50 protein-coding genes (2 of these 50 running past the window's edge) are annotated in these 57,671 nt (G+C 57.8%); 44 read left to right on the top strand and 6 right to left on the bottom strand.

What is annotated here, in order from left to right:
* The 8 genes from htpG to H7850_RS06640 all read left to right on the top strand — a co-directional run.
* Positions 1-759, top strand: partial view of a molecular chaperone HtpG gene (gene htpG / locus H7850_RS06675; RefSeq protein ID WP_227368748.1) — the end only. It extends 1,140 nt beyond the left edge of the window; 759 of the gene's 1,899 nt are visible here — the last part of the coding sequence; its start codon lies beyond the left edge, outside the window; the stop codon is at positions 757-759.
* A gap of 130 nt (positions 760-889) precedes the next feature.
* Positions 890-2,377 (top strand): protein adenylyltransferase SelO, encoded by a 1,488-nt coding sequence (locus H7850_RS06670; RefSeq protein ID WP_227368747.1) that lies wholly within the window; start codon positions 890-892, stop codon positions 2,375-2,377.
* An 89-nt stretch (positions 2,378-2,466) separates the two neighbouring features.
* A complete protein-coding gene (locus tag H7850_RS06665) occupies positions 2,467-3,060 on the top strand; it encodes a cysteine hydrolase family protein (protein WP_227368746.1) in 594 nt (197 codons plus the stop codon).
* A gap of 163 nt (positions 3,061-3,223) precedes the next feature.
* Positions 3,224-4,795: a Re/Si-specific NAD(P)(+) transhydrogenase subunit alpha gene (locus H7850_RS06660; RefSeq protein WP_227368745.1), complete on the top strand. Its 1,572-nt coding sequence runs from the start codon at positions 3,224-3,226 to the stop codon at positions 4,793-4,795.
* Between the two features lie 17 nt (positions 4,796-4,812).
* Complete coding sequence (locus tag H7850_RS06655) at positions 4,813-6,255, top strand: NAD(P)(+) transhydrogenase (Re/Si-specific) subunit beta (protein WP_227368744.1); 1,443 nt, start codon at positions 4,813-4,815, stop codon at positions 6,253-6,255.
* An 81-nt stretch (positions 6,256-6,336) separates the two neighbouring features.
* Positions 6,337-7,455, top strand: coding sequence for an NAD(P)H-dependent glycerol-3-phosphate dehydrogenase (locus H7850_RS06650; RefSeq protein ID WP_227368743.1), 1,119 nt, complete (start codon positions 6,337-6,339; stop codon positions 7,453-7,455).
* Complete coding sequence (gene sixA / locus H7850_RS06645; protein ID WP_227368742.1) at positions 7,452-7,928, top strand: phosphohistidine phosphatase SixA; 477 nt, start codon at positions 7,452-7,454, stop codon at positions 7,926-7,928. The genes H7850_RS06650 and sixA overlap by 4 nt, the downstream gene beginning before the upstream one ends.
* A gap of 18 nt (positions 7,929-7,946) precedes the next feature.
* A complete protein-coding gene (locus tag H7850_RS06640) occupies positions 7,947-8,255 on the top strand; it encodes an antibiotic biosynthesis monooxygenase family protein (RefSeq protein WP_227368741.1) in 309 nt (102 codons plus the stop codon).
* A 4-nt stretch (positions 8,256-8,259) separates the two neighbouring features.
* On the opposite strand, the gene H7850_RS06635 is transcribed toward H7850_RS06640, so the two are convergent.
* Positions 8,260-9,207, bottom strand: a complete 948-nt coding sequence (locus H7850_RS06635; protein WP_227368740.1) for an AEC family transporter — start codon at positions 9,205-9,207, stop codon at positions 8,260-8,262.
* Positions 9,208-9,475: 268 nt separating this feature from the next.
* Between H7850_RS06635 and H7850_RS06630 the strand changes: the two genes are divergently transcribed.
* The 3 genes from H7850_RS06630 to H7850_RS06620 are packed head-to-tail and all read left to right on the top strand — an operon-like array spanning position 9,476 to position 12,184.
* On the top strand, positions 9,476-10,276 hold the full coding sequence (locus H7850_RS06630) for an alpha/beta fold hydrolase (RefSeq protein ID WP_227368739.1): 801 nt from the start codon (positions 9,476-9,478) through the stop codon (positions 10,274-10,276).
* Positions 10,273-11,142: an alpha/beta fold hydrolase gene (locus H7850_RS06625; protein ID WP_227368738.1), complete on the top strand. Its 870-nt coding sequence runs from the start codon at positions 10,273-10,275 to the stop codon at positions 11,140-11,142. Before H7850_RS06630 ends, H7850_RS06625 begins: the two co-directional genes overlap by 4 nt.
* A 13-nt stretch (positions 11,143-11,155) precedes the next feature.
* On the top strand, positions 11,156-12,184 hold the full coding sequence (locus tag H7850_RS06620; protein WP_227368737.1) for a patatin-like phospholipase family protein: 1,029 nt from the start codon (positions 11,156-11,158) through the stop codon (positions 12,182-12,184).
* A gap of 83 nt (positions 12,185-12,267) precedes the next feature.
* Here the strand turns inward: H7850_RS06620 and H7850_RS06615 are convergent, their stop codons facing one another.
* Together H7850_RS06615 and H7850_RS06610 are read right to left on the bottom strand one after the other, a co-directional pair.
* Positions 12,268-12,633 (bottom strand): hypothetical protein, encoded by a 366-nt coding sequence (locus tag H7850_RS06615; RefSeq protein ID WP_227368736.1) that lies wholly within the window; start codon positions 12,631-12,633, stop codon positions 12,268-12,270.
* Between the two features lie 263 nt (positions 12,634-12,896).
* Positions 12,897-13,484, bottom strand: a complete 588-nt coding sequence (locus tag H7850_RS06610) for a Smr/MutS family protein (protein WP_227368735.1) — start codon at positions 13,482-13,484, stop codon at positions 12,897-12,899.
* Positions 13,485-13,612: 128 nt separating this feature from the next.
* On the opposite strand from H7850_RS06610, the gene prmB reads away from it, so the two are divergent.
* From prmB to phaC, 5 genes are all read left to right on the top strand, one after another.
* Positions 13,613-14,563: a 50S ribosomal protein L3 N(5)-glutamine methyltransferase gene (gene prmB / locus H7850_RS06605; protein ID WP_227368734.1), complete on the top strand. Its 951-nt coding sequence runs from the start codon at positions 13,613-13,615 to the stop codon at positions 14,561-14,563.
* A 178-nt stretch (positions 14,564-14,741) separates the two neighbouring features.
* A complete protein-coding gene (gene aroC, locus H7850_RS06600) occupies positions 14,742-15,827 on the top strand; it encodes a chorismate synthase (protein ID WP_227368733.1) in 1,086 nt (361 codons plus the stop codon).
* Positions 15,828-15,911: 84 nt separating this feature from the next.
* Positions 15,912-16,337 (top strand): hypothetical protein, encoded by a 426-nt coding sequence (locus H7850_RS06595; RefSeq protein WP_227368732.1) that lies wholly within the window; start codon positions 15,912-15,914, stop codon positions 16,335-16,337.
* Between the two features lie 156 nt (positions 16,338-16,493).
* Positions 16,494-16,967 (top strand): phasin family protein, encoded by a 474-nt coding sequence (locus H7850_RS06590; RefSeq protein WP_227368731.1) that lies wholly within the window; start codon positions 16,494-16,496, stop codon positions 16,965-16,967.
* Between the two features lie 136 nt (positions 16,968-17,103).
* On the top strand, positions 17,104-18,981 hold the full coding sequence (phaC, locus tag H7850_RS06585; protein ID WP_227368730.1) for a class I poly(R)-hydroxyalkanoic acid synthase: 1,878 nt from the start codon (positions 17,104-17,106) through the stop codon (positions 18,979-18,981).
* Between the two features lie 58 nt (positions 18,982-19,039).
* Here phaC and H7850_RS06580 read toward each other — a convergent pair whose 3' ends face one another.
* Positions 19,040-19,930, bottom strand: coding sequence for a LysR family transcriptional regulator (locus H7850_RS06580; RefSeq protein ID WP_227368729.1), 891 nt, complete (start codon positions 19,928-19,930; stop codon positions 19,040-19,042).
* Positions 19,931-20,130: 200 nt separating this feature from the next.
* Here H7850_RS06580 and leuC point away from each other — a divergent pair, with 200 nt between their 5' ends.
* The 23 genes from leuC to H7850_RS06465 all read left to right on the top strand — a co-directional run bounded on the left by leuC (position 20,131) and on the right by H7850_RS06465 (position 45,108).
* Positions 20,131-21,570, top strand: a complete 1,440-nt coding sequence (gene leuC / locus H7850_RS06575) for a 3-isopropylmalate dehydratase large subunit (protein ID WP_227368728.1) — start codon at positions 20,131-20,133, stop codon at positions 21,568-21,570.
* Positions 21,571-21,573: 3 nt separating this feature from the next.
* Positions 21,574-22,215: a 3-isopropylmalate dehydratase small subunit gene (leuD, locus tag H7850_RS06570; protein WP_227368727.1), complete on the top strand. Its 642-nt coding sequence runs from the start codon at positions 21,574-21,576 to the stop codon at positions 22,213-22,215.
* 53 nt (positions 22,216-22,268) lie between these two features.
* The gene (leuB, locus tag H7850_RS06565) at positions 22,269-23,348 is read left to right on the top strand and encodes a 3-isopropylmalate dehydrogenase (protein ID WP_227368726.1); all 1,080 of its coding nucleotides are present in this window, start codon (positions 22,269-22,271) and stop codon (positions 23,346-23,348) included.
* Positions 23,349-23,366: 18 nt separating this feature from the next.
* On the top strand, positions 23,367-24,479 hold the full coding sequence (asd, locus tag H7850_RS06560; RefSeq protein ID WP_227368725.1) for an aspartate-semialdehyde dehydrogenase: 1,113 nt from the start codon (positions 23,367-23,369) through the stop codon (positions 24,477-24,479).
* A 160-nt stretch (positions 24,480-24,639) separates the two neighbouring features.
* Positions 24,640-26,559 (top strand): FimV family protein, encoded by a 1,920-nt coding sequence (locus H7850_RS06555; RefSeq protein ID WP_227368724.1) that lies wholly within the window; start codon positions 24,640-24,642, stop codon positions 26,557-26,559.
* Between the two features lie 152 nt (positions 26,560-26,711).
* Positions 26,712-27,950, top strand: a complete 1,239-nt coding sequence (locus H7850_RS06550) for a glycosyltransferase family 61 protein (RefSeq protein ID WP_227368723.1) — start codon at positions 26,712-26,714, stop codon at positions 27,948-27,950.
* A 6-nt stretch (positions 27,951-27,956) separates the two neighbouring features.
* Entirely contained in the window at positions 27,957-28,877 is a 921-nt protein-coding gene (gene truA / locus H7850_RS06545) for a tRNA pseudouridine(38-40) synthase TruA (protein ID WP_227368722.1), read from the top strand.
* Between the two features lie 2 nt (positions 28,878-28,879).
* Positions 28,880-29,518 (top strand): phosphoribosylanthranilate isomerase, encoded by a 639-nt coding sequence (locus tag H7850_RS06540; protein ID WP_227368721.1) that lies wholly within the window; start codon positions 28,880-28,882, stop codon positions 29,516-29,518.
* 54 nt (positions 29,519-29,572) lie between these two features.
* Positions 29,573-30,787, top strand: a complete 1,215-nt coding sequence (gene trpB, locus H7850_RS06535; protein ID WP_227368720.1) for a tryptophan synthase subunit beta — start codon at positions 29,573-29,575, stop codon at positions 30,785-30,787.
* A 9-nt stretch (positions 30,788-30,796) separates the two neighbouring features.
* A complete protein-coding gene (trpA, locus tag H7850_RS06530) occupies positions 30,797-31,600 on the top strand; it encodes a tryptophan synthase subunit alpha (RefSeq protein ID WP_227368719.1) in 804 nt (267 codons plus the stop codon).
* A 136-nt stretch (positions 31,601-31,736) separates the two neighbouring features.
* Positions 31,737-32,687: an acetyl-CoA carboxylase, carboxyltransferase subunit beta gene (gene accD, locus H7850_RS06525; RefSeq protein WP_227368718.1), complete on the top strand. Its 951-nt coding sequence runs from the start codon at positions 31,737-31,739 to the stop codon at positions 32,685-32,687.
* Complete coding sequence (locus H7850_RS06520) at positions 32,688-34,013, top strand: bifunctional folylpolyglutamate synthase/dihydrofolate synthase (RefSeq protein WP_227368717.1); 1,326 nt, start codon at positions 32,688-32,690, stop codon at positions 34,011-34,013.
* Positions 34,010-34,705, top strand: coding sequence for an SPOR domain-containing protein (locus H7850_RS06515; RefSeq protein WP_227368716.1), 696 nt, complete (start codon positions 34,010-34,012; stop codon positions 34,703-34,705). Before H7850_RS06520 ends, H7850_RS06515 begins: the two co-directional genes overlap by 4 nt.
* A complete protein-coding gene (locus tag H7850_RS06510) occupies positions 34,702-35,265 on the top strand; it encodes a CvpA family protein (RefSeq protein ID WP_227368715.1) in 564 nt (187 codons plus the stop codon). The genes H7850_RS06515 and H7850_RS06510 overlap by 4 nt, the downstream gene beginning before the upstream one ends.
* Positions 35,266-35,356: 91 nt before the next feature.
* Positions 35,357-36,874, top strand: coding sequence for an amidophosphoribosyltransferase (purF, locus tag H7850_RS06505; RefSeq protein WP_227368714.1), 1,518 nt, complete (start codon positions 35,357-35,359; stop codon positions 36,872-36,874).
* A gap of 73 nt (positions 36,875-36,947) precedes the next feature.
* Positions 36,948-38,150 carry an O-succinylhomoserine sulfhydrylase gene (locus tag H7850_RS06500; protein WP_227368713.1) on the top strand — a complete coding sequence of 401 codons (1,203 nt, stop codon included), beginning with the start codon at positions 36,948-36,950 and terminating at the stop codon, positions 38,148-38,150.
* A 92-nt stretch (positions 38,151-38,242) separates the two neighbouring features.
* A complete protein-coding gene (locus H7850_RS06495; protein ID WP_227368712.1) occupies positions 38,243-38,929 on the top strand; it encodes a type 1 glutamine amidotransferase domain-containing protein in 687 nt (228 codons plus the stop codon).
* Positions 38,930-39,093: 164 nt separating this feature from the next.
* Entirely contained in the window at positions 39,094-39,651 is a 558-nt protein-coding gene (locus H7850_RS06490; RefSeq protein WP_227368711.1) for a cytochrome b, read from the top strand.
* Between the two features lie 58 nt (positions 39,652-39,709).
* Positions 39,710-40,291 (top strand): YceI family protein, encoded by a 582-nt coding sequence (locus tag H7850_RS06485; RefSeq protein WP_227368710.1) that lies wholly within the window; start codon positions 39,710-39,712, stop codon positions 40,289-40,291.
* Positions 40,292-40,557: 266 nt separating this feature from the next.
* Positions 40,558-41,691: an ABC transporter ATP-binding protein gene (locus tag H7850_RS06480; protein ID WP_227368709.1), complete on the top strand. Its 1,134-nt coding sequence runs from the start codon at positions 40,558-40,560 to the stop codon at positions 41,689-41,691.
* Positions 41,692-41,799: 108 nt separating this feature from the next.
* The gene (locus H7850_RS06475) at positions 41,800-42,900 is read left to right on the top strand and encodes an extracellular solute-binding protein (RefSeq protein WP_227368708.1); all 1,101 of its coding nucleotides are present in this window, start codon (positions 41,800-41,802) and stop codon (positions 42,898-42,900) included.
* Positions 42,901-42,998: 98 nt separating this feature from the next.
* Positions 42,999-44,252, top strand: coding sequence for an ABC transporter permease (locus H7850_RS06470; protein ID WP_227368707.1), 1,254 nt, complete (start codon positions 42,999-43,001; stop codon positions 44,250-44,252).
* Between the two features lie 4 nt (positions 44,253-44,256).
* Complete coding sequence (locus H7850_RS06465) at positions 44,257-45,108, top strand: ABC transporter permease (protein WP_227368706.1); 852 nt, start codon at positions 44,257-44,259, stop codon at positions 45,106-45,108.
* An 11-nt stretch (positions 45,109-45,119) separates the two neighbouring features.
* Here the strand turns inward: H7850_RS06465 and H7850_RS06460 are convergent, their stop codons facing one another.
* Positions 45,120-46,241, bottom strand: coding sequence for an NAD(P)/FAD-dependent oxidoreductase (locus H7850_RS06460; RefSeq protein ID WP_227368705.1), 1,122 nt, complete (start codon positions 46,239-46,241; stop codon positions 45,120-45,122).
* 150 nt (positions 46,242-46,391) lie between these two features.
* Here H7850_RS06460 and dkgB point away from each other — a divergent pair, with 150 nt between their 5' ends.
* Entirely contained in the window at positions 46,392-47,207 is an 816-nt protein-coding gene (gene dkgB, locus H7850_RS06455) for a 2,5-didehydrogluconate reductase DkgB (protein ID WP_227368704.1), read from the top strand.
* Between the two features lie 254 nt (positions 47,208-47,461).
* On the opposite strand, the gene H7850_RS06450 is transcribed toward dkgB, so the two are convergent.
* Entirely contained in the window at positions 47,462-48,247 is a 786-nt protein-coding gene (locus tag H7850_RS06450; RefSeq protein WP_227368703.1) for a 2OG-Fe dioxygenase family protein, read from the bottom strand.
* A 486-nt stretch (positions 48,248-48,733) separates the two neighbouring features.
* Here H7850_RS06450 and H7850_RS06445 point away from each other — a divergent pair, with 486 nt between their 5' ends.
* The 4 genes from H7850_RS06445 to H7850_RS06430 all read left to right on the top strand — a co-directional run.
* On the top strand, positions 48,734-50,548 hold the full coding sequence (locus H7850_RS06445) for a putative bifunctional diguanylate cyclase/phosphodiesterase (RefSeq protein WP_227368702.1): 1,815 nt from the start codon (positions 48,734-48,736) through the stop codon (positions 50,546-50,548).
* 232 nt (positions 50,549-50,780) lie between these two features.
* Positions 50,781-52,055 carry an MATE family efflux transporter gene (locus tag H7850_RS06440; protein WP_227369162.1) on the top strand — a complete coding sequence of 425 codons (1,275 nt, stop codon included), beginning with the start codon at positions 50,781-50,783 and terminating at the stop codon, positions 52,053-52,055.
* 183 nt (positions 52,056-52,238) lie between these two features.
* Positions 52,239-53,498: a D-amino acid dehydrogenase gene (locus H7850_RS06435; RefSeq protein ID WP_227368701.1), complete on the top strand. Its 1,260-nt coding sequence runs from the start codon at positions 52,239-52,241 to the stop codon at positions 53,496-53,498.
* 344 nt (positions 53,499-53,842) lie between these two features.
* A protein-coding gene (locus H7850_RS06430; RefSeq protein WP_227368700.1) for a malectin domain-containing carbohydrate-binding protein crosses the window boundary here: on the top strand, positions 53,843-57,671 show its 5' portion. Its footprint extends 2,561 nt past the window's final position; the window shows 3,829 of its 6,390 coding nt (coding positions 1-3,829); the start codon lies at positions 53,843-53,845; the stop codon falls past the right edge of the window.

The raw sequence follows: 57,671 nt of genomic DNA, 5'->3' as shown, positions 1-57,671 counted from the left end.
ACCTTCTGGAACAGCTTCGGCAGCGTTCTGAAGGAAGGCCCGGCGGAAGATCACGCCAACCGCGACAAGATCAGCGAACTGCTGCGCTTCTCCAGCACCCACACCGACAGTACCACCCAGGATCAGTCCCTGGCGGACTATGTGGGCCGCATGAAGGAAGGCCAGCAGAAGATCTATTACATCATCGCGGACGGCTTCAATGCCGCCAAGCACAGCCCGCATCTGGAGATCTTCCGTAAGAAGGGCATCGAGGTGCTGTTGCTGTCCGAGCGTATCGACGAATGGTTGATGAGTCATCTTACCGAGTACGACGGCAAGACCTTCGCCGACGTCGCTAAAGGCGATCTGGATCTGGGTGAGATCGAAGGCGAGGAAGAGAAGCAAGCTCAGGAAGAGACTGCCAAGGCCAAGGAGGATCTGGTCAAGCGTGTCAAGGAAGCCCTGGGTGACGACGTTCAGGAAGTGCGGGTGACCCACCGCCTGACGGATTCTCCGGCCTGCGTAGTGCTCTCCGAACACGAGATGGGCTTTCAGATGCGTCGCATCATGGAAGCAGCCGGGCAACCGGTGCCGGAGGTCAAGCCAATTCTCGAGCTTAACCCGAAGCATGGACTCGTCGGGCGGCTGGAAAGCTCCGAGGATGCCAACTTCGCGGATCTGGCGCGCATCCTGCTCGACCAGGCAATCATCGCCGAAGGCGGTCATCTCGACGACCCGGCGGCCTACGTCAAGCGTCTCAATACCTTGCTGACGGCCTGAGATTGTCGATAGCATCGACCGAACGACCGGCCTTTCTGGCCGGTCGTTTGTTTTTGCAGTCATGCCACTAACATGGCTTACACTCGAGACAGCGCACTCAAGACAGCGATCTTCGCGAGGTGTGTATCGCATGAATTTGAATTCCCTGCAGTTCGATAACGCCTGGATGCGCTTGCCCGAGGCGTTCTATTCCCGCGTCACCCCCACGGCCTGGCGCAATACGCGGGTGCTGGATGTCAGCCCCCTGGGGGCCGCTCAGCTCGGTCTCGACCTGGAATCCGATTCGATCGATCCCGAGCGTCTCGAGGCATTGATGGCCGGCCGCGAGCTACTGCCCGGCATGACTCCCATTGCCCAGAAATACACTGGCCATCAATTCGGCAGCTACAACCCGGCTCTTGGCGATGGGCGTGGCCTGCTGCTGGGCGAAGCAGTGACCGCCCAGGGGCCAATGGATCTACATTTGAAAGGCGCAGGACAAACGCCGTATTCGCGCTTTGGCGATGGGCGAGCGGTGCTGCGCTCCTCGATTCGCGAATATCTGGCCGGGGAGGCCATGAGCGGACTGGGCATTCCTACCACGACTGCGCTGGCGGTAGCGGTCAACGATGAGCGGGTGATGCGCGAACGGGTCGAGCCTGGTGCGACCCTGCTACGCCTGTCGCCGAGCCATGCGCGGTTCGGGCATTTCGAGTGGCTCTATCAACGCCGCAAGGTCGAGGACATGCAGACATTGCTCTGGCATCTGATCCACCGCCATCGGCCTGAATTCGCCGAGGCGGATGCGCCTTTCGAGGCCTTCTTTGCCGACGTGGTGGAGCGTACCGCCAATCTGATCGCCGCCTGGCAGGCCTATGGCTTCGTGCATGCGGTGATGAATACCGATAACATGTCGCTGCTGGGCCTGACCCTGGACTATGGGCCTTATGCGTTCATGGAGCGCTACAAGCCGGACTGGACGCCCAACCACACCGACGCCGGTGGGCGCTATGCGTTTGAGCAGCAGCCCGGGGTCGGCCTGTGGAACCTGAGCGTGCTGGCGCAATCGTTGACGCCGCTGATCGACGTCGAGCGCCTGCGAGAAATGCTCGATGAGTACGAACCTACCTTGCAGCGTGCATACGCGCAGCTCATGCGGGCGCGGCTGGGATTGACGGCCAGAACGGACGATGCTTCGCCGGGCGACTCATCCCTGGTCGCGGACTGGCTCAAGCTGCTGGAGCAGCATCAAGTGGACTTTCACAACGCCTTTCGGGCATTGGGGCGCTATCGCGGCGATGACGATTCGCGGCGAGCGCTGGCCGAGGCGCTGGAGATTGCCCAGGACGACACGTCGTTGATGGCCTGGCTGGAAAGCTATGATCAACGCCTCGGGGAGGAGTCTCGCAGTCATGAGGCGCGCAGATGCGCAATGGAGGCGGTCAATCCCTGCTATGTGTTGCGCACCCATCTTGTCCAGGATGCCATCGAAGCCGCCGCGGCCGGTGACAGCGCTCCGCTTCAGCGCATGCGCGAGCGTCTGGCCTCACCCTTCAGCCGTCATGACAGCGATAGCGGCGCCTGGTTCTTGCCTCCGGCTGTAAGTGCGCCACCGGTTTGCCTTTCCTGCTCATCCTGACAGGATGACGATCGAGTTCGGCGAGCAGGGCTATCACCGCCTATGCTATAACCTTTCTTACTCGCTTCCAGCTGCAGGAGTTCCGTTCAATGGCAACCGGCTCAGCTCGTTTAAGGCTATGCGATGCCCGGGATGAAAGTGCCGCGCTCGTCATTGTCGATGTACAGCAGGCAATCGACGATCGCGACTACTGGGGCCGTCGCAATAATCCGGACCTCGAGGCACGGCTGTCGGAGCTGTTGAACTGCTGGCGCGGGGGAAATGGACATGTCGTGCATATCCGGCATCACTCCCGGGAGCTTCGTTCGCCATATCGCCCCGGTCAGTTGGGGGCGGAGTTCAAGGCGTGCGTGGCCCCTAGGGAGGGAGAGCGCATCGTGACCAAGCACGTCAACAATGCCTTTCTAGGCACCGATCTGGAACGCTGGCTGCATCGGCACGGCGTCACGCATCTTGTCATGGCGGGCGTCGCCACGGCGCATTCACTGGGTAACAGCGTGCGTCATGCCGCCTGTCTGGATTTTGGTATCTCGGTGCCTGGTGACGCCTGTGCCGGCTTTCCGGTAATGGATCGCGATGGAAGAATCTGGGATGCCGAGGCGGTGCATGACCTGAGCCTGGCCCAGCTCGATGGGGAGTATGCCCAGGTCACCGATACGCACTCGATCATTCAGCATTTTTGATTCGACAAGAGACTGTCGATGGTAGTCTGTGTGATCGATGCCATAGGCAATACGCATCACCTAAGGTTATAAAGTTGCAGTAAGCTAGATGGCCAAGACGTAGTTACCACACCTTCGCCCTGGATTGGGCAGACAACGATAACCTGGAAACAGGAGAGTGGATGTGAAGATTGGTGCACCCAAAGAGCTTGCCAAAGGAGAAGCGCGCGTTGCGCTGACCCCCGAGAGTGCAAAACATATCATCAAGCTCGGACATGAGTGCTTGGTGGAAACCGGGGCTGGTGAGGCGGCGGGATTTCATGATGAGGCGTATCGCGAAGCGGATGTCACCGTGGTCGATAGCGCCGAAGCGCTGTGGAAGGAAGCTAACGTCGTGATCAAGGTACGCGAGCCTTCCGAGCAGGAGGCCGGGTACCTCAAGAAAGATCAGACCCTGATATCGTTTTTCTGGCCGGCTCAGAACGAGGCGTTGCTAGAAAAGTGTAAGGCCCAGGGTGCCACGGTCATGGCCATGGACATGGTGCCGCGCATCTCCCGCGCCCAGAAGATGGATGCACTGTCCTCCACTGCCAATATCGCCGGCTATCGGGCGGTAATCGAGGCGGGCAATCAGTTTGGCCGTTTTTTTGCGGGGCAGGTGACTGCCGCCGGCAAGGTGCCGCCAGCCAAGGTCATGGTGGTTGGCGCAGGGGTTGCGGGGCTAGCCGCTATCGGCACCGCGGCGAGTCTCGGCGCCATCGTGCGCGCCTTCGATGTGCGCCCAGAGGTAGCCGAGCAGATCGAGTCCATGGGCGGCGAGTTCCTGTTTCTCGACTTCGAGGATTCCCAGGACAGCTCTGGTTCAGGTGGTTACGCATCGCCTTCGAGCCCTGAATTTCGCGAAAAACAGCTGGCGCTGTTCCAGGAGCAGGCCCCGGAGGTGGATATCGTCATCACCACGGCGCTGATTCCCGGCCGGCCCGCGCCCAAGCTGCTGCTCGAGGACATGGTCAAAGCCATGAAGCCCGGTTCGGTGATCATCGACCTGGCAGCGGAAAAAGGCGGCAACTGCGAACTCACCAAGCCCGACGAGCGAGTCGTGACGGACAACGGCGTGGTCGTGATCGGCTATACGGATTTTCCCTCCCGTATGGCGACCCAGGCCTCCTTGCTGTATGCCACCAACATCCGCCATCTTCTGACGGATCTGACGCCGGAAAAAGACGGCAAGATCAATCAGGATATGGAAGACGATGTGATTCGCGGCGTTACTGTGACCCATCAGGGCGAGATCACCTATCCGCCACCTAAGCCCAAGGTACAGGCGATCGCCGCCGCCAAGCCCAAACCCAAGGAGAAGGAGCCCACGGCCGAAGAGAAGAAGGCTGCCGAAATTGCGGCGTTCAAGGCCCAGACCAAGACCCAGTTCACCATGCTGGGAATCGGCGGCATCGTGATGTTGCTGCTGGGGATGGTGGCACCGGCGTCGTTCATGCAGCATTTCATCGTTTTCGTGCTGGGTTGCTTCGTGGGTTATCAGGTGATCTGGAACGTCAGCCACGCGCTGCACACGCCATTGATGGCGGTCACCAACGCCATTTCCGGCATCATCGTACTGGGGGCAGTGCTACAGATTGGCTCCGGCAATGCCTTGGTGGTGATATTGGCCGGCATCTCGGTGCTGATTGCCTCGATCAATATCGTGGGTGGCTTCCTGGTGACACGCCGGATGCTTGCCATGTTCCAGAAATCTTGAGCGGTGGAGAATAAAGAATGCTAGGTCAACAATTCGTCTCTGCCGCGGCAATTGCGGCAAGTGTGTTGTTCATCCTCTCCTTAGGGGGATTGAGCAATCAGGAAAAGGCCAAGCGGGCCGTCTGGTACGGCATCGTGGGCATGGCCATTGCGGTCTTTTTCACTATCTTGGGGCCAGGCATTGGCGGCTACTGGCTGATGATCCCCATGATGATCATCGGCGCAGTGATCGGTGTCTATGTGGCCAAAAAGGTTGAAATGACCCAGATGCCACAACTGGTGGCGGCGCTACACTCCTTCGTCGGCCTGGCTGCGGTGTTCGTCGGGTTCAATGCGGATCTCGAGCGTCGTCGGGTGTTGGCGAGTCAAATGATCGAGGGTGCGGCGGATAACTTCTCCGCATTTGCCGCTCTGGTCGCTACCAAGACGCCTGCGGAAATAACGTTCCTTCAGGTCGAGGTGGTGCTTGGGGTGTTCATCGGTGCGGTTACCTTCACCGGTTCGATCATTGCCTTTGGCAAGCTCTCCGGCAAGATCGACGGCAAGCCCACGCAGTTCCCCGGTGGCCACATGCTCAATGCCGGTGCGGCGATCCTGTGCTTGCTGCTGGCCATCGTGTATCTCAATGGCGGTGGCTTCTGGACGCTGCTGCTGCTGGCGGCGCTGGCGCTGTTCATCGGCTGGCATCTGATCATGGGCATCGGCGGCGCCGACATGCCGGTGGTGGTGTCGATGCTCAACAGCTACTCCGGTTGGGCGGCGGCGGCCATCGGTTTCACACTGTCCAACGATCTATTGATCGTGACCGGTGCGCTGGTGGGCTCCAGCGGTGCGATTCTGTCCTACATCATGTGCAGGGCGATGAATCGCAAGTTCGTCAATGTGATTCTGGGTGGCTTTGGCGGCACCTCGGGCCCGGCGGTGGAGATCGAAGGCGAGCAGGTGTCCATCGATGCCAATGGTGTGGCCAATGCCCTCAATGATGCGGATAGTGTGGTCATCATCCCCGGCTACGGCATGGCGGTGGCTCAGGCACAGAATGCCGTCAGCGAGCTGGTACGCAAGCTGCGTGCTGCCGGCAAGGACGTGCGCTTTGCCATCCATCCGGTGGCAGGACGCATGCCTGGCCACATGAACGTGCTGCTGGCGGAAGCCAAGGTGCCCTACGATATCGTGCTGGAGATGGACGAAATCAACGACGATTTCCCCCAGACCGATGTGGCCATCGTCATCGGCTCCAACGACATCGTCAATCCGGCGGCCCAGGAAGATCCCAACAGCCCCATCGCCGGTATGCCGGTACTGAAAGTGTGGGAGGCCAAGCAGACGTTTGTGTGCAAGCGCGGCCAGGGAACGGGCTATTCCGGCATCGAGAATCCGCTGTTCTTCAAGGACAACACGCGCATGTTCTATGGCGATGCCAAGAGCAGTATCGATTCGCTGTTGCCGCTGCTCGATTGAGCATACCAAGTCTGATGACGCCCCTTACGAGGGGCGTTCTTCGTTATACTCGAAACAGTGTTGATTCAACCGGAGTGTTGCATGACGGAAAACAGTCAGGCGAAGGCCTCGGGCTTGCGCGTTGCGGTACTCGGAGGCGGCAGCTTCGGCACCGCCATCGCCAGCATCGCCGCGGACAATGGCGGCGAAGTACGTCAATGGATGCGCGATGCCGAGCTTGCCGCCGAGATCACCCGGAAACATCGTAACTCCCGCTATCTGCCGGATTACGCCATCAATCCCGCTGTGTGGGCCTCGACCAACTTGAAAGCGGTACTTGAAAACGCTGAGCTGGTGTTCGTAGCCATTCCCTCCAAGGCCTTTCGCGATGTAGTGCGTCAGGCTCGCCCTTGGTTAAAGGCAGAGCAGTTTCTGGTCAGTACCACCAAGGGGATTCAGGAAGACGGCTTCAAGCTGATGAGCCAGATTCTCGAGGAAGAGACCGGGTTCACCCATATCGGCGTGCTGTCCGGCCCCAATCTGGCCTCGGAGATTGCGCAAAAGCAGCTGACCGCCACGGTGGTGGCAAGCGATGATGCCCTGACCCGGGCCCAGGTTCAGGCCGCCCTGGGCTGCGACTACTTTCGCGTCTATGCCAGCAACGACCGCTATGGGGTCGAGCTTGGCGGTGCGCTCAAGAACATTTATGCCATCGCCGCAGGCATGGCGGCGGCGCTGGGCATGGGAGAGAACACCCGCAGCATGTTGATGACTCGGGCGCTGGCGGAGATGAGCCGTTTCGCCGTCGCCCTGGGTGCGAACCCTTTGACCTTCATTGGGCTGGCCGGCGTTGGCGATCTGATCGTGACCTGCTCATCGGACCTGTCCCGCAACTATCGGGTTGGCCACGCTCTGGGGGAAGGCAGAACCCTTGATGAGGCGGTCGAGGCATTGGGTCAGGTGGCCGAGGGGGTCAATACCGTTAGTCTGGTATGCCACAAGGCGCGCCAGGACGGTATCTACATGCCGCTGGCGGAAGGGCTCTACCAGGTGTTGTTCAAGAATGTTCCCGCGCGGCAGATGGCACAGCTACTGATGCAGAACGAACAGAGCAGCGATGTCGAATTCACGCTGCCTCGAGAGTTCGTTCAGCAACGCTATCCAGCGGGTAGCCATGAAGATGGACAAGACAGCGGCGGGTTGGAGCACAAAAACATATGAAGCGACTCTGGATCATGCGCCACGGCGAGGCTGCTCAGGGCACTCCCGATTCACGGCGTGAGCTGACCCAGCGAGGGCGTGATGAGGTATCGAGCATGGCGAAGTGGCTGGCAGCGTCGCTGGATACTTCTCGAGACCGGTTGCGCATCCTGGCAAGCCCTTATGTTCGTGCCCAGCAAACTGCCGCTATCGTCGCTGAGCAGCTGGGCACTCAGGTGGAGAGTCTCGCCATGATTACCCCGGATGATCCGGTGCAACCCGTCATCGAATGGTTGCAGGAAGATGCCCAGCAGGGCCCTCTTTTGTTGATCAGTCATATGCCCTTGGTAGGAAGGTTGAGCGGGCGCTTGGTAGAAGGCGATCTGCGCAGCAGTCTACGAATGCAGACCGCCGCCATTGCGGCGTTACAGGCCGAGGTATGGGCCGCGGGCTGCGCCGAGCTGCTCGATTTTCGCTCTCCTGCCGACATCTAATATTTTCAGGAGTCACGCATGGTTTTCGTCGTCAACAATCGTATTTTCGTCAATCCGGGCTTCGAAGAAGAGTTCGAAGCCCGTTTCAAGGCCCGGGCCGGCGAGATCGACAAGCAGCCAGGCTTCGTCGCCATGCGTGTGCTGCGCCCCCAGGGCAGCCAGGCGCCCTACGTGGTGGAAACCGAATGGGAGAGCCAGGAGGCGTTTCGCGGCTGGGTCAATAGTGACGACTTCAAGAAAGCCCACGCGAACCCTCTCCCTGCGGAAGCGACTCGGGAAGGCGGCGGCATCGAGCAGTTCGAGATCGTCATCCGCGCCGGCCATTGAGTCGCTAGATAACCTCACCAAGACGTAGCAGAAAGACGCCGCCGGTAATCGTCACGCTGGCAAGCAAGGTGGTAATGGCAATGATGTTGGCCGCCAGCTTGGCGTTGCCGCCCATGGCCTTGACCATGACGAAGCTGGCAGCAGCAGTGGGGCTTGCAAAAAATACGAACAGAAGCCCCAGACGTGGGCCGGAAAACCCTGCCAGCCAGGCAGCAACGGTTGCGAGTATGGGCAGCGTAATCATCTTCATCAGACTCGCTCCCAACGCAGTCCCACGGTCTTCCCGCAGAGAGCTTATCGAGAGGGTGCCGCCGATGCAGATCAATGCCAGGGGCAGGGTCAGGGAGGCGAAATAGTCACCGCTGGTCATCAGCCAGTCAGGCAACTCGATACCGGCCCAGGCGAAGGGAATGGCAATCAGAACGGACAGAATCAGCGGGTTGCGCGCAATATGCTTGCCCATGCCCTGCCAATCCGCTCGGCGTCCAGGCTGGTAGGCCGTCAACACGATCACCGACAAGGCGTTATAGGTCAAAATGACCACCCCCAGCAGCAGGCTGCCGGCGGAGAGCCCGTAATCGCCATACATGCCCGCGGCCAGTGCAAGTCCCACCACGCCACAATTGCCGCGAAAGGCGCCTTGCACATAAATGCCGCGATCGTCCTTGGGTACTCGCCAGCCGGCCCATAGCCAGCTGAACAGGAACATCACGACAGTCGCCAAGGCAAAGAAGATCATCAGTGCGGGATCGAGGGTGGCCTCGAGATCGGCTCGAATGATGCTGAGGAAGATCAGTACCGGCAGTGTCGCCTTGAACACCAGCATCGATGCGGTGGTGATGAAGGCGCTATCGATCCAGCCGATTCGCTTGAGCCCGATGCCGATGAAGACCATGGCAAATACCGGCAGGGTGATTTCCAGGGTCTGTAGAAAGATGGCAATGAAATTCATGGGCGATACGGCCTAGCGGGCCAGCCAGAGGCCGACGATGACTGCGGCGATCACCGTGGCGAAAAACAGCGAGTTACGTAGACCAGTGTTGCGGGGAGGACGGGAACGTGACACAGCGGCTTCCTTGTCGATGATAAAAAGTCGGAATTTAAACGACTGTATGATTCTGAGGGTCGATGTATTATGGTAAACCGCCAGGGTGATTACGCCTAGCAGAGCCTTGCGCTTGTCACAATCGCATCATTTATCATAGGAAACACAGGGTTCGATGCCATTACCCCGATTGCTTTTTGCCCATGCCAACGGTTTCACCGGCGCTAGCTACAAAAGCTTTCTAGCCCCGCTCGGTTCCCGCTTCGATCTTCATCCGCTGGATCGCTTGGGCCATGATCCGGCCCATCCTGTGAGCGACAACTGGGCGGCCCTGCGCGACGAGCTTGTGATGCATCTGCGTGCTTTCGATGCGCCTGTCATCGGGGTCGGTCATTCCATGGGCGGCGTGCTGATGTTGATGGCTGCCGACATGGTACCGCAAGCACTGCGGTGCGTGGTGATGCTGGATTCACCGCTGATGGTGGGGCTGGATGCTTTGGCACTGCGTGCTGCCAAACGCTTCAAAATGGTGGATCGGGTCACCCCTGCGGGCCGTAGCAAGGGGCGGCGTCAAGAGTGGCCCAATCGGGAGGCCATGGGTCACTATCTGCGTCAGCGGAGATTGTTCAAACCCTTTACCGAAGCGGCGCTACAGGATTATATCGAGGGTGGAACCCGAGCCCGTAACGACGGCAGCGTCGAGCTGTTGTTCGACCCTGGGGTGGAGGTCGATATTTTTCGCAGTCTGCCGGATCATCTGCAGGGGCTGACCCAGCGCGTGAACATGCCGCTGGCGCTGATCGCAGGCGAGCGTTCTGACCTGTTGACGTCAGCGCGCCGACGTCGCCTGAAGCGCCATGGCGTGCCCATCGTCACCACCCCAGGTAGCCACATGTTTCCCATGGAGCACCCGGATGAGGCACGCGCCACCTTGATGACAACCATCGATTCCCTGCTGGAGAACCGCCGCTCATGACTGCAGCAACTGAAATATCTCTGGCCGATGGGCGACTGGCCGGTTTGAGTTGGGGCCATGAAGGATCGCCAACCTGGCTGGCGCTGCATGGCTGGCTGGACAACGCGGCGAGTTTTTCACGGCTGGCCCCCCGGCTTGTGGAGCGTCTGAACATACGTGTCGTTGCCATCGACTTCAGCGGCCATGGCAAATCCCAGCGTCATCCATCCGGGGCCGACTATGCTATCTGGGACTACACCCATGATGTGCTGGATACTTTGAAATCTCTCGAGCTTGAACGCGCGCCGTTACTCGGTCATTCGATGGGTGCGGGGGTCGCCTGTCTAGTAGCGGCCGCACTGCCGGAACGGGTCGAGCGTTTGATCCTGATCGATGGGCTCGGCACCTTGAGTACGCCGGCGGAGAAGACCGCCGAGCAGTTGCGCAAGGGGTTGCAAGGCCATCGACGGCGCAGCTCCCGGGCGCCGCATTATGCCGATGTCGAGAGCGCCATCGCGGCCCGGGTCAATGGCGGCGTGACCGCCGTGGATGCGGTTACCGCCGAGCCCCTGGTGCGGCGCAATCTCGAGGATGATGGCGAGGGCGGCTACCGTCTGCGTACCGATGGACGTCTGCTACGGCCTTCGATGGTACGTTTTTGCCCGGAGCAGGTGCAGGCGATTCTGAATGCCATCGAGACACCGATGCTATTGATCGAAGGGAGCAGCGGTATCCTGGGAGAGCACGACCGGGCAAGGCAAGCCCGGGATGCGGTTGGTCCGCTCGAGCGGCGGGTATTGGCCGGTGGTCATCATCTGCATCTGGAGCCGGATGCCGTAGCGGCAGTCAGCGAGACGATCGTTGCCGAGATTCGTGGTAGCGGGTGAAAGGGAGGTTGACGTGAACAAGCGTATCGCCCTGGTGCTGGGCAGCGGTGGAGCAAGAGGGTACGCCCACATTGGCGTCATCGATGAAGTGGTATCCCGAGGCTATGAAATCGTCGCCATCTCCGGCTGTTCGATGGGCGCCTTGGTCGGGGGTGTCTTTGCAGCAGGTCAGATGGAAGGCTATCGCAAATGGGTCAGTGAGCTGGCCTATTTCGATGTGCTTAAATTGATCGACGTCACCTGGAGTCCTCTTGGGGCGATGCGCGCCGACAAGGTAATGGACAGGCTCGAAGGCCTGATCGGCGACGTGCTGATCGAGGATCTCCCCATTCCGCTGACTACCGTGGCCACGGATCTCGATCGTCAGCGGGAGGTGTGGTTTCAGAGCGGGCCTCTTTTGCAGGCGATTCGCGCCTCGATTGCCGTACCCGGCATCATCACGCCGGTAAGGCTTAATGATCAGATACTGGTGGATGGGGGACTGATGAATCCGCTGCCGATCATTCCTACGGTATCCGCGCGTACCGACCTGGTGTTGGCGGTCAACGCCACGGCTCAGTCGCATCAACCGGTGTCTCTCGAAGAGTTGTTGCCGAAGGATGAAGCGGCCCAGGAGCAAGCTCGTGAGGCGGAGCTCGAAGCCCAGGGCAAGGGCTTTTCAAAATGGGTGCGTGAGCGCGCTCAGCGCATGTTCAATGGCCCCCAGGATGAGGATGAAGGCCCCACGAAAGATGCATCGAACAAGCACAAGCGCGCCGCGGAGCGTGCCTGGAGCAAGCTCGACATCATGCTGGCCTCCTTCGAGATTACCCAGGGGGCGCTGGCCAAATACAAAATTGCCGGCTATCCGCCGGATATCCTTGTCGAGATTCCCAAGACGGTATGCGGAGCCTATGAGTTTCATCGCGCCGACGCCCTGATTCGTCTAGGACGCCATCTGGCGATACAAGCGCTCGATCGCTACGAAGGCAAGGGCGGGGTTCGTGGAGAGGATGGTCAGGAAATGGTGAGTGAGCCGGCCACGGGAAAACCTGCTAATTGACAGGCTCATTCATCGGGGGCATTCAACAGGATCATCTGGAAGATGCGCGGCGTAGAAATAGCCGCACATGCCGTCGATCCTAATTAAAATCTTGCACGGAATCCGAACGAACGGCCATCGGTGAACAACCACCGAGCACCCTTGCCGATCGGGATGCCGACAGCGCATCCCAGGGCGTTGTACTTCATATCCTGCCAGTCAAAGTGGTTGTTAGCCTGGCTGTCATCATAAAGCTCTTTTGCCGTGCCAACTGCCAAACATCCTCCAAAACTGATCCAGGGCCTGTTCGTGACGGCGGTAAAGATCGTGGAGATCGCCGTCGAGGCTGCAAAGTGCTTTTTTTCATTATCCTCGAAGGCTTGCGCTGAAGTGGCAGTGAACATACCTAGAAGAACAAGCATGGCTACGATGGATTTTATAAAAGAGCGAGTCGTAGCCGGAGTGCGCATTAGAATATTCATATTATGAACTGTGGTTGGTTAAAAAAATTATTCGAGTCAAGTCGAAGCGGACATATCTGCAGGCCACGCCCCAGCAACGGTTTCTTGTGGTTCAAGCAAGTCTTGGCATTCACTTCACACGGAGGTGGTTCGATAATCACACAGTGCACGTTTACACCCAGTAACACGATGATATGTCAGGTTTGTGGGGATTGCCAGCGCCTGATGGCATTTTAGGAAGCATTCAAACAGCGTCGAGAGCGTGTGGAGGGCTACACTTCGCCCCGGCGACGCAACAGCACATAAACCGCGCCGGTACCGCCATCCAGCTCCCGGGAGGAGCAGAAGGCCAGCACCGTGGGCCACTCCCGTAGCCAGGCATTGACGTGACTCTTGATGACCGGGTAGTCGTTAAGCAGATTGCCGGCGTTGGTGCGCGACTTGCCGTGTACCACCAGCACGCAACGCATGCGCCTGCTACGCGCCTCGTCCAGGAAGCTTTCCAGCTCATGACGCGCCTCGTCCAGATTGTAGCCATGCAGGTCGAGTCCTGCCTCCCAAGGGATCTGGCCGCGTTTCAAGGCACTCTGGGTTCGATATGGCAAGTCCGGTATCGCAAAGTTGAGTTGCGCGCTGGGGCGCACCGGTTCGACTCGTCCATCACTGGTGCGGCTGTTCAGCGCGGCAGTCACCGCGGCAGTGGCAGCATTTTTGCGTTCATCAAGTGATGCCTTGTCCTGTCGGCGCTTGCCTGGGTCGGCGCGATCGGAGATGAGCTTGCGTACGCCGGCATCTTCCAGTGCCTGACGAAACAAGGTGACTTCTTCGTCGTCTGGAGTATCGCGGCGGTATCGGCTCATGATCGGGCCCTTGCTGATATGGATGTATGGCGCTTCAGTATAGCGACTTGCATCTGGCTGTGAACCGCTGTGCTCGACAGGTACAATCCTTGATCTCCTATTCACACAACCCGACGACAGGATGCTGCGTGAACCCACGTTCCACCGCCGTTTCGACGCTAACGCTGGATGATGGAAAGCTTGCAGGTGAGCTCATCACCCTGCGAGATTATCTGCGCTGGGCGACCAGTGAGTTTCATATAAGTCGCCTTCACTTCGGTCATGGTACCGCCAGTGCCTGGGATGAGGCGGTCGCCTTGGTGCTGGGCGGCCTGCATCTCCCCTGGGACGTGGACCCTTCGGTACTCGACGCCAGGCTGCTGGAACCCGAGCGCAAACGGCTCGTTGAACTGGTGCGCCAGCGTATCGAGACCCGCCGCCCCCTGGCCTATCTACTCGGCGAAGCCTTTTTTGCCGGCTATCCTTTTCAGGTTGACGACCGGGTATTGATTCCACGTTCACCGATCGCCGAGCTGATCGAGCATGGTTTTGCCGCCTGGTTTCCCGAGCAGCCACCGGACCGGGTGCTGGACGTAGGTGCAGGCTCCGGCTGTATCGGTATTGCCACGGCGCTGTATCTACCTACTGCCGAGGTCGATCTCGTCGATATAAGCGCCGAGGCGCTGGAAGTGGCCAAGGCCAATATCACCTTATATGACGTGGGTTTGCGGGTGCGGGCAGTGCTTTCCGATTTGTTCGAGGGAGTGGCGGGCCAGCGCTACGATCTGATCGTCGCCAACCCGCCCTACGTCAATGCGCGGGATCTGGCCACCATGCCCGCGGAATTTGGCCATGAGCCGCCGCTGGCGCTGGGCTCGGGCAAGGATGGCCTTGATGTGGTGCGGCGTTTGTTACGAGAAGCGCGGGCTCACCTCCAGAACGACGGCGTATTGATCGTCGAGGTGGGTAATTCGGATCGAGAACTCGAAGCTGCCTTTCCCGAGGTGCCGTTTTTGTGGCTCGAATTCGAGCGCGGCGGACACGGCGTGTTTGCATTGACCGCGGGCGAACTCGATGAGTACGACCATCATTTTATTTGAGCCCTGTTTTGTAAACCCCCTCCGAAAGGGTGTTTACAAAAGTCAGGAGCGACGATCAGACAAGACAAAATCAGCTGAAAAAGCGGAGTTTACGTGGTGTAAATGAGCATTTTGAAACTGATTTTAACGCTGTATGGTCGAGCGCAGTAGTTTGTAAACATCCTCTGAGGAACGCAGCATGTCCGGCAACACCTTCGGTAAGCTATTCACCGTTACTACCTGCGGCGAAAGCCACGGCCCGGGGCTCGCGGCTATCGTCGATGGTTGCCCACCAGGGTTGCCGCTGAGCGAAGATGACCTGCAGCGTGATCTGGATCGCCGTCGTCCGGGAACCTCGCGGCATACCACCCAGCGTCGGGAGCCGGATCAGGTGCGCATTCTATCCGGGGTATTCGAGGGTGTGACTACCGGTACGCCGATCGGACTCACCATCGAGAATACGGATCAGCGTTCAAAGGATTATTCGAACATCAAGGATCAGTTTCGGCCGGCCCACGCGGATTATACCTACCACCACAAGTATGGCATTCGCGATTATCGCGGCGGTGGGCGCTCCAGCGCCCGGGAAACCGCCATGCGGGTCGCCGCCGGTGCCATTGCCAAGAAATATCTGGCAAGCCACGGCATTACCGTGCGCGGCTACATGAGTCAGCTCGGCACCATCCCCATCGAGTTCAAGTCCTGGGAAGGCGTCAACGATAACGCTTTCTTCTGTCCCGATCCGGACAAGGTGGCGGAACTCGAGGCCTTCATGGATCAGCTGCGGCGGGATCAGGACTCCGTAGGCGCCCGTATCACCGTGATCGCCGATGGCGTGCCGGTGGGATTGGGAGAACCTGTTTTTGACCGGCTCGATGCAGAACTCGCTCACGGGCTGATGAGCATCAACGCGGTCAAGGGCGTGGAGATCGGTGACGGCTTCGCGACGGTTTCCCAGCGGGGCAGCGAACATCGCGACGAGATGACTCCGGAAGGCTTTCTTTCCAATCATGCCGGCGGGGTGTTGGGCGGAATCAGTTCCGGGCAACCGGTGATTGCGCATCTGGCTCTCAAGCCCACTTCGAGTATTACCCAGCCCGGTCGCGCCATCGATGTTCAAGGCAATGCCATCGAGGTCATCACCAAGGGGCGGCATGATCCCTGTGTCGGTATCCGTGCCACCCCGATTGCGGAGGCAATGATGGCGCTGACGCTGATGGATCATCTGCTGCGTCAGCGGGCCCAGAATCCCTCCGTGCAGGTCGATACGCCCCATTTACGCTGATGGTTCTTGTCTCACCCTACGCTTGCGTGCTCCTTGCCGCATTGCTGCTACACTGAAACGAGTGTTCAGCAAGCGAGTCATTTCATGAAGATAAATGTCGAATTCGATCTCACCCCGGCGGAGTTCCGGGAGTCTCTCGGGCTTCCGGACGTCGAGGCATTTCAGCGCAACATGATGGATCGTATCCAGAAGCAGATGGAGGCCGGTGTCGAAGGCTACGACCCTTGGAGCTTGATGCAGCCTTTCATGCAGGCCGGACTGGGCCAGAACGTGAATCAGGGATTGAGCCAAGGGTTGAGCCAAGGCATGGCTAACTTTGGTAACTACCAGCAGATGATGATGGATATGTTTCGTCAGGCTGGAAGTAATGCCATGGCCTCTTCGTCGTCAGCGGAAAAAGAGAAAAAGGAGAATAATGAGGCCACCAAGAAGAACAGTGGCAGTGCTTCTTCCTCTCGCACGGGTTCGGCCAGCTCTTCCCGCAGCAAGGCCCGCAAGACTCAGAGTTGAGGTGCCAAGGCTGCTGAATCGATGAATCGTAGGAAAATTCGGTTGATATATAAGCGAGAGCCTGTTGCAACCTGGCATAATGGTGTCTACGCTTTGTGCAGTGCAGCAAACGACGCGCCAGAATGGTGATGTGTTTTCTATCAGGAGGGATTCGACATGGCACGTAACGACCAGCAAGAGCAAATGTATAACGCCTTGACCGAGCAGACTCGCGGCTTCTTCGAGCCGATGCGCAAGCTCAGCGGTGTGATGCTAGATAACATGGAAAAAATGACCCAGTTCCAGCTGGACTCCATGAAGCGTTACAGCCAGATGGGAACCGAGCGTATGCGCGCGGCCTCCGAGGTCAAGGACGCTGACGACATGCGCGACTTCTCGAATCGCCAGTCAGAGCTGATGAATGAGCTTTCCCAGCAGATGATGGAAGATGCCCGGACCATGTCCGAGCTGAGCTCCCAGTTCCGGGAAGATCTGCAGCAAGCCTTCTCCGAGGCAGGCGATCAGGCAATGAGCCGTACCAACCAGGCGATGCATGATACCCAGAATGCTGCCAAGTCGGCCGCTGATTCGGCAAAAAGTTCTGCAGACTCATCAAAATCAACCAGCACGCGCAATACTAAGAATAGCTGATCAAATTAAGGCCGGCGCTGCCGGCCTTTTACCAATATAGTTTGGTCATACGGCGCAGGCTTTGTATTGGCGAAGCCTGCGCTTGGGTATGTTGGATCATATTCAATAAAAACGCGCCAGGAGCATGGGAGGGTATATGCAGCCAGATTCCCAATTCGAACTAGGATCGTTCATTGACGAGCATTGGGCTGAAAAGCTTGGTTCGATCAGTCATGAGTATCAAGCACTGACCCAGGCGATGCTGGCGCGAATACTGCCCAGTGAAGCTAGTGGATTGATGCTCGAGGATATGAAGGAAAGCCTCAATCGAGGCGCCCAGGCGCTGGCAGGCAACCCCCAGTTACTTTATAGCGCCCAGATGCGTCTGATGCAGGATCAGATGCGCCTCTGGCAGCAGACCGTGCAAGCTTTTTACGGGGGTGGCGATTCGGGAGAGGCGGTCATCGAGCCGGAACGCTCCGACCGGCGCTTTCGTGATGACGCCTGGCACACCGAACCTTTCTACCGCTACATCATGCAGCAATACCTGCTTTCATCCCGCATGATGAATGAGCTGGTTGAGGGTATCGACAGTCTCACCGAGAAGCAAAAGTTGAGCCTTGAGTTCTATGTACGCCAGTACATGAGCGCCATGGCACCCACCAACTTCATTGCTACCAACCCGGAAGTGATGCGCCTCACCCTGGAGACCAAGGGTCAGAACCTGGTGGATGGTCTGAAGCGTCTGCGAGAGGATCTGGCCAACTCCGCAGAGGGTTTGAACGTGACGATGACCGACCGTGAAGCTTTTCACATCGGCGAGAACGTCGCGGTAACGCCGGGAGAAGTGGTCTATGAAAACGAACTGATCCAGTTGATTCAGTACTACCCTACGACTGAAAAGACCTTCAAGACACCGCTGCTGGTCGTTCCGCCTTGGATCAACAAGTACTACATCCTCGATTTGCGTCAGGACAACTCGATGGTGAAGTGGCTGACCGAACAAGGGCATACCGTCTTTCTGATTTCCTGGCGCAATCCTGGCGTTGAGCAGCGAGATATTACCTGGGCAGATTACATGCAGATGGGACTGATCCAGGCCATGGATGCCATCGAGGAGGCCTGCGGCGAAAAATCCGTCAATATACTCAGCTATTGTATCGGCGGTACGCTGACGGCCTCGGCGATCGCGTATCTAACCAGCACTCGACGTGCACGCAAGGTGCGCTCGGTCAGCTACATGGCGACCCTGCACGACTTCCGGGACCCTGGGGATATAGGTGTCTTCTTCAGCGGCAAGGCGCTGGAAGGGATCGAGCGCCAGCTTGAGACCGATGGTTACCTGGATGGCCGAATCATGTCCTTCTCCTTCAATCTGTTGAAAGAGAGGGATCTATTCTGGTCGTTCTACGTCAATAACTACCTCAAGGGTGAAGCGCCAGCGGTCTTCGACCTGCTTTACTGGAATACCGATGGCATTAACCTCCCGGCAGGCACTCATGGCTGGTACTTGCGCAACATGTATGTAGAGAATCGTTTGGCGAAGCCCGGCGGTATCGAGCTTGACGGGGTCAAGATCGATTTGCGTAAGATATCCACACCCAGCTATTTCATCTCGGCGAAAGAAGATCATATCGCCAAGTGGAATTCGACCTATTACGGCACTCAGTTGCCCAAGGGGCCGGTGACCTTCGTGCTCGGCGGGTCAGGCCATATTGCGGGTATCGTCAATCCGCCGGCCAAGAACAAATACGGTTACTGGACGAACGATGAGCTGCCCGACAGTCCAGACAAGTGGCTGGAAGGGGCGACCTTCAACGAAGGCTCCTGGTGGCCACACTGGCAGAAGTGGATCACCGACAACGGTTACGCGGATGCCAGCAAGCAGGTGCCGGCTCGCAAGCCCGGCGAGGGGAATCTGGACATCATCGAACCCGCCCCGGGTCGCTATGTGCGCCAGACTATCCATGAGGTGATCGGTCAACCTGAAGATGATGGAGAAGAGGCCGACTCTCGAGCAAAAGAGGTCGATTGAACCGGGGGGCAACCCTGGGTATCGAGAGCCTTGGAGGCATGCAACGCCCCCGACACGGTCATGGCGATCGGGCCGGAGGCGTTATTTCGTCATCAAGTAGCGTGAGCATCGAACGGGCTGCATTCGAGAGAGTGCGGCTCTTGTGTACCAGATAGCCAAGCGGGCGTTCGATGGGTGGAAGCTCGATAGGCAGCCGATGCAGTTCCTTATCGATCAGGGTTTCCGGCAACACGCTCCATCCCAGCCCGATCGTGACCATCATCTTCAAGGTCTCAAGATAGTTGGTCGACAGTCCGACGTTCACCTGAAGCCCATTCTGGGCAAAAGTGTCGAGAACGATGTCGCGGGTAAAGGTCAGATGGCCGGGCAGTACCGCATCGTGCTCCGATAGCGCCGTGAGTGCCACTCGACCCTGTTTTGCCAGAGGGTGATCCTTTCCGCACACGAAATGCAGCCGGTCGACCCATACCGGGACCACGGTCAAACGAGGATCCGGCGCCGGCGCGAGTGTCACCACGGCGACTTCCAGTTCACCGGTGAGCACACCCTGATAGGCCTGTTCCGAATCGAGAAAACGTAGATCCATGCGCACCTCGGGATGAGCCTGGGTATAGGTCTTGAGTATCGGCGGTAGCCGATGCAGACCGATATGATGGCTGGTGGCCATGATCAGACTGCCGCGAATGTCGCCGGCCAGATTGGCCAGTGCCTGACGGCTGTCGTTGACCATGACCAAGATTTCCCGAGCCCGGGGCAGCAATACCTGGCCGGCTTCCGTCAAGCTGACTCGACGGCCAATACGGTCGAACAGGCGCGCTCCGATCTGTTCTTCCAGGGTGGCAATGCGCTTGCTCACCGCTGGCTGGGTCAGATAAAGCTGTTCGCCGGCCAATGAGAAAGAGCCGTTATCCGCAACGGCGAGAAAGGCTTGCAGGCTTTGGGTATCCATTCGTCAATTTTCCATGCCATTGCTATTCTTTTATGGAATGCAAAGTATGAATAACATGAATTGATTTTATGAGCGAGTCGCGTGAGACTGTTTGCAAAGAACAGCATTGGTCGCGGGAAAGCCGCGACAATCGACCAGACAGGCATGATTAGGCAGCACTTGATCAGACAAACATAAGGCCAATGACCCGGGAGAACGACATGGCAGGTCAGACACTTTACGACAAATTATGGTCTCAGCATCTCGTGAAACAGCGGGACGATGGTAGCGCGCTGATCTATATCGATCGTCATCTGCTGCATGAAGTGACCTCGCCCCAAGCCTTCGAGGGACTGCGTCTGGCCGGGCGCAAGCCCTGGCGGCTGGATGCCAATCTGGCTACGCCGGATCACAACGTGCCGACCACGCTTGTCGAACGCGCCGCCGGTAACGCGGGTATCGTCGATCCGGTATCGCTCATTCAGGTGCAGACTTTGGACGACAACTGCGAGGCCTTCGGCATCGAGGAGTTTCGCATCAACGACGAGCGCCAGGGTATCGTTCATGTGGTGGGTCCGGAGCAGGGCGCGACCCTGCCCGGGATGACCGTGGTATGTGGCGATTCTCATACCGCGACTCACGGCGCCTTTGCCGCCCTGTCCCATGGTATCGGCACCTCCGAGGTCGAACACGTGTTGGCGACCCAGTGTCTGCTGGCACAGAAAATGAAGAACATGCGGGTAAGAGTAGAAGGTCAATTGGGCGCCGGCGTGACCGCCAAGGATATCGTGCTGGCGGTGATCGGCCGTATCGGTACCGCTGGTGGCACCGGCTGCGCCATCGAATTTGCCGGCAGCGCAATTCGCGATCTGTCCATGGAAGGCCGCATGACCATCTGCAACATGGCTATCGAGGCAGGCGCCCGGGTAGGGCTGGTCGGCGTCGACGACATCACCATCGACTATCTGCGCGAGCGCCCCTATGCACCCACCGCCGAGCAGTGGGACGCCGCCGTGGCGGCTTGGCGGGAATTGGTCTCCGATGAGGATGCGGTATTCGACCAGGAGGTGGTGCTGGATGCGGCCGAGATCGCACCCCAGGTGAGCTGGGGCACGAGCCCGGAAATGGTCGCCCCCATCGAAGGCGAGGTGCCGGACCCCGCCGCCATCGCCGACGACACCGTAAAGCGGGGTGTGGTGCGGGCGTTGGAATACATGGGGCTTGCAGCGGGCCAGAAGATTACCGACATCCGTTTGGACAAGGTGTTTATCGGCTCCTGCACCAATTCTCGCATCGAGGATCTGCGCGAAGCCGCCAAGGTCGCCAGGGGCAAGAAGGTCGCGGACTCCATTGCGCTGGCGATGGTGGTGCCGGGCTCTGGCCTGGTCAAGCGCCAGGCGGAAGCCGAGGGGCTCGACAAGATCTTTCTCGAGGCGGGTTTCGAGTGGCGCGAGCCGGGTTGCTCCATGTGCCTGGCCATGAACGCGGACAAGCTCGGCGCCGGGGAGCACTGCGCCTCCACCTCGAATCGTAACTTCGAAGGACGCCAGGGCTATGGCGGACGCACCCATCTGGTGAGCCCTGCCATGGCCGCGGCCGCCGCGATCGCGGGTCACTTTATCGATGTTCGCAACCTTGCCCAGCAACCCCAGGAGGCCTGAGCCATGCAAGCACTCACACAGCATCAAGGCCTTGTGGCGCCTCTCGATCGCGCCAACATCGACACCGATCTGATCATTCCCAAGCAGTTCTTGAAATCGATCAAGCGTACCGGCTTTGGCCCCAACCTGTTCGACGAGCTACGCTATCTTGATGAAGGCTATCCGGGACAGGATGCCTCAAACCGTCCGGTGAACCCGGATTTTGTGCTCAATCAACCGCGTTACCAAAATGCCAGTATTCTATTGGCACGACGTAACTTTGGCTGCGGCAGTTCCCGGGAGCACGCGCCCTGGGCGCTGGAAGACTTCGGCTTTCGCGTGGTCATTGCCCCAAGCTTTGCCGACATTTTCTACAACAACGCCTTCAAGAACGGCATTCTGCTGGTGCCCTTGGACGAGGCAAGCGTCGATCAGCTATTCCAGGAGGTCGAGTCCAGCGACGACTATCGTCTCGAGGTGGATCTCCAGGCCCAGACCGTTACCACCCCGAGCGGCGATGTATTCAACTTTGAGGTAGACGAATTTCGTAAGCACTGCCTGCTCAACGGTCTGGACGATATCGGCCTGACCCTGGAGCACGAGGGCGCAATCCGCGATTTCGAGCAGCGCCATCGCGAAGCCCAGCCCTGGCTGTTTCGCGGTTAAAACGTGCAGCACTCGATTATTCGACGTCAAATACAGCGTTATAGAGGGACACCATGAGTCGCAAGATTCTCGTTCTACCCGGAGACGGCATCGGCCCGGAAATCACCGCCGAGGCGGTCAAGATTTTAAAGGCTTGCCAGCAGGACGGTCTTGATATCGAGCTGGAAGAAGCCTTGGTCGGCGGGGCAGGTTTTGATGCCGAGGGCGATCCGTTGCCGGAAGCGACGCTTGAAAAAGCCAAGGCCGCGGACGCCATCCTGCTGGGCGCCGTGGGTGGCCCCAAGTGGGACAACCTCGAGGATATTCAAAAGCGCCCCGAAAAGGGGCTGCTGGGGCTGCGCAAGCATCTTGGCCTGTTCGCCAACCTGCGCCCGGCGCTGCTGTATCCGCAGCTGGCCGAGGCCTCGAGTCTGAAGCCGGAAGTGGTGGCAGGGCTCGATATCATGATCCTGCGGGAACTCACCGGTGGCATCTACTTCGGCCAGCCGCGGGGTATCGAGGAGCGTGACGGCCAGCGGGTGGGCTTCAATACCTACGTCTATTCCGAAGGCGAGATCGAACGCATCGGGCGTGCCGCCTTCGAGATGGCGCGTAAACGCGACCGCAAGCTGTGCAGCGTGGACAAGGCCAACGTGCTCGAGGTCACCATGCTGTGGCGAGAAGTCATGAATCGGCTAGCTTCGGAGTATCCGGATGTGGAGCTCAGTCACATGTACGTCGACAATGCCGCCATGCAGCTGGTACGGGCGCCCAAGCAGTTCGACGTCATGGTCACTGGCAACATGTTCGGCGATATTCTCTCCGATGCGGCGGCCATGCTCACCGGTTCCATCGGCATGTTGCCTTCAGCGTCCCTCAATGAACGCAACCAGGGCATGTACGAGCCTTGCCACGGCAGCGCCCCGGATATCGCCGGTCAAGGCGTGGCCAATCCGTTGGCGACCATCCTGTCCGTGGCTATGATGCTACGCTACTCGCTGGACGAGCCAGCACTTGCCGAGCGCATCGAAAAAGCGGTCGGTCGTGTGCTGGACGACAATCTGCGTACCGCGGATATCGCCTACTCGGGCACCCGCGAGGTGTCGACCCAGGAAATGGGCGACGCGGTGCTCGCAGCTTTCAATCACGCTTGAGCCATCAGGAGAATCATCATGTTGAAAGTCGGATTCATCGGTTGGCGGGGCATGGTCGGCTCCGTGCTCATGCACCGTATGCGCGAAGACAACGACTTCGCCGGTATCGAGCCGGTCTTCTTTACCACCTCCCAAGTGGGCCAACCCGGGCCTGATATCGGTGTGGACGTGCCGCCCCTCAAGGATGCTTTCGATCAAGAGGCGCTCAAGGCGCTGGATGTGATCGTGACCTGCCAGGGCGGTGATTATACTGGCGAGGTGTACAAGCCACTGCGCGAGTCGGGTTGGAAGGGCTATTGGCTGGACGCGGCGAGCACGCTGCGCATGGCGGATGACGCGACCATCGTGCTGGACCCGGTCAATCGTCATGTGATCGACGCTCAGCTTGCCAAAGGCGCCAAGACGTTTGCCGGCGGTAACTGTACCGTCAGCCTAATGCTGATGGGGCTTGGCGGGCTATTCGAAGCCGATCTCATCGAGTGGATGACCTCCATGACTTACCAGGCCGCCTCCGGGTCTGGCGCTAAACACATGCGTGAACTGCTCAACCAGATGGGCTCGCTACGCGATAGCGTCCAGCAGGAACTCGACGATCCGGCCAGCGCCATTCTCGATATCGATCGTAAGGTGTCCGAGTCGATGCGTGGCGGTGACTTCCCCGTGGAGAATTTCGGCGCGCCCCTGGCCGGCGGTCTGCTGCCCTGGATCGACAAGGCCATGGACAATGGCCAGAGCAAGGAGGAGTGGAAGGGTGGTGTCGAGACCAACAAGATACTCGGTCATGGCGTCAATCCGATTCCTATCGACGGCCTGTGCGTGCGCATCGGCGCCATGCGCTCCCACAGCCAGGCCTTCACTATCAAGTTAAAAAAGGATGTGCCGATAGATGAGATAGAGGATCGTCTGGCCAGGCACAACGACTGGGTCAAGGTCATTCCCAACGAGAAGGAAGCGACGCTTCAAGGACTGACGCCTGCCGCCGTCACCGGCACCATGACCGTTCCGGTAGGGCGTCTACGCAAGCTGGCCATGGGGGGCGAATATTTGACCGCCTTCAGCGTGGGTGATCAGTTGCTCTGGGGTGCCGCGGAACCGCTCAAGCGTATGCTGGGAATATTGCGCGAGCAATAGTTACGCAGGCTGGTTTCAGCATGGACGACGCCTCCTTCGGGAGGCGTCGTTGCGTTGAGAGAGAGTAAAAATATTGGGATAAGGGCGAGACGACTATTCAAATAACGCCATGAATTGGTCGATAACAGATCAAGGTGCTGAACCGCGCTAGAGGACACGTATGAAACACACATTACCATTGATCGTCGCGACAGCCCTCGCCCTTGTCAGTACCGAGCTGCAAGCGCTAGGCCTGGCTGAAATGCAGATTCTGTCTCGACTCGATGAACCCTTGCGCGCACGTATTCCGCTAGTCGATTTGCAAGGCGCGAACCCAGATCGATTGCAGGCATACCTGGCGGACGAAGCCGATTTTCAGGGGGTTGAACTACCCCGCGCTGCCATAATCGGCGACCTGCGGCTGGCAGTGAGTCATGAAGGTGGCAACCCCGTACTGTTGTTGAGTACCGAGCAGGCGGTAAGTGAACCCTACCTTGAATTGGTGCTGACGCTGGAATGGCCCGAGGGAAAGCAGCAGCACCAGGTGAATATTTTGCTCGATCCTCCAGGGTATTCCGATTCGCCGGTTGCCTTGGATGATGGCTTGGGTCAGGCGCCCCCCGCGTTGGTTGCGGCGAGCGGTTTCAAGCGGCCCGATGGTTCAAGACGTTCGAATAGCGATGAGCCAGTAACGACTAGCGAAGAGCATCCTCGGCAACTACAAGCTCGCACCGGCGACGCGCTTTCGATTCTGGCCGATCGTGCACGGCGCGGAAAGAGTGCCACCCTAGAACAAGCCATGCTGGCGTTGTTGACCGGTAATCCCGACGCCTTTTCTCGAAACAACATCAATGCGCTACAGGCGGGGGCGGTGCTCGACGTGCCATCTCCCGAGGAAATGAATGCCTTTGATGCCGACCAGGCTCGGCAGCGAGTGCGCGAGCAGAATGACGCTTGGCAAGCGAGGCATGAAACGCTGGCTGCGATTAATGGTCACGAGGTGGAGCAGGCGGAAGTCGTTGGTGATACGATCCAGGAAAGTGTAGAGACGCCAGCCCCAGTGGGCAAGGAGACTTTGGCGGCAAGTGACAACGAGACGAGTCGTGGCGATGCACGCGCCCTCGCGATGGCAATGCAGCAACAGGAGTCTCGCCTTGCCGATCTGGAAATCGATCGGGAAACCATCCATGAAGCGCTTGTCGCGATGCGTCAAGAGCGGGAGCAATTAGCAGGAGACACTGCCTCTTTGCGCGAAGAGTTGACTGGATTGCACGAAGAAGTCGCTGAAGCTCTTCAGGTGCTGTCACCGCCTGCCGCGCAGAAGATAAGTAGAGCGGGCAACGTGGCTGTCGCCGCGAATGAGGGTCAAGGGGTCGCGGGAGGGCTCGACGAGCCAAGTGGCTGGCAGCGCGTAACAGGGTATATGCCCACGATCGGCGGTATGACGGCGGTCGTTCTGCTGGCCTTTCTGCTTCGCAGGCGCCGGCAACGACATGGCGTGGTGAGGAAGGGCCGAGTCGATCCCTCGCGTTACAGTGGAGGTGACAATGAGCCCGAGCCTATGCCAGCGGCATACTCGCCATGGTCGGCCTCAGCCACGCTGTCAGCCGATCAAGTGCTGACTGCCGAAGCCGAAGAGGGCGCCAGAAGTGCGGAACCCGAGACGGCGCCTGTGGCTACTGCCAACGCCGATAATGCATCGACATGGCGCGAAAAATCCACTGAGGTGGCTTTTCAAGAAGATGTCGAGCACGAATCTGCGCTTCCTTTGGTTCCCAACGGACTCAACGAACTGGAAAGCACCTCCGAGGTCGAGAATAACCGGCAATGGGAAGAGGGTGGCAACGGGCAGGACGAAGTCGAGCGAATCATGGATTACGAGCCCGCGATCCTTGGGCCTGCCGGGTACCCGCGGCCACAGGAAAGCTCATCGGAAGAGAGTGACGCTGCGAGCATTGCCGAAGAGCTGTCAGCCGAGAGGGGTAATGTCTTCTTCGATCAAAAGCCTAATACCGAGGAAGAGTGGGAGGTGGAAGAAGTTACCTTCGAGACGCTGCAATTGGATGACAAATCCACCGCTTCGCAAGCTTTCAAGCGTTAATAGCTACGTAAACAGTGCCAGGGTAGCGTTACTCTTACTCCTGTCTGTATCAATAATGTGGTCATACTTAACTAGATCGTTGATATTGCTGTCCAAGCAAAACATTGTCTACTTTATCTGAACTTTTGTTTTCAATGTTAAGTATGGATGCTGTGAAAAAAATTCTGAATACCGCCGTTCGCTCGTCAATGGACTGGCTAGAGGAACGTTTCACGGTCGCGCCCGACCACAAGGGTATGCCGTGGCAGGATCAGTCCCACGTTCCTCGAATGGGCAAATATCCGGCAGGTAAGCAGCCTGTAAACGCCAACGAGCCTTGCTGGCAGAAAGTCGAGCCGGTGGCCAAGCCGGGCGTCTGCCGCCTTCATCAAGCCCGGGTCTGGAGCCTTCACGCCACTAGCTCCACGATTGCGCCGGACCCCCATCGTCGTCTAGCCATCGTCTTCGACAAGCACCGCCGGCGGTTGAAGACGCCTGCCTCGCCGTACGTCTGGGCGTACTACCTAAAACATCGGGAATGGCGCCGCAAGAATCGTCATACTGCACATCTCGCCGGCCGCGTGGCGCTACTGGGTAATTTCGTTTCCGACAGCAATAATTACTATCACTTCTGGGCCGATATTGTCTCAGATATCTGGTATCTACGTCAGTCGTTGCCGGCATCGGAAATGCCTGAGCGCTATCTCATGGCCTATACCGGCGTTTCCTGGCAACGGCAGATTCTCGAGCTATGCGGCATTCGCGAAGATCAGGTCATTCCTCTGTCTGACCACGACTGGTTGAACGTTGACGAGCTGGTCGTGCCGATTAGACCTAAAGGTTCCGAGGATCAGCCTTCCTGGCAGGCGGATGCCATACGGGGCATGGCCAACTGGGCCGGCATCGATCGACCCGCTACGCGTCGGCTCTATCTTTCCCGGGCGGATGCCCCGCGGCGGCGTGTTGCCAATGAGGCCCAGGTGCGTGAGCGTCTCGAGCCGCTAGGGTTCGAAGTGCTGACCCTCGATGGTTTGAGCGTGCGCGAGCAGCAGGCGCTGTTTGCATCGGCATCGACGATCATTGCGCCCCATGGGGCCGCGCTGACCAATCTGGTGTGGTGTAAACCCGGCACGCTGGTGGTCGACTTTCTCTCGGAAAATCACCTGGCCCCATGCTTTCGCGAATTGGCCGCGCAGAGCGAGGTGATTTATCACCCTATCGTGTGCCGCTCGGTCGACGATACGATCTCGGGATTTGATAGCGACATCGAAATCGACATGGCGCAACTCGATACTGCTCTCAAGGTGCTCATGTTCAAAAATGCGAGCATCTACGCTCTTGAAAAAGCTCGGCTGGCTCCCGAGACGTTACACTGGGACAATGATGGTCTGTACTATCAAGAAACCAGATGAGAGCCGATGCCCCTATTCGAGTACCTGGATGAAACCCGCCCCTTAACGGGGCGCCTGGCCCTTGGCGTTGAATACGATGGCAGCCACTACTGTGGTTGGCAGCGACTAAAGCAGGCTCCCTCGGTACAGGCAGCGCTCGAAGATGCGCTGGGCAAGGTGGCCGCGACGCCGGTCAAGGTATTATGCAGTGGCCGTACCGATAGCGGCGTGCATGCCACGCGCCAGATCGTGCATTTCGATGTGCCCGTACCGCGTAGCCGCAAGGCTTGGGTATACGGTGCCAATGTCAATCTACCCCGAGATATCGCTGTGCGTTGGGCCATGCCCGTTGCAGGCGATTTTCATGCGCGCTTTCTGGCCCTGGCTCGGCGTTATCGTTATGTGATCCTTAACCAGCCCAGCCGCCCAGTGCTGGAGCGGGCCAATGCCACCTGGTGCCGCGAGCCGCTGGATGTGCCAAGTATGCACGCGGCGGCCCAGGCGCTGGTGGGCGAACACGATTTTTCGAGCTTCAGAGCGGCGGGCTGTCAATCTAGAACCGCCTGGCGCCATCTGCACTTCATCGAGGTCAATCGCTACGGCCCGCTGGTGGTGATCGATATTCAGGCCAATGCCTTCTTGCATCACATGATTCGCAACATTGCCGGGGCTCTGGTGGCGGTGGGCAAAGGAGAGCACAGCGTCGACTACCTGGCTTATCTGCTGACGCTCAGGGATCGCGCCAAGGGCAATGTCACGGCTCCAGGGTGTGGTCTGCATTTTGTCGACTCGGTCTACGCCGAGCGATTTGCGTTGCCTCAGGAGCCCCTGGGCCCCAATCTGTTGGCATTTCTGGGAGAGTGGACCGGCGAGCGGACACTGCCCGATAGTCCTCGGGTGCGTCACCGCAGTCGACTACCCGAGTCCGAGTCAGCCGGGGAGATATGAGCATGAGCGGACCAATGATAGGCCGTACTCGGGTCAAGATCTGCGGCCTGACCCGGGAAGAAGACATTGATGCGGCGGTGGCCGCCGGCGCGGATGCGCTGGGGTTCGTGTTGTGGCCGGGCAGTCAGCGCGCAATCGACGAGGAGCGCCTGGCGCAGCTCGCCGCCCGTGTGCCGGCGTTTGTCACCCGAGTGGGCTTGTTCGTCGATCAATGCCCTGAGTTCGTTCATCGGTGCGAAGCGCACCTGGATCTGGTGCAGTATCATGGCGATGAAACGCCGACACTCTGTGCCCAAGCGGCACGCCCCTGGATCAAGGCACTGCGCATGCGCGATGGGCTCGATCTTCATGAGGCCGCCGAGCGTTATGCCGAATCCCGCGGCTTGCTGCTCGATGCTTATAAACCGGGGGTGCCCGGAGGCACCGGCGACACCTTCGATTGGTCACGTATTCCCGCAACGCTTGCAAAACCTGTTATTCTCGCCGGTGGTCTTACCGCAACCAATGTCGGCGAGGCTATTCGTGCGGTTCGCCCCTATGCGGTAGATGTTTCGGGAGGCGTCGAGCACTCTCGCGGCATCAAGGAACCAACCCGGATTCGTGCATTCATCGATCACGTATTTCTCGCTCAACAGTCTTGAGCCAAAGTGGCTCTCACAAGCGACCCTCACAAGCGACCCCAAGAGGTATCTTTCGTGACCACGTTCAGCGACCTGACCCGACTACCCGATGCCCGTGGCCATTTCGGCCCCTATGGTGGTCGGTTCGTTTCGGAGACCCTGAGCTTCGCGCTGGAAGATCTGGAGAAGACCTACATGAGTCTTCGCGATGACCCGGATTTTCAGGCGGAATTCGACCATGACCTGGCGCACTATGTTGGCCGTCCCTCGCCGCTGTATCACGCCGAACGGTGGTCGCGCCAGCTTGGCGGTGCGCAGATCTGGCTCAAGCGCGAAGATCTCAACCACACCGGCGCTCACAAGGTGAACAACACCATTGGCCAGGCGCTGCTGGCAAAGAAGGGCGGCAAGCCGCGGGTCATCGCCGAGACCGGGGCCGGACAGCATGGGGTCGCCACTGCCACGGTGGCGGCGCGCCTGGGGCTCAAGTGCGACGTCTACATGGGTGCTGAGGATGTGCAGCGCCAAAAGCTCAACGTCTATCGCATGCACCTGCTGGGCGCCAACGTCATTCCCGTGGAGTCTGGCTCGCGTACCCTGAAGGACGCGATGAACGAGGCGTTGCGCGACTGGGTCACCAATGTCGACGATACCTTCTACATCATCGGTACCGTGGCCGGGCCGCACCCTTATCCGCTGCTGGTACGCGACTTCAATGCGGTGGTCGGACGCGAAGCCCGCAAGCAGTCTCTCGATCAGATCGGTCGTTTGCCGGATACACTGATTGCCTGTGTCGGTGGCGGCTCCAACGCGCTGGGTCTGTTCTATCCCTTTGTCGAGGATGAAGGCGTACACATGATCGGTGTCGAAGCCGGCGGTGACGGTGTCGAAACCGGCCGCCATGCGGCGCCGTTGAGCGCCAATGCCCCCCGAGGCGTATTGCACGGCAACCGCACCTACCTGATGTCCGACGAAGGGGGGCAGGTACTCGAAACGCATTCCATCTCGGCAGGCCTCGACTACCCGGGTGTCGGGCCGGAACATGCGCTGTGGAAAGATGTCGGTCGCGTGGAGTATGTCGCGGCCAATGACAAGGAAGTGCTCGAGGCTTTTCGTGAGCTCACCCATGTCGAAGGCATCATGCCAGCATTGGAATCCGCTCACGCCTTGGCTCATGCCAAGGTGATCGCGCCGACCATGCGCACCGATCAGCACATCGTCGTCAATCTGTCCGGGCGTGGCGACAAGGATATTTTGACGGTGGCCAAAATTGATGGCGTCGAATTTTAAGGGGTAAGAATGAATCGTATTGACCAACGCTTCGCTACCCTCAAGGAGCAGAAGCGTACCGCTCTGATTCCCTTTATTACCGCGGGGGACCCGGCTCCGGAGCATACCGTCGGGTTCATGCATGCCCTGGTCGAGGCCGGAGCGGATGTGATCGAACTCGGCATGCCGTTTTCCGATCCCATGGCGGATGGGCCGGTGATCCAGAAAGCCTGTGAACGAGCGCTCAAGTACAATGTCCGCTTGACCCATATTCTTGCCATGGTAGAGGAGTTCCGCCAGCAGGATAACGAGACTCCGGTGGTATTGATGGGCTACCTCAATCCCCTGGAACGTATGGGGTTGCAAGCGTTTGCCGAGCAGGCCAACGCTTCAGGTGTCGACGGCGTGTTGGTGGTGGATATGCCGCCGGAAGAGGCCGATGAAATAGCGCCGCTGTTCAAGGAACATCACCTGCACTCGATTTTCCTGGTGGCGCCGACTACCTCGAAAGAACGAGCTGCTACCATCTGCGATCATGGCGAAGGCTATCTCTATTACGTCTCGCTCAAGGGCGTGACCGGTGCCGCCACCCTCGATGTAGGCAGTATCAATCATCAACTCGAGTCGCTGCGCCAATTGACGTCGATTCCCTTGTGCGTCGGTTTCGGCATCCGTGATGGCGAAACCGCTGCTGCGGTAGGTCAGGTAGCCGATGGGGTAATCGTCGGCAGCGCCTTGGTTTCGCGTATCGCGGACAACTGCGAGCGTCCCGAGCGTGCCAAGGAAGAACTCAAAAGAATACTGAGCGACATGCGTGAAGCCCTGGATGCCTGACGCCAGGCAGAGGATTCTAGCCGGATGCCCTTCGATAGAATCCAGGCAAGCTCTTTGATTCAAGATCCGAGTGGCATACCGAGCAGGCATGGCTTTCGGGTATCGTTAACAGCAGCAAAACGGAAACTTCTTTACCATGAGTTGGCTAGACAAGATCGTGCCGTCCATGGGACGCATTCAGCGCAATGATCGGCGCACCAGCGTGCCGGATGGTCTGTGGCGCAAGTGTCCCAAGTGTGACGCAGTGCTTTATCTTCCCGAACTGGAACGGCACCAGGACGTTTGTCCCAAGTGTGATCATCATCTGCGCTTGACCGCTCGCAAACGTCTGGACTGGTTTCTGGACGAGGAGGGGCGTGAGGAGATCGCGACGGATCTGCAGCCTGTCGATCGCCTCAAGTTCCGGGATTCCAAGAAATATCGCGATCGTCTCGCCGCGGCCCAAAAGGAAACCGGCGAGAATGATGCCTTGGTAGCTATGCGGGGCATGCTCGGCGGGCTGCCGGTAGTGGTCGTATCCTTCGAGTTCACCTTCATGGGGGGCTCCATGGGGGCGGTGGTCGGCGAAAAGTTCGTTCGCGCTGCGCGCCTGGCCCTGGATGAGAACATCCCTTTCATCTGTTTTGCCGCTTCCGGTGGCGCGCGCATGCAGGAAGCCCTGTTCTCATTGATGCAGATGGCCAAGACCTCCGCCGCTCTTGAACAGCTCAAGCAGGCGGGAACGCCCTATATCTCCGTGCTGACCGACCCGGTGTTCGGCGGTGTTTCGGCATCCCTAGCCATGCTGGGCGATCTCAATATTGCCGAGCCCAATGCCTTGATCGGTTTCGCCGGACCTCGCGTCATCGAACAGACCGTGCGCGAGCAGTTGCCGGAAGGCTTTCAGCGCAGTGAGTTTCTGCTCGAACATGGCACAGTGGACATGATCGTTCATCGCCAGGAAATGCGCGAACGTGTCGGTGGCATATTGCGCAAGCTGACCCACCAGCCCGTGCTTGGCATACCCGTGGAACCTGGCGAAGAAACGAACGAGCTGCAGGAAGAGCTGCCTCTCGAAGAGGAAGCGCCTCAGGACGTTGAACGCTGAATGCGCGCTAGTCTGACACTGGCTGAATGGCTGGTGCGACTCGAGCAGGAGCATCCGGTCAGCATCGATCTTGGTCTCGAGAGGGTGGCCGAGGTTGCAGGCCGGATGGGGCTGACCGATGCCCCTCTTGCCGAGCGTGTCATCAGCGTAGCGGGCACCAATGGCAAAGGCTCGACCGTCGCCATGCTCGACAGTTTGGCTCGCGCTCACGGTTTGTCCACGGCCACCTATACCTCTCCTCATCTACTGCGCTACAACGAGCGTTTGCGATTTGACGGAGCCGAGGCCCCTGATGAGCTATTGGTCGAGGGCTTCGAACGGGTCGAGGCGGCGCGCCTATCGTCCAAGCCCATTAGCCTGACCTACTTCGAAGTCGGTACCCTGGCGGCCTTCTGGGCGATTGCCGAGCGCGCGCCCCAAATAGCAATTCTGGAAATCGGCCTCGGCGGGCGTCTCGATGCGGTCAATATCATCGATGCGAACGTGGCGATCATCACCACTATCGGTCAGGATCACGCGGCCTTCCTGGGCACCGATATCGAAGGTATCGGCCGCGAGAAGGCCGGCATTCTAAGGCGTGCTTGCCCGGCAGTACTGGGTAGCCACTCATTGCCCGCCAGCGTCTATCGAACGGCACTGGAACTGGGCGCCGGCGTTCATGGGCTGGGGTGTGATTTTTCTCACCATCGTCAAGGACCGGATACTGGCTGGTGCTGGCAGGGGCGCGACGGTGAAGGCAATTCGCTGACCTTCGAAGAGCTGCCGGACCCTGGATTGCCGCTGGATAACGCCGCCAGTGCGCTGCAAGCGCTGGCACTTGCTGGCATCAAGCTCGATGGCGAAACCTGTCGCCGGGGGTTCAGCGGAATATTCCTGCCTGGGCGCATGCAGTGGCTAGGCAACTGGTGCCTGGATGTGGCCCACAACTCTCAGGCCGCGGAATATGTGTGCGCAAGGCTGGCGGAGCGCGAGCCTCTCGGCCGGCGTATTGCGCTACTCGGGATGCTGGCGGACAAGGACGCCAGTGCCGTCATCGAAGCGCTGGCTCCTCAGGTGGATGCCTGGGTGGCGGTAAGCCTCGAGGGTGAGCGAGGCCGGGATAGCGCCTCCCTTGCGACGCTGCTCGAAAATCATGCGCAAAGGGTACTGCACCGGGCTGATTCGCCTCGAGCCGGTGCTGAATGGTTGCTTGGTATACTCAAAGACAATGACGAGGCGCTGGTGTGCGGTTCTTTCTTCACCGTCGCCGACGTGCTTGGCTGGTATGATGCGCGAAACTCGCAAGTCGATCCGGAGCCAGCATCTACCTCCAGGAGGAAAACATGAAATATGGCATGCGCGAGCGTATCAGCGGCGCAGTGATCTTGTTGGCGTTGGCTGTGATCTTCATCCCCATGTTGTTTGACGATCCACCGTCCCGGGAAATGCAACCCGAGCCTACTTTGACCCTTGAAAAGCCGGTTGAGGTCGAGCGCAAGGAGGTGGCTGAACCAAAGCCACCGGCAAGCCTGGGGCAGATCCAGATGCCTCGAATGCGTGACGATACGTCCGGATCACCCAGTGGGACCTCGTCGTCGGTCGATAGAGTCGAGCCTGAAGAGGTGCAGCGCGCCAGGCAGCGGACCTCCCCGCAAAAGCCCACCCAGCAGATAGCCGAGCCCGAAACCCGCTCCGATCCTATTGCGGAGCTTGCAAATCGTAATCAGGAGCGTGCAAAGCTCCCAGAGAGCGAAAAGGCTCAACCCCAGGAGAGTGACCAGCAGGAAACGGCCAAGGCGACACAGGGCGACTGGGCCGTTCAGGCAGGCAGTTTTGGTGAACCGGGTAACGCGCAAAGTTTTCAGGCCGATCTCGAGGCAAAAGGGTTCAATGCCTTCAGCCGTGCCCGGGACAATGAGTTGACCACGGTGTACGTCGGGCCATTCACCTCCTCGGAGGCAGGGGAGAAGGCACGTACCGAACTCAAGCAGAAAGCCAACATACAAGGCTTGTTGATTCGGCTTCGGGGGCAGGAGTGACACTGACCTGGTTGGATTGGGTATTTTTAGCCATTCTGACAGTTTCGATGCTGGCGGGCTTTACCCGCGGGTTGGTGAGAGAGGCACTAGGCCTGGGTTCCTGGATACTTGCGCTGATAGCCTCACGGATGTTCGCTCAGCCGGTTGCGGATAGGCTGACAGGCGTCATCGATCACCCGGATGTGCGTCTGATAGCGGCATTCGTGCTGATCATTCTCCTGGTGGTTGTAGTGTGCGGGATCATCATTCGTCTGGTGCAGGCCGCCGTCGAGTGGGTGGGACTGGGGTTTTTCAATCGCCTGGCAGGCGCCGGTTTCGGAACGCTGCGAGGCGGCGCTATTCTGGTAGTGGCCACGGTCGTGATCACCTTGACGCCACTGGTGCAGTTACAGGCCTGGCAGCAGGCAGAGTTGCGGCCTGCTTTTGAAGGGTTGAGAGATTGGACGATGGCGCGCATCCCCGACTGGAAACAGTATGTTCCACAGGCCGAAGACGAGTTACGCTCTCTGTCAGTGCCCACCGCGTTACCGTTTGGATCGCCTGAAGACGACCCCCGATAACGGGGTTACGGTGTAGGCCGAGCGCGTCTCGGCTTTGGTTTCATGGCAGTGGTTTCATTGAAGTGGTTTCATTGAAGTGAGGTAAGGCGACATGTGCGGTATCGTAGGCCTCATGGCCAACCGGCCGGTCAATCAGGCGCTCTATGACGCGCTCACGGTGCTTCAGCATCGCGGGCAGGACGCCGCAGGAATGATGACCTGGCACGAAGGGCGCTTTTTACTGCGCAAGAGCAACGGCTTGGTGCGGGACGTCTTTCATACCCGCCACATGGCTCGGCTCAAGGGCAATCTGGGCATCGGCCACGTGCGTTACCCTACTGCGGGCTCTTCGAGTGAAGCGGAATCCCAGCCGTTCTACGTCAACTCGCCCTATGGTTTGGCGCTTGCGCACAACGGTAATCTGACCAACTCCGATCAGTTGAAGCAGGAGCTCTATTCCACGGATCTGCGCCATATCAATACGAGTTCGGATTCCGAGGTGCTGCTCAATGTATTTGCCCACGAACTGGGCAAGCAGGGGCATCATCTCGAGCCAGAAGACGTATTCGATGCGGTGCGTCGGGTGCATCGCCGCTGTCGCGGAGGCTATGCGGCGGTTGCGATGATCAATGGCTTTGGCATGGTCGCCTTTCGCGACCCCCAGGGTATTCGCCCGGTAGTCTTCGGTACCTGCGAGACGGAAGACGGCCGCGATGTAATGATTGCATCGGAGTCGGTGGCGCTGGACGTGGGCGGCTTCGAGTTGACCCGGGATTTGGCCCCGGGAGAGGCAATCTTCGTCGATATGAACGGCGAGATACACACTCAAACCTGCGCCGAACGAACGGTGCTGGCACCGTGCATCTTTGAGTATGTCTATCTGGCGCGGCCGGACTCGATGCTCGATGGCGCCTACGTCTACGTCACTCGCATGGAGATGGGCCGCAGGCTTGGCGATCGCATTCTCAAGGAGTGGCCGGAGCATGATATCGATGTGGTGATTCCGATCCCGGATACATCTCGCACTTCGGCTCTTGAGCTGGCCCAGCATCTCGGCGTGACCTACCGCGAGGGCTTCGTCAAGAATCGCTATATCGGCCGCACCTTCATCATGCCGGGACAGACCCAGCGCAAGAAGTCCGTGCGCCAGAAGCTGAACGCCATCGACAGTGAGTTCGAAGGCAAGAATGTGTTGCTGGTGGATGACTCCATCGTGCGTGGCACGACCTGCAAGCAGATCATCCAGATGGCAAGGGAAGCAGGGGCCCGCAAGGTCTATTTTGCCTCTGCCGCGCCGCCGGTGCGTTATCCCAATGTATACGGTATCGACATGCCCGTGGCCGATGAGCTGATCGCTCATGACCGCAGTGAAGCGGAAGTCGGTGAGTTGATCGGGGCCGACCGCATCTTCTATCAGGATCTGGAAGATCTCAAGGCAGCCTGTCATAAGGTCAACCCTCAGCTCGAGCGCTTCGATTGTTCGGTATTCGATGGCGAGTACATCACCGGCGATATCGATGCAGCCTATCTGAAGGCGTTGGAAGCTGCCCGTGGCGATGCGGTCAAGCAGCAATCCGGCTCGGCGCACTCGGTCGTGGATCTGCACAATGATGTCGAGGATGACGGCTAGCTATCGTACTCAACACCGCCCTGCATGAGCCTTGATATAAGCAGGGCGGCTCAATTTCAACCGGGTGAAAACTATGCATCAGAATGGCGCTTTCGAGCACATTGACGCCTTGGCCTTCGACACCTTGGCGGTGCGCGCAGGGCAGCAGCGTACCAACGAACAAGAGCATGGCGACCCGATCTTTCCCACCTCGAGCTTCGTTTACGCCAGCGCCGCCGAGGCGGCGAGCAAGTTCGCCGGCGACGAGCCGGGCAACATCTACTCGCGTTTTACCAACCCTACCGTTCAAGCCTTCGAGCGTCGACTAGCGGCGCTGGAAGGTGGGGAGCGCTGTGTGGCCACCAGCTCCGGCATGGCGGCCATTCTCGCAACGGCCCTGGCACTGCTGGAAGCCGGCGACGAAATCGTCGCGTCGCGATCGCTATTCGGCTCGACGGTGAGCCTGTTCGACAAGTACCTGGGCAAGTTCGGTATCACCACGCGCTATGTAGAACTTGGCAATCTTGAGGAGTGGGCCGCGGCGCTGACGCCGAAAACCCGCCTGCTGTTTGCCGAGACGCCGTCCAACCCCATGTCCGAAGTGGTGGATATCGAACGCTTATCGAAACTGGCCAAGGAGCAGGGTGCCTGGCTCGCGATCGACAACTGTTTCCTGACCCCGGCGCTGCAGCGACCGCTTCAGCTGGGGGCGGATCTGGTCATTCACTCCGCGACCAAGTATCTCGACGGTCAGGGCCGAGCGATCGGCGGTGCCGTGGTAGGGCGCGACAAGGAGCTGGAAGAGGTGTTTGGTGTCGTGCGTACCTGCGGTCCTTGCTTAAGCCCGTTCAATGCCTGGATATTTCTCAAGGGACTCGAGACCCTTGGCCTGCGCATGAAGGCCCAGTCCGCGAACGCCCTGCAACTGGCGCAATGGTTGGAAGCGCATCCGGCGGTGGCCCAAGTCCATTACAGCGGCCTTGCAAGCCATCCTCAGCATGAGCTGGCAAGTCGCCAGCAGCAAGGCTTTGGGGCGGTATTGGGTGTCGAGATCATAGGCGGGCGCGAGTCTGCCTGGTCAGTGATCGATGCCACCCAATTAATGTCGATCACCGGCAACCTGGGGGATGTGAAGACCACCATTACCCATCCTGCTACCACCACCCATGGCCGTCTCAGCGACGAACAGAAAGCGGCGGCAGGAATTGGCGAAGGCTTGCTTCGTATCGCGGTGGGATTAGAGGACGCCGAGGATCTCAAAGCCGATATGGCGCGTGGTCTTGACCGCCTGACGTGACATCGCCGAGACCTTGAATCCATGCCGAATGGCCCCATCCAGCAAGGATGACGCGCGATGACAAGCATATCCAGACCAAGGAGATGGACTGCATGAAGATTCTGATGGTACTCACGTCTCACGATCAGATGGGCGACACGGGCCACAAGACGGGTTTCTGGCTGGAAGAGTTTGCCGCTCCCTACTATGTCTTCAAGGATGCCGGTGCCGAGATCACTCTGGCTTCGCCCAAGGGCGGCCAGCCGCCGGTAGACCCCAATTCGACCCAGGAAGATGCCCTGACCGAGCAGACCCGGCGTTTCGAGGCCGACGAGCAGGCCAAGGAGCAGTTGGCCAACACCCACAAGCTCGACGAGGTGAGGGCCGAGGATTTCGATGCCGTCTTCTATCCGGGAGGGCATGGGCCGCTGTGGGATCTGACCCATCATGCGCATTCTCAGCAACTGATCCATGACTTCCTGAGCGCTCACAAGCCCGTCGCTGCCGTCTGTCATGCGCCGGCAGTGCTGGTGCATGCCAAGGGTGAGGACGGGCAGTCGGTGGTCAAGGGCCGCCGGGTGACTGGTTTCACCAACGGCGAAGAGGAAGCCGTGGGATTGACGAAGGTGGTGCCACTGCTGGTGGAGGAGGCGCTCAAGCAGCAGGGCGGCCACTATGAGCGTGCCGAGGAGGATTTTGCCCCTTATCAGGTCCGCGATGGACTACTGATCACCGGGCAGAACCCTGCCTCGAGTGCACCCACCGCCGAACTGCTGTTGTCCACCTTGCGCGAGGGCTGATTGGCACCCACAGCATGTCGAAAGCTGCTTTCGAGTACTTCAAGGGTCCGCATCGGTGGGCCCTTGTTTTTCTGCATTGAACACCGTCATGCTGGCTGCGCTGGTGTCCAGTGAAGCGTTCGATAGAAGTTGTATTGAATATCGATTGAAAGAGGGCGGTATCCATGTGGTGTAACTCGATTCGAGGGTGGGGCCTGTTCAGTATCCTGATCCACTGGCTGAGTGCCATCGCGGTGATAGGACTGTTCGCGCTTGGCTGGTGGATGACGGATCTGACTTATTACGACGCCTGGTACAACCTGGCGCCTTGGTGGCATCGCTCTATGGGAATGCTGCTGCTGGGGGTTACCGCCCTGCGTGTTGTCTGGCGGTTGTTCCAGCCGACCCCCAAGGAAAAAGGGGCGCCTATGGAAAAGGTGGCGGCCAAGATTGGTCACTTGCTGATCTATGCGCTGTTGCTGGTCGTGCTGATCAGCGGTTATCTCATCTCTACCGCCAATGGCAGCGGTATCAGCGTATTCGATTGGTTCACCGCACCTGCTACGCTTTCGGGCTTGTCCAACCAGGCCAGTATCGCTGGCGAAGTCCACTGGTATAGCGCCTGGGCACTAATGATCATTTCTCTGGGCCATGCGCTGGCGGCATTCAAGCACCTAGTGATCGATCGCAACGATGTCATGCGCCGCATGATCGATCCCCGCGTGTCGCGTCGTTCGGCCTAATATCTTTTCTCGCTTGATATATTGTTGAGTAACGCTTGAAAACACTAAGGAGTTTGTGATGTTCAAGAAGACCATGATTGCCGCGCTGTCGGTATCGTCACTACTACCCCTGGCTCAAGCCCAGGCAGCCGACTACATCATCGACAAGGAAGGTCAGCACGCTTTTGTCCAATTCAAGATCAGCCACTTGGGCTTTTCCTACATTCTCGGGTCCTTCGAGGATTTTTCGGGTGATTTCAGCTATGACCCGGAAGATGTTGCTTCCTCGAGTGTCAATGTGGATGTCAATGTCTCCAGTCTCAACAGCAATCACGCCGAGCGGGACAAGCATATCCTGAGCGAGGATTTTCTGAATGCCTCCGAGTATCCTACCGCGACCTTCGAGTCCACTGGGTTCGAGTCCACCGGCGAGGGTGAGGGCACACTGACCGGCGAGTTGACTCTGCACGGCGTTACCAACGAGATCACCATGGACGTGACTCATATCGGTGGGGGTGAAGACCCCTGGGGCGGCTATCGCGATGGTTTCGAAGGAACGACTAATCTGGCATTGGCCGACTACGATATTGATATGAGTAAATTCCCGCCGGTGATGCAAGAGTTCGAGTTGTACGTGGTTTTCGAGGGCATTCGCCAATAGGCGAGCACTAACGCTCTGCATTATCTGTCTTAAAAGACGCCGCATCGGCGTCTTTTTTTATGAGATGTTCAAACTGGATTCGGGGTGTGTTCATCCAAGGCGCCATACCCAAAGTATCCTGATGAATCAGCCCCTGGGTTCAACGCTTATTATCCTCAAGGAGGATTGTGGCCGGGGCTGAGTCGAATTATGGTCGAGTCAATGGCGTTGCCAGCCAAAGCGTTGTACGACGTGGACACAATAATAACCGTACGCCAGGAGCTTATATGACGCAGTCCCTTCAAGTAGAGCCGTTGGTAGACGAGGCGCAGGTCGTCGACGCCAGTTTTGCGCGCTTCATCAATGTCCAGAAGAGTTACGACGGTGTCGAGCTGGTCGTAAAGGATTTCAATCTCGATATCCAGAAAGGGCAGTTCGTGACCCTCCTGGGTCCTTCCGGGTCTGGAAAGACCACTTGTCTGATGATGATGGCAGGCTTCGAGACACCTACTCACGGTGACATTCTGCTCAAGGGCGAGCCGATCAATGATCTGCCGCCACATAAGCGCGGTATTGGCATGGTGTTCCAGAACTATGCCTTGTTCCCCCATATGACCGTGGCCGAAAATCTAGCCTTTCCCCTCGAAGTGCGTCATCTGAGCAAGGATGACATCAAGCAGAAAGTGCAGCGCGCCCTGGCAATGGTCCGGCTCGAAGAGTTTGGTGATCGCCGTCCGGCCCAGCTCTCCGGTGGTCAACAGCAGCGCGTAGCTCTGGCGCGAGCCCTGGTCTTCGAGCCCGAACTGGTATTGATGGATGAGCCTCTAGGGGCACTGGACAAGAACCTGCGCGAAGAGATGCAGTACGAGATCAAGCGCATTCACGCCACTCTGGGAGTGACCATGATCTACGTCACCCACGACCAGACCGAGGCGCTGACCATGTCGGATCGTATCGCGGTGTTCAACGATGGCGTGGTACAGCAACTTGCCACTCCTGAAACCCTCTATGAAGAGCCGGAGAACGCCTTCGTGGCCTACTTCATCGGCGAGAACAATCGCTTGTGTGGGGATATTGTCGATTATCAAGGCGATACCTGTCAGGTACGCCTGGACAGCGGCGATACGGTGATCGCCAAGCCTGTGGCGGTGCATGAGGTAGGTGCGCGAACCACGCTTTCGCTACGCCCCGAACGGGTTAGCATCGTGGTAAACGACGACACTTCTTTCGAGAACTGCTTTGCGGCCCAGGTACAAGAAATGATCTATCTCGGCGACCATTTGCGCACCCGACTCTCGGTGTGCGGTAACGATGAATTCATCCTTAAGACACCTAATGCAGAGGGGCATGTCAGTCTGCGGCCAGGGCAGATGATCAAGGTGGCTTGGTCGAGTAGCGATTGTCGGGCGCTAGATGCCTGAAAAACAGGAGGTTTATATTAAGGGCGTAGCCGAGTGGGCCGTGATGCTACGCTTTTCATTCAACATGGGCAAAAAACGCGTATCACAATAACAATCGGAGAAAGTTTTATGAAAAAGCCAATGATGAAGGGCGCCACGATCGTCGCAATGGGGCTGTCGACCCTGGCAATTGCAGTCGCGGCGCAAGCTGAACAGACGCTCAACATCGTCTCATGGGGCGGCGCCTACAGCATGAGCCAGCAGAAGGCCTATCATGAGCCTTGGATGGAAAAAACCGGCAACGAGATCGTCAATATCGATCGCAGCGGCAATGCTCTGGCCGGACTTCGCGCTCAGAACCAAGCCGGTAACGTGACTTGGGATCTAGTCGATATGCTGCCGGCGGATGCCTTGGTCGCCTGTGCCGAGGGCTTGATCGAACCGCTGGATCATGACCAGTTGCTGGCCGAGGCGCCGGATGGCACACCGCCCACGGAGGACTTTATCGATGACTCACTGACCGAATGCTTTGTGCCGTCGATCGTCTATTCCAACATCGTCGCCTTCAATACCGAGATGTTCCCCAAAGACAAGCAGCCTAGCACCATCGCCGATGTGTTCGATCTGGAGAATTATCCCGGCAAGCGCACCCTATTGCGCAAGCCCATCAACAATTTGGAATGGGCGTTGGTCGCCGATGGTGTAGCCCCGGAAGAAGTCTATGACGTGCTGGAAACCGAAGAGGGCGTTCAGCGTGCTTTTGCCAAGCTCGATACCATAAAAGATCAGGTAATCTGGTGGGAAGAGGGCGCCCAGCCGCCGCAACTCCTGGCGGATGAGGAAGTCGCCTTCGGTTCCGCCTACAACGGACGGATCTTCAATGCCATGGTTACCGAGGACCAACCTTTCGAGATCATCTGGGACGCCCAGGTGTTCGAACTGGATGGCTGGGTCGTGCCCACCGGCAAGCTCGACAAGGTCAAGGACTATCTCTACTTTGCCACGGATACCCAGCGTCTTGCGGATCAAGCCAAATACATCTCCTATGGACCGGCGCGCAAGTCCTCATCGGACATGGTCTCGACCCATGCCGAGACCGGCATCGAGATGAAGCCGCATATGCCGACTTTCCCGGCTAATTTTGAGACCGCTATTCCCAAGGATGATGAGTTCTGGGCGGACAACAATGATGAACTGACTCAGCGCTTCAATGCCTGGTTGTCGCAATAGGTTGACGCGCCAAGTCCGTTGTCCCACCCGATCAGCCTTCGGGTGGGACACTCCTCGCGAGTTATCTTGTGATAGGCCATCCAGATGATGAGGCAGGTATGCCCGATTCCTCTACTACCCCATTGACCACCGCCGACGGCGTACCGCTGAAAGTTAGCCTACGCCGGGCCGTGCGTCGCTCGAAACTCAAGGCAGTGCTGCTGGTATCACCGCTGTTGCTCTTTTTGGGAGTCGCCTTTGTCATGCCGATCTTTGACATGCTCTGGCGCAGCGTGGACAACCCGGAAGTATCGGCGACGTTGCCCCGTACCGTCTCCGCTCTTGAAGAGTGGAATGGAGAGGTGATACCGAATGAACCGGTGTTTGCTGCCTTGGTGGAAGATCTTCAAGTAGGTCAAAAGGAACGTAATCTGGGTCTGTTGTCGAGCCGATTGAACTATGAAAAATCCGGCATGCGCTCGGCTATCTCACGCACGGCGCGTCGTTTGCGTACGCTTGAACCGCCATATCGCGAAGCGCTGATCGAGATCAATGACATCTGGGGTGAGCTTGACACCTGGCGGCTGATTCAGCGTGAGTCATCCCCCTACACCTTGTCCTATTATCTCGCCGCTATGGATCGCCAATACTCACCGCAAGGCGAGATCGTCAAGGTACCGGATTATCTGCAGGTCCATGCGACACTGTTCTGGCGCACCTTCTGGATGAGCGCGGTGATCACCCTGGCGACTCTGATGCTGGGGTATCCGATTGCCTTTCTACTGGCCAATCTGCCGCTGCGAAAGTCGAACCTGTTGATGATTCTGGTGTTGCTGCCGTTCTGGACGTCGCTATTGGTGCGCACCACCACCTGGATTGCCATTCTTCAATCGCAAGGGGTGCTCAACGATGTGATGGTGGCCCTCGGTGTGATTGCCGACGAGGCGCGCTGGCAGCTGATACACAACAAGACCGGTACCATCATTGCCATGACGCACATCCTGCTACCGTTCATGATTTTGCCGCTGTATTCGGTAATGAAGACCATTCCTCCTAGCTACATGCATGCGGCCCGCTCCCTGGGGGGCAAACCCTTTCTTTCCTTCCGGCGGGTCTATTTTCCGTTGACTATCCCGGGGATCGCTGCCGGGGGTATTCTCGTGTTCATCCTGTCGATCGGCTACTACATCACGCCGGCATTGGTGGGCGGCCAGTCCGGGCGCTTTATCACCAATTACATTGCTTACCACATGCAGACCTCCCTCAACTGGGGATTGGCGGCGGCGATCGCCTCGATTCTGCTGCTCGTGGTGGTGGTGTTCTACTGGATATTCAATCGCCTGATCGGCGTCGACAAGGTCAAACTGGGGTAATGTGATGGCGCTTCCTTCTTATGCCACGACCGGCGAGCGAGTCTGGCACTACGTCTTTTTGATGTTGTGCGGATTGATCTTCCTGTTCCTGATCGGACCCTTGCTGATCATCATTCCGCTGTCCTTCAACGCCGAGCCTTATTTCACCTTCAGTGAGGCGATGCTGTCCTTCGACCCGGCAGGTTATTCCCTGCGCTGGTACGAGGATTTCTTCACTTCGAGCAAGTGGCTCAATGCCATCAAGAATAGCTTCATCGTGGGGATCGCCTCGACGTTGCTGGCAACGGTACTCGGCACCATCGCCGCACTGGGGCTGTCGAGTCGCTACATGCCGGCCCGGGGCGCGATCATGGCCCTGTTGATCTCGCCGATGATCGTGCCGTTGATCATTTCGGCAGCGGCGATGTTCTTCTTCTTCTCCAAGATCAACCTGGCGCAAACCTATCTCGGTGTGATCCTCGCCCATACCGTGCTGGGCATTCCTTTTGTCGTGATTACCGTGACGGCGACGCTTTCGAGCTTCGACACTACCCTCATCCGCGCCGCTCACAGCCTGGGAGCGAACCCGACGCGCACCTTCTTCAAGGTGGTGCTGCCGCTGGTCACACCTGGCGTGGTTTCCGGGGCGCTATTTGCTTTCATCACCTCGTTTGATGAGGTGGTGGTGGTGCTGTTCATTGCCGGGCCTGAGCAGCGCACCATGCCGATTCAGATGTGGTCGGGCATTCGCGAACAGATCAGCCCTACCATTCTGGCAGTAGCAACCCTGCTGGTGGTGCTATCGATGCTGCTGCTGACTACGCTGGAACTACTCAGACGCAGGGGAGAGCGGCTGCGGGGGCTGACGCCGGGCTAGAGTGCACCGATTCACGCGCGATACTGTTGCATGAAGTCATGATCGAGCCGCCGCTTGGCCTTCATCGCCAGACGTCCCGCCCACCAAAAGCGGCCCCATAATGCCATGCCGCGGCCATCGCCGAGATTGAGTATCGATAGATAGCGGTGCTGGGGCTGAAACGCCTCAAACGGCGTATTGCGCAAGTGTGCGACAAGATTGTGCAGCAGGAACGGCGCCTGGCGCACGCCGAAGATCCCGAGCTTGGGGTAGGGGGAATCTTTCAGCCAGGCGCAGTCGCCCACTGCAAAGATGCGATCGTCATAGAGAGTATGAAGCGCCGAGGTGATCGCAAGACCATGATGCGGATGATGTTCAAGATCCAGCTCGCCGATCAGCAATGGCGCCACGAGCCCTGTCGCCATGATGAGATGATCCGCGGGCAGTTGCATGCCATCGTCCAAGGTCAGTTGGCCATTGTCGTAGGAGACGGCGCTCGCGGACATCTCTATTCTCAATCCTCGCCGACGAAGCCGTCGAGCCAGCCATACACTGGCGCTGCGCGGTGCATGTTCGAGGAGGCGTTTGCTGGCGCTTATCAGGCTGATATCGAACTTTCTGCCATAACGCTCGCTAAGTGCCAGGAGATTGGCAGCGAGCTCGGCGCCGGTAGGGCCGCCGCCAATGACCGCCAGTCGGGGCAAGGGGGCGGGATCGGCCAGGGCCGATTCCAGCAGTTCCCGTAATCGCAGGAGTCCTTCAATGGGCTTGGCAGGCCAGATTCCTTTGGCGTCTTCGATGCCGCTGATCGAAGGGACGTCGACACGGCTACCCAGGTTAAGCGAGAGCAGGTCATAAGAGAGCGGAGCGCCTTTGGCCAGATGGAGCAACCGCTGCTCCCGATCGATGGCAACGACGCGATCCGCGATAAAGCGGCCGCCGGCATGTTCGATCAAAGTCGCCGGCTCCAGACTGTCATCGTTACCGCTGTATTCACCGCCCAGCATACCGCTGGCCATACCCGAGTACCAGAAGTTGCCGGGGGAGAGCAGCGTGACCCGGGCGCCGGCATCGATAAGCTGTGTGGCATTGGCGGCGACGTGTAGATGGGCATGTCCTGCGCCCACCAGTACGATATGCGTGGTCTCGGTCATCGGAATGCGTGTTTGAGCGTGGGCGTTCAGTCTAGCATGGGTATGCCTGGCTGAAGTGCAATGGGCTTGAAACACTGCCCTTCATCCCCATCTTCTAGTCAGCGTTAAGGATTATTGCTGCAAACCGCATGCACGAAAGGAGTCTCTAAAATGGCGCATACCAATATCCTACCCGTAATTGGCCTAGGCACATTCCGCCTCAAGGAGCAGGACGTGATTGATTCCGTCACATCTGCACTGGAGCTGGGCTATCGCCACATCGACACCGCGCAGATGTACGAAAACGAGGAAGCCGTCGGCAAAGCCATCAAGCAGAGCGGCGTACCCAGGGACGACATATTCCTGACGACAAAAATATGGTGGGATCGTTTCGAACACGACGATCTCATTGCAAGCCTGGAAGAGAGCTGCCGTAAGTTGGGGGTGGATCAGGTCGATCTGACACTGCTGCACTGGCCGTCGCCGAATGATGAAGTGCCCATGTCCGAGTATCTTGGCGCCTTGAGCGAGGCACGAGAAAAGGGACTGACCAAGCGCATTGGTGTGTCCAACTTTACCATTGCCCAGATCAACGAGGCGCTATCCATGCCTGGTGGGGAGCATATCGTCACCAACCAGATCGAAGTGCATCCGTTTCTCGCCAACCGTAAGCTGGTCGAGCATTGCCAATCCAAAGGGCTGCAGGTCACTGCCTACATGCCTCTGGCGGTAGGTAAGGTGATGGATGAGCCCGTGCTCAAAGAGATTGCCGAGAACCACGATGCTTCAGCGGCCCAGGTCGCGCTAGCTTGGGTCGCACAGCGTGACATCGTGGTAATTCCCTCTTCGACCAAGCCCGAGCACCAGAAAGCCAATCTTGAAGCGCTCGATATCACACTCTCGCCAGACGAGATGGCGCAGATCGATAAACTCGATGCCGGGGATCGCATCGCCAATCCGGATTTTGCCCCTAAGTGGGATGAGTGAATGTCACTCGGCATCGATGACCGTTAGGCTTTGTCTGAGAAGTTGACGAGCGATGGCCAGACAAGGCAAAAATCGACGAAAAGACGGAGTTTACGTGGTGTAAATGAGTACTTTGAGTCGATTTTTAACGCTGTATGGTCGAGCGCAGGCACTTTTCAGACATGGCCTAGCAAGAATAGAGCCCGGCGTTCGGTAGCGGTAGGCTCTTTCTTGTTTGCTTTTTTTATCGGTGGCGTCTCATGTACTGAGCGCCACTAGAATACGTCGTTGAGGACGGCCTCGGGGAAATGACGCCGCAGCATTCGATTCTGGAAACCATCGACGAAGCGGCTGTTGATGATGAGGATGAAGCGTTCGAAGGGTTGCGTGGGATCGGTTTGGGTCATTGCAGCGGCGCTGTGAAACAGCTTGTCGTCGTGAATATGCAGGATGTCGCCGGGAGCGAGCTGAATGTCTGCCAAGCAATTTTTTCCCGCCTTGTCGGCGTAGAGATGGTTGGTGGCCCCGGTAACGTTCTCCCGTTTGATAACGAGTACGCTGAGAAATTTGCAGCCGTCGGCATGAATGCCCTGCCCCTGGAGCGGGTCCAGATGGCCGGTGCCCTTGACGCCGTTTAACTGAACCAGAATAGGCTCGTGGGCTCCGATGCCCCATAGATCCGCCCAGCCGCGTACAAAAGACTTGAAATCCTCACGCGCCGTAAATGCCGTCTCCAGTGACGGGTAGTAGCGTAATTTATCGGCCATGCTCTCCGCATCGTTGAACATGCCACCCTGAGCCATGGGGCACTCTCCCATGCACTCGACGTCGCCATTCTCCAGTAAATGCACCCAAGACATGCGCTTCCAACGCGAATTTACGTAGGGGTCGCGAGGCAGTGTACTCAGAAACTCACTCCATTCGGCGATATTTAGCCGATCATCTACCTGGGTTGCACTCCAATGTTGCTCTTCGGTTTCCCGGTGCACGGAGGGGGCCCAATAGCTCTCAACATCTGCGTCAGTAATATTCTCAGTGAGCGCTGGGGTATCCGATGACATTCGTCTCTCCTGATAGCGTGATTTGCAGGGCAAATTACAAATTGATTTTGTGTAACGAAGTGTACATAAAAGGTAATTTAACGGGAAACCACTTTGATTTCTTCATTGAAAGCATTTTTTTGAGATATATGAGGATGTTGCGATTATCTGGCTGGTCGTTTTTTTGGCTTTTAGCATCACTGAGTTAATTCTTTTGGCTGTTGCGAAAGTGATAAATGCTCATAAAGAGACTATTCAAAGAGGCGTTTGAAAGATTTTCGATGTGTCAAACGCTGCTCATTCCTTCTTCATAGGCTTTAATCCCAAGAATAGAGCCGCTTCAAGGCGGCTTTTAAGGCATATGCAATTGTTAAAAATACGTAATATTGTGTTGCAAAACATGCCGGGTGAGTCATATATATGTTCAATAACGGTACTACGCGATATTTGCCCTGGCTTCCATTCGCACTTGGAACAATCGCCTTTATTCTGGCGTTCTTCCTGGTCTTGAGTCTTCCTTTGTTCGTGCCGAGCCTCCTTGCTGCCATCGCACTGGCGACGCTGGTGGCCTTGGGTTACCGGTTATACCGCAACGAGTTGATAGTTCTCAGCGCCGACGTTCAGCGGGTACAGCATCGTCACCATGAGAGTGAACAGCGCTTTCGTAACCTATTGGAAAGCTTGCCCAAGGTAGCTGTGCAGGGCTATGACAAGGACCGCCGGGTCATCTACTGGAACGAGGCCAGTTGTGGACTGTATGGTTATACCCGGGACGAGGCGACAGGGCGTCGGCTCGAGGATTTGCTGATTCCAGCGGCAATGCGAGAGAAGGTCATCGAGGCGCACTGGGCGTGGATAAAAGAGGGAGTGGAGATCCCGGCCAGCGAATTGGAGTTGAGACGCAAGTCGGGCTCACCGGTGTCGGTCTTTTCACACCACGTCATGCTCGGCGAGCATACTCGCGAGCCACTGATGTTCTGCATCGACGTCGATCTGTCGCACCAGAAGCAGACGCAGCGTGAACTCGATTACGTAACCCGTTTCGATGCTTTGACCCGCCTACCCAATCGCCAGACCTTCGAGACCGAACTCGCCCAGTGCCTTGATAAAAGTCGGCGCCGCGATGCCCCCCTGGCGGTGGTGTTCATCAACATTGATCGCTTCTCCGAAATCAACGATGCTCATGGTCATGACAGAGCCGATGAATTGCTGGTGATGGTGGCTCGGCGTCTGCGTCATCATCTGCGTAATACCGATCTATTATCCCGCTTCGGCGGCGATGACTTCGTTATCGCCTTGCCATGTCTGCAAGTGGATAGCGATGCGATCGAGCTGATGGAAAGGATTCATTCGGTTTTCGGCCAACCCTACATGCTTGCCGGCCATGAACTGCATGTCACCGCCAGTGCCGGGGTCAGTCTCTGCCCCGTCAACGGGAGTACCGCCAGCGAGCTGATCCGTAATGCGGATATGGCAAAGAATCGAGCCAAGCAGGCCGGAGGCAATAATTATTGCTTCTTCAATGAGCAGTTCCATAGGGATGTGGTGCGTCGGTATGAATTGACCGAACGCCTGCGTGATGCGCTACGCAAGGAAGAGCTCTCGCTTCACTATCAGCCCCAGGTGGCGGCTAAGAGTGGTAGAATCGAGAGTTTCGAAGCGTTGCTGAGATGGTTCCCCAAAGAGGGTGGCGCCGTTTCTCCCGCCGAGCTCATCGAGGTCGCCGAACATTCTGACCTGATCCATGAAGTGGGGGATTGGGTCATGCTCGAGGCATGTCGTCAGCAGGCGTTATGGAAGACGAAAGGCCTGGGGGACCGCCGCATCGATATCAATCTCTCTGGCAAGCAGTTCGTCCAGGACAGCGTATTTCAGCGCCTCGAGGCCCTTATGGCCGAGTATGATCTAACCCCGCGGGACATCGGCGTCGAGCTGACCGAGAATGTATTGATTCAGGCCAGTGAGCAGGCGTTGGCAGGGCTATGGCGTCTGTACCACCTGGGTATGAAGATAGCCATCGACGATTTTGGTACCGGCTATTCTTCGCTGAGTTATCTAAAAAGCTTTCCCATCACCTCTATCAAGATTGATCGCTCTTTTATCTGCGATGCCCCGACCGAACCCCAGGATCGGGCGATCATGGAGGCAACGGTGTTCATTGGCCACCGTCTTGGCCTGGAAGTCGTCGCCGAAGGTGTGGAAAATGAGGCTCAGCTCGAATTGGTGCGCGATGCGGGCTGCGACCTGGTGCAAGGCTATTACTTCTTCAAGCCGATGAGCAGTGAGGCTGCAGATAACCTGCTTGCGGCGCAGACTTTGTAAGCGAGCAGTTCATCAATTGATGAACCCTGTGGCCGCCGCTCTCACTTTATAATCCAGCAGCCCCTCTACCAATCGTCTAACATCCTGCCTCCGAGCCATCTGGGCGGCTCGGAGGCAGCGGCGTTGCATAGGATGCGACAGCCTAGCGCTCGAAGTCACTTCCCTATCCGGAGCACTCGTGAGTCAGTCTTCAGTATCACTCAGGCATCGGCTTTGGCAGCAAACCTGGCCCATGGCGCTTGGCGCCCTTTCACTTCTGGGATTTCAGCTGGTCGACAGCGCCTTCGTTGCGCGACTGGGAACCGCTCCCTTGGCGGCACAGTCCTTCACCTTCCCGCTTTCCTTTTTGATCATCGGTGTTCAAGTGGGGCTGGGTATCGCGATTGCCGCTCTTGTATCCCGAGCGCTGGGCGCAGGGGAGGTGCCTCGCGCAAGACGATTGAGCAGTCTGGTGCTGCTGGGTGGCAGCCTGATCGTCGGCGTACTTTGTCTGCTATTGGGCGCTTTGCAAACGCCACTGTTTCGCCTTCTTGGCGCGGATGAAGCGCTGCTACCGCTAATCCGCGATTACTGGGCGCCCCAGCTGCTGGCTGCCTGGGTTGGCGCCTTGCTCTATTTTGGCTATAGCCTGTTTCGCTCCCGAGGCGAGATGCGTCTGCCCGGCAATATGATGGTGATGACCAGCCTTATCAATCTGGCGCTCGATCCGCTGCTGATCTTCGGTATTGGGGATTGGCAAGGGCTAGGGCTGCCCGGTGCTGCCTGGGCCACGACCATCGCGTTCAGCTCCGGATTGCTGGTAATCGCCCTGCGATTGAAACATACCGACTGGCTCACGAATCAAGGATTGGTGCAGGAAGCACGCTATTCCTCACGGCCGTTCCTGGGCATTGCCGGGCCTGCCATGATCGGCCAACTCATGCCGCCATTGGCGGCAATGCTAGCAACGGCGATTGTTGCTTCCCTGGGCGAGACCGCAGTGGCGGCCTGGGGGCTGGTGAGCCGCTTGGAAACGGTATCGCTGATGGTCGTGCTGGCCCTGACCATGTCCTTGCCCCCCTGGTTGGGGCGTTGCTATGGCGCTGGCGACTGGCAGCAGATACGGCGTCTGATGTGGCTGGCGCTGCGTGTCGTTCTGATCTGGCAACTTGGGTTGGGGCTGGTGATGGCGCTGCTATCGCCCTGGGTAGCAGAGCTGTTGGCGGGCAACCCTGAAATTCGCGAAGAGCTGACTCTGTTGATACGGGGGCTGCTGCCCAGTTACGCCCTGCTGGGAGTATGCATGGTCGTGGTGTCCGCCTCGAACGCGCTGGGGTGGCCGCTACGTTCCATGCTGATGTCCGGGGTGCGATTGTTCGTGTGTTATCTGCCTTGTCTGTGGCTTGGGGCACAGTGGGCGGGCATTCTCGGTGTAGCGATAGGGGCAGCGCTGGGTAATGTCCTGGCAGGCGCGCTGGCTTTTGCGCTGTATCGGCGCTCGATCGGAATTAGAGGCAAGACAGTTTAAAACACCTGATAACCTTGCCTTTGTAGAATAAATAAAAGGTAAAGCATTTTAATACAGCATTTAAATGAAGTTTATAGCGCTAAAAGAGTGCTATTTCCTCCGAACTGTTTCCTATACTTCCCCTCTTGCTGGCGAGCGCTGCTGGCGGAATGACAATGCACAAAAATTTGCCTGGGGGCAGTGATGAACGTATTAATACTCGGCTGTGGCGTCGTGGGTGTGACCAGTGCTTACTATCTGGGGCGGCAAGGGCATACGGTTACCGTTCTGGATCGTCAGCCTTCGCCGGCCATGGAAACCAGCTATGGCAATGCCGGTCAGGTTTCATTCGGATTTTCCTCGCCCTGGGCGGCACCGGGCATTCCGCAAAAAGCGCTCAAGTGGATGTTTCAAGAGCATGCGCCGCTCAAGATTCAGCCACGCATGGATTCGGCCAAGGCGCGTTTCATGGTGCAAATGCTCGAGAATTGCACTAGCGGGCGCTATGCGATCAACAAGGAACGTATGGTGCGCATTGCCGAATACAGTCGCACTTGCATCAATGAGTTGCGCGATGACACGGGCATTCGTTATGAAGATCGTCAGCGTGGGCTTTTACAGCTGTTTCGCTATGAAAGCCAGGTCGATGCCGTGGCCAAGGACATGCAAGTGCTCGAGCAGTGCGGTGTTCGCCACAAGCTTCTCGATGCCTCTGAAATAGTCAACGTCGAGCCTGCGTTGGCGCGGGTGCCAGGAAAGTTCGTCGGCGGCCTTCATCTTCCGGACGATCAGACCGGCGATTGTCACCTGTTTACCAACCGCCTCGCGGATTATTGCCGCGATCATCTGAATGTGACCTTTCGCTTCGATATCGACATCCAACGTATCAAGCGCCAGGGCGATCGTATCGAAGGCGTCGTGACCTCCGCAGGAGAGTTCAATGCGGATAGTTACGTGGTGTGCCTGGGCAGCTATTCGCCTTTCCTGGTCAAGGACCTGGATATTCGCCTGCCCATCTACCCGGTGAAGGGCTACAGTTTGACCGTGCCGGTAACCGATGATGGCGGTGCGCCCCAGTCCACGGTGATGGATGAAACCTACAAGGTCGCCATTTCTCGCTTCGATGACCGTATTCGCGTAGGCGGCACCGCGGAGTTGGCCTCCTATGATCTGAACCTGCTCGAGAAGCGGCGTGCCACGATCGCCATGGTGATCGGTGATGTGTTCCCTGAAGGGGGCAATATTGCAGAGGCCGAATTCTGGACGGGCTTGCGCCCCATGACGCCGGACTCGACACCGATTGTCGGTGGCACCAAATATACCAATTTGTGGCTCAATACCGGCCATGGCACCCTGGGGTGGACCATGAGCTGTGGCAGTGGTCATCTGCTCGCCGACCTGATGAGCGATCTCCAACCGGCCATTGACCCTAAAGGGCTAGATATGAGCCGCTACGTAGCCTGATGCTCAAAAGAGGTTGAAATGCCTGGATGCCGCTGATAAAGCGGCATTTTTTGTGCTGCATTTATAAATGTAACTAACTTTTGCTGAGTCCATTTAGTACTCAATTAGGAATAAGTCTATCGACAAAAAGTGATCGCGTATTAATTTTTGGATCAAATTGTTTCAAAAGAACCATTCTTGTTACTTTGTGTAATTAAAGGCGATGATTGTGACCTAGGATTTCCGATGTCATCGAACGCGTACTCGCTACAACGCGTGACACAGGATGATTTTCGAGCGTCCAGCAGATTTCTTCCAGCACGAAGAGGTTGGGAGTTCATAATCACATTACGCAGGGTTTGAAAATGGTCACAAACGATTTCTCCAGGAGTGGTCTCGATCTCAACGGAAAGGTAACGCTATCTCAACCTACGGCATTGGAGTGGGGCCCTGACGGACGACTTTATGTCACTGAGGTTAATGGCAGCATCAAGGTTCTGACCGTCGCTTTTGGCAGCCCCAATCCTGATGATGAAAATCCGACCAACACGTTTTATGTCACCAGCGCCGAAACTCTTGACCAAGTCAAAGGCATCACTAACCACAACGATGACGGTACGAACGCCAGCGGTGATGAGCGGCAGGTAACGGGTATCAGCGTCGTGTCGCGGTACGACGCCGATGGCAACCCGGTGTTGATCGATGGCAAGCAAGCGGTCAGTGTCTATGTGACCTCCAGCGATAGCCGCATTGGTGCCGGTGGCGATGGAGAAGATTCAAACCTGGACACCAACTCCGGCACCATCACACGTCTCGAGCAGACCGAATCCGGCTGGCAGGCGACGGATATTGTGCGCGGCCTGGCTCGCTCCGAAGAGAACCACTCCCTCAACGGTCTCGAAGTCGTGCAAGAGCTCGACAGCCAGGGCAAGTTGATCAGTGAGCGTATGATTGTTGCCAGTGGCGGTAATACCAATACCGGTGCGCCTTCCAACAACTTTGCCGGCCAGCAGGAAACCGCCTACAGCGGCGCGATTCTCGAGGTCGACCTCGATAAGCTGAAAACGCTGCCCGTGCTTACCGACTCCGAATCGGGGCGCAAATATATCTATGACATCCCCACTCTCGATGATCCTACCCGCGAAGGCGAGAATGACGCCGGTGATCCTTTCGGCGGTAATGATGGTCTCAATGGCAGCAAGATCGATCCTGAGGGCCCGGTTCAGATCTATTCAGCAGGCTATCGTAATGCCTACGACGTTGAAGTAACGGAAGACGGTCGCGTCTGGACTTACGACAACGGTGCCAACAACAGCTGGGGCGGACGCCCGATCGGCGAGGCCGGCGAGAGCGGAGCCTATACCGATAACCAGCAGCTAGCCAATTTTATCGCCACCAATCTCAACAATGGTGATGGCAACGGTGGCGACAGTATCAATCTAGAAAAGGGTTGGGATCCCAGGAACTATGACCAGTTTCATGAGATCACTCGCTCGGACGATCTAGACGGGCGTGAGCTTTCCGCAGGTAAAGGCGGGGCAGCCACCTATCAATGGGAAGATCCGGATACCGGCGAAATGCTGACCCTGGTGTACGGCGGTCATCCCAACCCTACCCGTGCCAGCGGTGGTCAGTCAGGGCTGCTCTTCACCCCGGAAGATGGCGTGGAAAACTCGTTCCTGATGCTCTCGAACATTGATAAAGAGGGTGAAAACAGCAGCGACTATGATGTCGTGATGGCTTTCTTGCGCACTGTCGAAGAAAAATACGACAACGCAGATGCCGGTGATCTGACAGGTCGAGTCATCGCGGTAACGCCGGGTGAGCAGTATTACATTACCGAATCCGGCCAAACCTACCTTGTCAGCGACTATCCCGATGCGCCCAAGGAAATCAATGGCGAAGTGGTACTTGGTGCAAGCGGCATGCCCAGGGACTTCGACTCGGTAGTGGCTAATATCAACCCCATCGAAGGCAACTATCTCGAAGGGGGCTATACCGACGGTGCCATCGATTCCGGCAAAGGCTCCATCAACGGCCTGACCGAATACACCTCGACGATCTTCGACGATCCCGACAGTGGCATGAAAATGTCCGGGGCGATTTTCGCCGCAAGTCTCGGTCAAGGTAACCTGACCATCATGGGCCGCGATGAAAACGGCTTGATGAAGTCCAATGAGGAGGGAAGCGGCCCGAGCTTGGCGGAAGAACGCGATGTGGTGGATATAGGCGGTGCGCCGTTGGGGCTTGCTTCCATTGGTGACGACCTCATGGCATTCAACGGCCAAAAGGCTTTTCAGGGCTCGGTATGGGCTACGATCTTCAAACAAGGCGGCCCTGCAATCGAAATACTTCAGCCTGATAATGGCAAAGTACCCCTGGCCGGCAGCATTGTCGTCAATTCCACCGATCGTGACCAGGACGGTATCGATCATATCCATGACCCCTTTGAATTCGATGCCGACAACGGCATGGATCTGGCCGCCGGCGAGCGCATCGTGCTCGACTTCGATCCTACCAAGAGCCCCTATCCGGGAACCGTCAACGACACCGGTCTGATGGGTGCTGCTCTGGATGGCAAGACCCCGAACCGTGATGCCAAGACCGAGGGCGAAAATTTCGAAGCGGATCAGCAAGAAGATGGACTTTACGATCTTGGCGGCAACATCATTCCTGGTGGCAATGCTCCGATCTTCCAGATCAAGAAAGTCGTCGGTGGCACCGTAGTGGGTAGCGACAACAGTGCCCGGGACGCCATGCATGTAGGCATCAACCCGGGTGATGATGTCGAAAGCCTGGTGATCAATTCCAAGATCAAGAACTGGATGTCCTCTGACCAGAGCCTCGTAAGTGGCCAGCTTACTGGCGTGATGCTCGGCGATGGCACCCAGGCCAACTATGTGCGTATGGTATTTGGCACCATGGTCATCGATGGGGAGCTCGCCGCGGGCTTCGAGGTGGGGTATGAAGTCGAAGATACCTACACGACCCTGGCGCGTGTCGCGGTGCCGGAACTGACCGATGGTGATGTCAGCACTCTTGGACTGCAGCTTGCTGTCAATACGGCTAATAGCTTTGAACTCGAGGCCGGTTACCGTCTTGGCGATGACAAGATCATCCCAATCGATCTCAATGGTTTCTCCTTACCGCCCGGCGTACTGCAGGACATTCTTACCGGCTCGCATACCATCAGCGATGGCGACACAGTGCTTCCCTCTGGCGCGGCGGTTGGTTTCCTCGCGGAAACCTCTGCACTCGATGCGGCAAGTGAAGACGGTCTATCTGCGATCGACTTCTACAATCTCGAAATCGAAGCGCGGGGCAATGAAATCCAGGTAGGTACTACTGGAGAAGAAGTCGGGGCCGAGGGCACCGACGGTATCGACACCCTCGTTTATACCGGTAGCGATGAGATTCTGGCGCCTTTGGCGGACAGCGTCGAAAACTTCGACGGCAGCGGTTCCGATGCAAACTTCACTGTCACTGGTAATGATGGCGACAACATCCTGATCGCGGGTTCTGGCGACAATACCTTTGTCGGCGGAGGTGGCGCAGACAGCGTTCGTGGTTCCTTCGCATCCATCGATGGCAGTGTCGTGGAAGATTTCCAGCCGGAAGACGACATCCAGATCCTGGATAGTTATCTCACTGACAAGGATGTCAGCTACCGTATGGAAGACGGCGTGGTCAAGCTGGTATTTACCGATCCTTCCAGCATGCAGACCGCCACGATCAGTCTGACAGGCGACCAGTTCGAGAACTTCAATCCTGACAGCGGTGCCAGTGTCTTCAATATCGAGCTGACGGAGCAGGGTACCCGTATCACCTACTCCGAGGAGCGTGTGCTGTATCGGATCAACGCCGGTGGCGATGATGTCACCGCCACCGACGGCGGCCCTGACTGGCTCGGCGACAAGACGTCCGGATTCGAATACCTGCTGGGCAATACCAAGGACACCTATAGTGGCAAATCGTCGGATGAGCAGAACGAAATCGATCTCTCGGGTCTCGGTGACGATACTGTGCCCTGGCAGCTTTACACCAATGAGCGTAGCGATAACAGCAACGACGAACAGATGCTGGAATATGGCTTCCCGGTAACCGCCGGTGGCACCTATTCGATCACCCTGTATTACACTGAAAACTGGAACGGCATCTTCAATGAGGAGGGTGGCCGTGTCTTCGATGTGGCGG

It is taken from the genome of Halomonas sp. M20 (genome assembly GCF_020622265.1).
In the GTDB taxonomy this organism is placed as follows: Bacteria; Pseudomonadota; Gammaproteobacteria; order Pseudomonadales; family Halomonadaceae; genus Modicisalibacter.
The sequence above is the reverse complement of the archived record's forward strand: the minus strand, read 5'-3'. Positions and strand labels throughout refer to the sequence as shown.

What these genes read in the sequence shown, in the direction of transcription:
- H7850_RS06670 (WP_227368747.1), top strand. Translation starts at nt 890, where the DNA reads ATGAATTTGAATTCCCTGCAGTTCGATAACGCCTGGATGCGCTTGCCC.
- H7850_RS06665 (WP_227368746.1), top strand. Translation starts at nt 2,467, where the DNA reads ATGGCAACCGGCTCAGCTCGTTTAAGGCTATGCGATGCCCGGGATGAA.
- H7850_RS06655 (WP_227368744.1), top strand. Translation starts at nt 4,813, where the DNA reads ATGCTAGGTCAACAATTCGTCTCTGCCGCGGCAATTGCGGCAAGTGTG.
- H7850_RS06650 (WP_227368743.1), top strand. Translation starts at nt 6,337, where the DNA reads ATGACGGAAAACAGTCAGGCGAAGGCCTCGGGCTTGCGCGTTGCGGTA.
- sixA (WP_227368742.1), top strand. Translation starts at nt 7,452, where the DNA reads ATGAAGCGACTCTGGATCATGCGCCACGGCGAGGCTGCTCAGGGCACT.
- H7850_RS06640 (WP_227368741.1), top strand. Translation starts at nt 7,947, where the DNA reads ATGGTTTTCGTCGTCAACAATCGTATTTTCGTCAATCCGGGCTTCGAA.
- H7850_RS06635 (WP_227368740.1), bottom strand. Translation starts at nt 9,207, where the DNA reads ATGAATTTCATTGCCATCTTTCTACAGACCCTGGAAATCACCCTGCCG.
- H7850_RS06630 (WP_227368739.1), top strand. Translation starts at nt 9,476, where the DNA reads ATGCCATTACCCCGATTGCTTTTTGCCCATGCCAACGGTTTCACCGGC.
- H7850_RS06625 (WP_227368738.1), top strand. Translation starts at nt 10,273, where the DNA reads ATGACTGCAGCAACTGAAATATCTCTGGCCGATGGGCGACTGGCCGGT.
- H7850_RS06615 (WP_227368736.1), bottom strand. Translation starts at nt 12,633, where the DNA reads ATGCGCACTCCGGCTACGACTCGCTCTTTTATAAAATCCATCGTAGCC.
- H7850_RS06610 (WP_227368735.1), bottom strand. Translation starts at nt 13,484, where the DNA reads ATGAGCCGATACCGCCGCGATACTCCAGACGACGAAGAAGTCACCTTG.
- aroC (WP_227368733.1), top strand. Translation starts at nt 14,742, where the DNA reads ATGTCCGGCAACACCTTCGGTAAGCTATTCACCGTTACTACCTGCGGC.
- H7850_RS06595 (WP_227368732.1), top strand. Translation starts at nt 15,912, where the DNA reads ATGAAGATAAATGTCGAATTCGATCTCACCCCGGCGGAGTTCCGGGAG.
- H7850_RS06590 (WP_227368731.1), top strand. Translation starts at nt 16,494, where the DNA reads ATGGCACGTAACGACCAGCAAGAGCAAATGTATAACGCCTTGACCGAG.
- phaC (WP_227368730.1), top strand. Translation starts at nt 17,104, where the DNA reads ATGCAGCCAGATTCCCAATTCGAACTAGGATCGTTCATTGACGAGCAT.
- H7850_RS06580 (WP_227368729.1), bottom strand. Translation starts at nt 19,930, where the DNA reads ATGGATACCCAAAGCCTGCAAGCCTTTCTCGCCGTTGCGGATAACGGC.
- leuC (WP_227368728.1), top strand. Translation starts at nt 20,131, where the DNA reads ATGGCAGGTCAGACACTTTACGACAAATTATGGTCTCAGCATCTCGTG.
- leuD (WP_227368727.1), top strand. Translation starts at nt 21,574, where the DNA reads ATGCAAGCACTCACACAGCATCAAGGCCTTGTGGCGCCTCTCGATCGC.
- leuB (WP_227368726.1), top strand. Translation starts at nt 22,269, where the DNA reads ATGAGTCGCAAGATTCTCGTTCTACCCGGAGACGGCATCGGCCCGGAA.
- asd (WP_227368725.1), top strand. Translation starts at nt 23,367, where the DNA reads ATGTTGAAAGTCGGATTCATCGGTTGGCGGGGCATGGTCGGCTCCGTG.
- H7850_RS06555 (WP_227368724.1), top strand. Translation starts at nt 24,640, where the DNA reads ATGAAACACACATTACCATTGATCGTCGCGACAGCCCTCGCCCTTGTC.
- truA (WP_227368722.1), top strand. Translation starts at nt 27,957, where the DNA reads ATGCCCCTATTCGAGTACCTGGATGAAACCCGCCCCTTAACGGGGCGC.
- H7850_RS06540 (WP_227368721.1), top strand. Translation starts at nt 28,880, where the DNA reads ATGAGCGGACCAATGATAGGCCGTACTCGGGTCAAGATCTGCGGCCTG.
- trpA (WP_227368719.1), top strand. Translation starts at nt 30,797, where the DNA reads ATGAATCGTATTGACCAACGCTTCGCTACCCTCAAGGAGCAGAAGCGT.
- accD (WP_227368718.1), top strand. Translation starts at nt 31,737, where the DNA reads ATGAGTTGGCTAGACAAGATCGTGCCGTCCATGGGACGCATTCAGCGC.
- H7850_RS06520 (WP_227368717.1), top strand. Translation starts at nt 32,688, where the DNA reads ATGCGCGCTAGTCTGACACTGGCTGAATGGCTGGTGCGACTCGAGCAG.
- H7850_RS06515 (WP_227368716.1), top strand. Translation starts at nt 34,010, where the DNA reads ATGAAATATGGCATGCGCGAGCGTATCAGCGGCGCAGTGATCTTGTTG.
- purF (WP_227368714.1), top strand. Translation starts at nt 35,357, where the DNA reads ATGTGCGGTATCGTAGGCCTCATGGCCAACCGGCCGGTCAATCAGGCG.
- H7850_RS06500 (WP_227368713.1), top strand. Translation starts at nt 36,948, where the DNA reads ATGCATCAGAATGGCGCTTTCGAGCACATTGACGCCTTGGCCTTCGAC.
- H7850_RS06495 (WP_227368712.1), top strand. Translation starts at nt 38,243, where the DNA reads ATGAAGATTCTGATGGTACTCACGTCTCACGATCAGATGGGCGACACG.
- H7850_RS06490 (WP_227368711.1), top strand. Translation starts at nt 39,094, where the DNA reads ATGTGGTGTAACTCGATTCGAGGGTGGGGCCTGTTCAGTATCCTGATC.
- H7850_RS06485 (WP_227368710.1), top strand. Translation starts at nt 39,710, where the DNA reads ATGTTCAAGAAGACCATGATTGCCGCGCTGTCGGTATCGTCACTACTA.
- H7850_RS06480 (WP_227368709.1), top strand. Translation starts at nt 40,558, where the DNA reads ATGACGCAGTCCCTTCAAGTAGAGCCGTTGGTAGACGAGGCGCAGGTC.
- H7850_RS06475 (WP_227368708.1), top strand. Translation starts at nt 41,800, where the DNA reads ATGAAAAAGCCAATGATGAAGGGCGCCACGATCGTCGCAATGGGGCTG.
- H7850_RS06470 (WP_227368707.1), top strand. Translation starts at nt 42,999, where the DNA reads ATGCCCGATTCCTCTACTACCCCATTGACCACCGCCGACGGCGTACCG.
- H7850_RS06465 (WP_227368706.1), top strand. Translation starts at nt 44,257, where the DNA reads ATGGCGCTTCCTTCTTATGCCACGACCGGCGAGCGAGTCTGGCACTAC.
- H7850_RS06460 (WP_227368705.1), bottom strand. Translation starts at nt 46,241, where the DNA reads ATGACCGAGACCACGCATATCGTACTGGTGGGCGCAGGACATGCCCAT.
- dkgB (WP_227368704.1), top strand. Translation starts at nt 46,392, where the DNA reads ATGGCGCATACCAATATCCTACCCGTAATTGGCCTAGGCACATTCCGC.
- H7850_RS06450 (WP_227368703.1), bottom strand. Translation starts at nt 48,247, where the DNA reads ATGTCATCGGATACCCCAGCGCTCACTGAGAATATTACTGACGCAGAT.
- H7850_RS06440 (WP_227369162.1), top strand. Translation starts at nt 50,781, where the DNA reads ATGGCGCTTGGCGCCCTTTCACTTCTGGGATTTCAGCTGGTCGACAGC.
- H7850_RS06435 (WP_227368701.1), top strand. Translation starts at nt 52,239, where the DNA reads ATGAACGTATTAATACTCGGCTGTGGCGTCGTGGGTGTGACCAGTGCT.